Annotated in this window: 49 protein-coding genes and 1 other RNA gene (2 of these 50 only partly in view); 19 read left to right on the plus strand and 31 right to left on the minus strand. The window is 64.6% G+C overall.

Going from position 1 to position 57,526, the window contains the following annotated elements; genetic code table 11:
• A protein-coding gene (locus FHS02_RS20360; RefSeq protein ID WP_137316594.1) for a hypothetical protein crosses the window boundary here: on the plus strand, window positions 1–45 show its 3' portion. The gene continues 651 nt to the left of window position 1, outside the view; the window shows 45 of its 696 coding nt (coding positions 652–696); its start codon lies beyond the left edge, outside the window; the stop codon is at window positions 43–45.
• Between the two features lie 38 nt (window positions 46–83).
• On the opposite strand, the gene FHS02_RS20365 is transcribed toward FHS02_RS20360, so the two are convergent.
• Window positions 84–1,010, minus strand: coding sequence for a histone deacetylase family protein (locus FHS02_RS20365; RefSeq protein ID WP_137316593.1), 927 nt, complete (start codon window positions 1,008–1,010; stop codon window positions 84–86).
• 112 nt (window positions 1,011–1,122) lie between these two features.
• Here FHS02_RS20365 and FHS02_RS20370 point away from each other — a divergent pair, with 112 nt between their 5' ends.
• From FHS02_RS20370 to FHS02_RS20390, 5 genes are all read left to right on the plus strand, one after another.
• Complete coding sequence (locus FHS02_RS20370) at window positions 1,123–2,043, plus strand: AAA family ATPase (RefSeq protein ID WP_137316592.1); 921 nt, start codon at window positions 1,123–1,125, stop codon at window positions 2,041–2,043.
• 2 nt (window positions 2,044–2,045) lie between these two features.
• Entirely contained in the window at window positions 2,046–3,023 is a 978-nt protein-coding gene (locus FHS02_RS20375; protein WP_137316591.1) for a DUF58 domain-containing protein, read from the plus strand.
• Window positions 3,020–5,023: a transglutaminase TgpA family protein gene (locus tag FHS02_RS20380; RefSeq protein ID WP_229422390.1), complete on the plus strand. Its 2,004-nt coding sequence runs from the start codon at window positions 3,020–3,022 to the stop codon at window positions 5,021–5,023. Before FHS02_RS20375 ends, FHS02_RS20380 begins: the two co-directional genes overlap by 4 nt.
• Entirely contained in the window at window positions 5,020–6,198 is a 1,179-nt protein-coding gene (mltB, locus tag FHS02_RS20385) for a lytic murein transglycosylase B (protein WP_137316589.1), read from the plus strand. The genes FHS02_RS20380 and mltB overlap by 4 nt, the downstream gene beginning before the upstream one ends.
• Window positions 6,199–6,653: 455 nt before the next feature.
• Complete coding sequence (locus FHS02_RS20390) at window positions 6,654–7,010, plus strand: hypothetical protein (protein WP_137316588.1); 357 nt, start codon at window positions 6,654–6,656, stop codon at window positions 7,008–7,010.
• Window positions 7,011–7,043: 33 nt separating this feature from the next.
• On the opposite strand, the gene cysM is transcribed toward FHS02_RS20390, so the two are convergent.
• The 11 genes from cysM to FHS02_RS20445 form a co-directional block, all read right to left on the minus strand.
• A complete protein-coding gene (gene cysM, locus FHS02_RS20395; protein WP_137316587.1) occupies window positions 7,044–7,946 on the minus strand; it encodes a cysteine synthase CysM in 903 nt (300 codons plus the stop codon).
• 126 nt (window positions 7,947–8,072) lie between these two features.
• Window positions 8,073–9,140: an ABC transporter ATP-binding protein gene (locus FHS02_RS20400; RefSeq protein WP_137316586.1), complete on the minus strand. Its 1,068-nt coding sequence runs from the start codon at window positions 9,138–9,140 to the stop codon at window positions 8,073–8,075.
• A 90-nt stretch (window positions 9,141–9,230) separates the two neighbouring features.
• The gene (locus FHS02_RS20405; RefSeq protein WP_137316585.1) at window positions 9,231–13,148 is read right to left on the minus strand and encodes a GH36-type glycosyl hydrolase domain-containing protein; all 3,918 of its coding nucleotides are present in this window, start codon (window positions 13,146–13,148) and stop codon (window positions 9,231–9,233) included.
• Between the two features lie 7 nt (window positions 13,149–13,155).
• The gene (locus FHS02_RS20410) at window positions 13,156–13,335 is read right to left on the minus strand and encodes a hypothetical protein (RefSeq protein WP_137316584.1); all 180 of its coding nucleotides are present in this window, start codon (window positions 13,333–13,335) and stop codon (window positions 13,156–13,158) included.
• Window positions 13,336–13,415: 80 nt separating this feature from the next.
• Complete coding sequence (locus tag FHS02_RS20415; RefSeq protein ID WP_217496862.1) at window positions 13,416–16,559, minus strand: discoidin domain-containing protein; 3,144 nt, start codon at window positions 16,557–16,559, stop codon at window positions 13,416–13,418.
• A gap of 35 nt (window positions 16,560–16,594) precedes the next feature.
• Window positions 16,595–17,404 carry a carbohydrate ABC transporter permease gene (locus FHS02_RS20420; RefSeq protein WP_137316582.1) on the minus strand — a complete coding sequence of 270 codons (810 nt, stop codon included), beginning with the start codon at window positions 17,402–17,404 and terminating at the stop codon, window positions 16,595–16,597.
• On the minus strand, window positions 17,401–18,288 hold the full coding sequence (locus FHS02_RS20425; RefSeq protein ID WP_137316581.1) for a carbohydrate ABC transporter permease: 888 nt from the start codon (window positions 18,286–18,288) through the stop codon (window positions 17,401–17,403). Before FHS02_RS20425 ends, FHS02_RS20420 begins: the two co-directional genes overlap by 4 nt.
• Window positions 18,285–19,565: a sugar ABC transporter substrate-binding protein gene (locus tag FHS02_RS20430; protein ID WP_137316580.1), complete on the minus strand. Its 1,281-nt coding sequence runs from the start codon at window positions 19,563–19,565 to the stop codon at window positions 18,285–18,287. The genes FHS02_RS20425 and FHS02_RS20430 overlap by 4 nt, the downstream gene beginning before the upstream one ends.
• Window positions 19,566–19,585: 20 nt before the next feature.
• A complete protein-coding gene (locus FHS02_RS20435) occupies window positions 19,586–21,007 on the minus strand; it encodes a glucoamylase family protein (RefSeq protein ID WP_137316579.1) in 1,422 nt (473 codons plus the stop codon).
• Between the two features lie 9 nt (window positions 21,008–21,016).
• Complete coding sequence (locus tag FHS02_RS20440) at window positions 21,017–23,875, minus strand: TonB-dependent receptor (RefSeq protein ID WP_137316578.1); 2,859 nt, start codon at window positions 23,873–23,875, stop codon at window positions 21,017–21,019.
• Entirely contained in the window at window positions 23,872–24,951 is a 1,080-nt protein-coding gene (locus FHS02_RS20445; protein ID WP_137316577.1) for a LacI family DNA-binding transcriptional regulator, read from the minus strand. Before FHS02_RS20445 ends, FHS02_RS20440 begins: the two co-directional genes overlap by 4 nt.
• 281 nt (window positions 24,952–25,232) lie before the next feature.
• On the opposite strand from FHS02_RS20445, the gene FHS02_RS20450 reads away from it, so the two are divergent.
• Window positions 25,233–26,993 (plus strand): FAD-dependent oxidoreductase, encoded by a 1,761-nt coding sequence (locus FHS02_RS20450; protein WP_371861490.1) that lies wholly within the window; start codon window positions 25,233–25,235, stop codon window positions 26,991–26,993.
• Window positions 26,994–27,018: 25 nt separating this feature from the next.
• On the opposite strand, the gene FHS02_RS20455 is transcribed toward FHS02_RS20450, so the two are convergent.
• The 15 genes from FHS02_RS20455 to gyrA all read right to left on the minus strand — a co-directional run bounded on the left by FHS02_RS20455 (window position 27,019) and on the right by gyrA (window position 43,389).
• Entirely contained in the window at window positions 27,019–27,984 is a 966-nt protein-coding gene (locus tag FHS02_RS20455; RefSeq protein WP_137316575.1) for a questin oxidase family protein, read from the minus strand.
• Window positions 27,985–28,195: 211 nt separating this feature from the next.
• Window positions 28,196–28,501 (minus strand): ComEA family DNA-binding protein, encoded by a 306-nt coding sequence (locus tag FHS02_RS20460; protein ID WP_137316574.1) that lies wholly within the window; start codon window positions 28,499–28,501, stop codon window positions 28,196–28,198.
• Between the two features lie 160 nt (window positions 28,502–28,661).
• Window positions 28,662–29,648: a D-glycero-beta-D-manno-heptose-7-phosphate kinase gene (rfaE1, locus tag FHS02_RS20465; RefSeq protein WP_137316573.1), complete on the minus strand. Its 987-nt coding sequence runs from the start codon at window positions 29,646–29,648 to the stop codon at window positions 28,662–28,664.
• Between the two features lie 43 nt (window positions 29,649–29,691).
• A complete protein-coding gene (gene lapB, locus FHS02_RS20470) occupies window positions 29,692–30,867 on the minus strand; it encodes a lipopolysaccharide assembly protein LapB (protein WP_137316572.1) in 1,176 nt (391 codons plus the stop codon).
• Window positions 30,868–30,900: 33 nt separating this feature from the next.
• Window positions 30,901–31,200, minus strand: coding sequence for a lipopolysaccharide assembly protein LapA domain-containing protein (locus FHS02_RS20475; RefSeq protein ID WP_137316571.1), 300 nt, complete (start codon window positions 31,198–31,200; stop codon window positions 30,901–30,903).
• 111 nt (window positions 31,201–31,311) lie between these two features.
• On the minus strand, window positions 31,312–31,617 hold the full coding sequence (locus tag FHS02_RS20480; protein ID WP_130185742.1) for an integration host factor subunit beta: 306 nt from the start codon (window positions 31,615–31,617) through the stop codon (window positions 31,312–31,314).
• 48 nt (window positions 31,618–31,665) lie between these two features.
• Window positions 31,666–33,342, minus strand: coding sequence for a 30S ribosomal protein S1 (gene rpsA, locus FHS02_RS20485; protein ID WP_137316570.1), 1,677 nt, complete (start codon window positions 33,340–33,342; stop codon window positions 31,666–31,668).
• A gap of 112 nt (window positions 33,343–33,454) precedes the next feature.
• The gene (gene cmk / locus FHS02_RS20490) at window positions 33,455–34,123 is read right to left on the minus strand and encodes a (d)CMP kinase (RefSeq protein ID WP_137317720.1); all 669 of its coding nucleotides are present in this window, start codon (window positions 34,121–34,123) and stop codon (window positions 33,455–33,457) included.
• Window positions 34,124–34,230: 107 nt separating this feature from the next.
• Complete coding sequence (aroA, locus tag FHS02_RS20495) at window positions 34,231–35,583, minus strand: 3-phosphoshikimate 1-carboxyvinyltransferase (protein WP_137316569.1); 1,353 nt, start codon at window positions 35,581–35,583, stop codon at window positions 34,231–34,233.
• Window positions 35,584–35,610: 27 nt separating this feature from the next.
• Window positions 35,611–36,522: a prephenate dehydrogenase gene (locus FHS02_RS20500; protein WP_175424928.1), complete on the minus strand. Its 912-nt coding sequence runs from the start codon at window positions 36,520–36,522 to the stop codon at window positions 35,611–35,613.
• Window positions 36,512–37,633 carry a histidinol-phosphate transaminase gene (gene hisC, locus FHS02_RS20505; protein WP_137316568.1) on the minus strand — a complete coding sequence of 374 codons (1,122 nt, stop codon included), beginning with the start codon at window positions 37,631–37,633 and terminating at the stop codon, window positions 36,512–36,514. Before hisC ends, FHS02_RS20500 begins: the two co-directional genes overlap by 11 nt.
• Window positions 37,634–37,652: 19 nt before the next feature.
• Window positions 37,653–38,726: a prephenate dehydratase gene (gene pheA, locus FHS02_RS20510; RefSeq protein WP_137316567.1), complete on the minus strand. Its 1,074-nt coding sequence runs from the start codon at window positions 38,724–38,726 to the stop codon at window positions 37,653–37,655.
• A gap of 197 nt (window positions 38,727–38,923) precedes the next feature.
• Window positions 38,924–40,012, minus strand: a complete 1,089-nt coding sequence (gene serC, locus FHS02_RS20515) for a 3-phosphoserine/phosphohydroxythreonine transaminase (protein ID WP_137316566.1) — start codon at window positions 40,010–40,012, stop codon at window positions 38,924–38,926.
• 10 nt (window positions 40,013–40,022) lie between these two features.
• Window positions 40,023–40,604, minus strand: coding sequence for a DUF2059 domain-containing protein (locus tag FHS02_RS20520; protein ID WP_175424927.1), 582 nt, complete (start codon window positions 40,602–40,604; stop codon window positions 40,023–40,025).
• Between the two features lie 76 nt (window positions 40,605–40,680).
• Window positions 40,681–43,389, minus strand: a complete 2,709-nt coding sequence (gene gyrA, locus FHS02_RS20525; protein ID WP_137316564.1) for a DNA gyrase subunit A — start codon at window positions 43,387–43,389, stop codon at window positions 40,681–40,683.
• A gap of 496 nt (window positions 43,390–43,885) precedes the next feature.
• Here gyrA and ompA point away from each other — a divergent pair, with 496 nt between their 5' ends.
• The 6 genes from ompA (at window position 43,886) to FHS02_RS20555 (ending at window position 48,717) form a co-directional block, all read left to right on the plus strand.
• Window positions 43,886–44,599 (plus strand): outer membrane protein OmpA, encoded by a 714-nt coding sequence (gene ompA / locus FHS02_RS20530; RefSeq protein WP_137316563.1) that lies wholly within the window; start codon window positions 43,886–43,888, stop codon window positions 44,597–44,599.
• 286 nt (window positions 44,600–44,885) lie between these two features.
• Window positions 44,886–45,587 (plus strand): bifunctional 2-polyprenyl-6-hydroxyphenol methylase/3-demethylubiquinol 3-O-methyltransferase UbiG, encoded by a 702-nt coding sequence (gene ubiG, locus FHS02_RS20535; RefSeq protein ID WP_175424926.1) that lies wholly within the window; start codon window positions 44,886–44,888, stop codon window positions 45,585–45,587.
• A gap of 40 nt (window positions 45,588–45,627) precedes the next feature.
• Window positions 45,628–46,317 (plus strand): HAD family hydrolase, encoded by a 690-nt coding sequence (locus tag FHS02_RS20540; protein ID WP_137316562.1) that lies wholly within the window; start codon window positions 45,628–45,630, stop codon window positions 46,315–46,317.
• 102 nt (window positions 46,318–46,419) lie between these two features.
• Complete coding sequence (locus FHS02_RS20545) at window positions 46,420–47,391, plus strand: hypothetical protein (protein WP_137316561.1); 972 nt, start codon at window positions 46,420–46,422, stop codon at window positions 47,389–47,391.
• Window positions 47,392–47,481: 90 nt separating this feature from the next.
• Window positions 47,482–47,842, plus strand: a transfer-messenger RNA (tmRNA) gene (ssrA, locus tag FHS02_RS20550).
• A gap of 299 nt (window positions 47,843–48,141) precedes the next feature.
• Window positions 48,142–48,717, plus strand: a complete 576-nt coding sequence (locus tag FHS02_RS20555) for a type II toxin-antitoxin system antitoxin SocA domain-containing protein (RefSeq protein ID WP_137316560.1) — start codon at window positions 48,142–48,144, stop codon at window positions 48,715–48,717.
• Window positions 48,718–49,337: 620 nt separating this feature from the next.
• Here FHS02_RS20555 and FHS02_RS20560 read toward each other — a convergent pair.
• Complete coding sequence (locus tag FHS02_RS20560) at window positions 49,338–49,931, minus strand: hypothetical protein (protein ID WP_221403913.1); 594 nt, start codon at window positions 49,929–49,931, stop codon at window positions 49,338–49,340.
• Window positions 49,932–50,571: 640 nt separating this feature from the next.
• On the opposite strand from FHS02_RS20560, the gene FHS02_RS20565 reads away from it, so the two are divergent.
• The 4 genes from FHS02_RS20565 to FHS02_RS20580 all read left to right on the plus strand — a co-directional run bounded on the left by FHS02_RS20565 (window position 50,572) and on the right by FHS02_RS20580 (window position 54,459).
• Window positions 50,572–51,378, plus strand: coding sequence for a PEP-CTERM sorting domain-containing protein (locus tag FHS02_RS20565; RefSeq protein ID WP_175424925.1), 807 nt, complete (start codon window positions 50,572–50,574; stop codon window positions 51,376–51,378).
• Between the two features lie 845 nt (window positions 51,379–52,223).
• Window positions 52,224–52,769: a PEP-CTERM sorting domain-containing protein gene (locus tag FHS02_RS20570; RefSeq protein WP_137316557.1), complete on the plus strand. Its 546-nt coding sequence runs from the start codon at window positions 52,224–52,226 to the stop codon at window positions 52,767–52,769.
• 320 nt (window positions 52,770–53,089) lie between these two features.
• The gene (locus FHS02_RS20575; protein ID WP_137316556.1) at window positions 53,090–53,623 is read left to right on the plus strand and encodes an FxDxF family PEP-CTERM protein; all 534 of its coding nucleotides are present in this window, start codon (window positions 53,090–53,092) and stop codon (window positions 53,621–53,623) included.
• A gap of 428 nt (window positions 53,624–54,051) precedes the next feature.
• Window positions 54,052–54,459 carry a hypothetical protein gene (locus tag FHS02_RS20580; RefSeq protein WP_137316555.1) on the plus strand — a complete coding sequence of 136 codons (408 nt, stop codon included), beginning with the start codon at window positions 54,052–54,054 and terminating at the stop codon, window positions 54,457–54,459.
• 116 nt (window positions 54,460–54,575) lie between these two features.
• Here FHS02_RS20580 and FHS02_RS20585 read toward each other — a convergent pair whose 3' ends face one another.
• Window positions 54,576–55,121, minus strand: a complete 546-nt coding sequence (locus FHS02_RS20585; RefSeq protein WP_307722175.1) for a GNAT family N-acetyltransferase — start codon at window positions 55,119–55,121, stop codon at window positions 54,576–54,578.
• A 58-nt stretch (window positions 55,122–55,179) separates the two neighbouring features.
• Here FHS02_RS20585 and FHS02_RS20590 point away from each other — a divergent pair, with 58 nt between their 5' ends.
• Together FHS02_RS20590 and FHS02_RS20595 are read left to right on the plus strand one after the other, a co-directional pair.
• Window positions 55,180–55,479 carry an antibiotic biosynthesis monooxygenase family protein gene (locus FHS02_RS20590; RefSeq protein WP_137316553.1) on the plus strand — a complete coding sequence of 100 codons (300 nt, stop codon included), beginning with the start codon at window positions 55,180–55,182 and terminating at the stop codon, window positions 55,477–55,479.
• A gap of 80 nt (window positions 55,480–55,559) precedes the next feature.
• Window positions 55,560–55,862 carry a hypothetical protein gene (locus FHS02_RS20595; protein ID WP_137316552.1) on the plus strand — a complete coding sequence of 101 codons (303 nt, stop codon included), beginning with the start codon at window positions 55,560–55,562 and terminating at the stop codon, window positions 55,860–55,862.
• A 22-nt stretch (window positions 55,863–55,884) separates the two neighbouring features.
• Here the strand turns inward: FHS02_RS20595 and pncB are convergent, their stop codons facing one another.
• Both pncB and FHS02_RS20605 read right to left on the minus strand, forming a co-directional pair.
• A complete protein-coding gene (gene pncB / locus FHS02_RS20600; RefSeq protein ID WP_229422389.1) occupies window positions 55,885–57,114 on the minus strand; it encodes a nicotinate phosphoribosyltransferase in 1,230 nt (409 codons plus the stop codon).
• A 1-nt stretch (window position 57,115) separates the two neighbouring features.
• Window positions 57,116–57,526: the final stretch of a cysteine hydrolase family protein gene (locus tag FHS02_RS20605; RefSeq protein WP_137316551.1), read on the minus strand. 456 nt of this gene lie beyond the right edge of the window; the window shows 411 of its 867 coding nt (coding positions 457–867); the start codon falls outside the window, past its right edge — the gene reads right to left on this strand; the stop codon is at window positions 57,116–57,118.

The raw sequence follows: 57,526 nt of genomic DNA on the forward strand, positions 1-57,526 counted from the left end.
TCGTGGAGCGACGACACGCTGGTGCGCTTCGAGTACGCGCGCTGAGCGCATGAACCGCCGCTGCGGCGTGCTCCCCTGCCCGTTCAGATCTCGGCCAGCGCCTTCACGTGCGCGACAACGCTGCGCCCCAGCGCCGACAGGTTGTAGCCGCCCTCCAGGCAGCTGACGATGCGGCCCTGCGCGTAGCGCCTGGCGATGTCCATCACCTGCTGCGTCATCCACGCGTAATCCGCTTCGACCAGGCCCATGCCGGCCAGGTCGTCCTCGCGGTGCGCGTCGAAGCCGGCGGAGATGAAGATCATCTGCGGCCTGAACGCGTGCAACGCCGGCAGCCACTGGTCCTGCACCAGCTGGCGCACCACGTCGCCCTTGGTGCCGGCCGGCACCGGCACGTTGACCCGGTTCGGCGTGACCGGCAGCGGGTCGGTGTACGGATACAGCGGGTGCTGGAAGAAGCTGGCCATCAGCACGCGCGGGTCGTCGCGGAACGCTTCTTCGGTACCGTTGCCATGGTGGACATCGAAATCGACGATCGCCACGCGCTGCAACCCGCGCGCGTCGAGCGCGTGGCGCGCGGCGACCGCCACGTTGTTGAACACGCAAAAGCCCATCGGCACCGACGGCCGCGCATGGTGGCCGGGCGGGCGTACCGCACAGAACGCGTTGTCGATGGCGCCGTCGATGACGGCATCGGTGGCCGCCACCGCCGCGCCCGCGGCGCGCAGCGCGGCCGTGTAGCTGTGGCGGTTCAGCGACGTGTCGCCGTCGATCGGATAATAATCGTCCCCTTCGTGGGGCTGGCTCTGCGCGATGGCGATCGCGTTCGGCGTGTGGTTGCGCGCAATCGCGTCCAGGTCCGCCATCGGTGCTTCGCGGTGGTCGAGCAGGTCGTCGATGTGGGCGTTGATCAGCTGGTCCGCGATGGCTTGCAACCGTGCGGGGCACTCGGGATGCCATTCGCCCATTTCATGACGCAGGCAGTCGGGATGGCTGTAGATGGCTGTGGTCACAGGTTTTTATACTACATCATTCTTTAATGCATCATTCTTCAGCGCAATATGTGATTACGCCGTTTTCGATGCAGGGTAGAATGACCCGCATCAGGGCCAACTATACCAGACCATGTATACGAAATTGCACGCCGTAGCGCGCCAGGTAGGCAGCCTCATCGTCGGCAAAGACGTGCAGATCCGCCAGTCGCTGGCCTGCCTGCTGGCCGGCGGCCACCTGCTGCTGGAAGACGTGCCGGGTGTCGGCAAGACCACGCTGTCGCACGCGCTGGCGCTGTCGCTCGGCCTGCAGTTCAACCGCGTGCAGTTCACCAGCGACCTGCTGCCGGCCGACGTGGCCGGGATTTCCGTCTACGAGCGCGAAAAGAACGGCTTTGCGTTCCACCCGGGGCCGATCTTCACGCAGGTGCTGCTGGCGGACGAGATCAACCGCGCCACGCCGAAGACCCAGTCCGGCCTGCTCGAAGCGATGGAGGAGCGCCAGGTCACGGCCGACGGCGTGACCCGCGCACTGCCCGAGCCGTTCTTCGTGATCGCCACGCAAAACCCCACCCACCAGATCGGCACGTTCCCGCTGCCCGAATCGCAGCTGGACCGCTTCCTGATGTGCATCTCGCTGGGCTACCCCGATCCGGCCGCCGAGCGCGCGCTGCTGATGGGCGAAGACCGCCGCAGCATGCTGAAGTCGCTGGCGCCGGCGATGGCGCCGGCCGAACTGGCGGCCGCGCAGCGCGGCCTGCGTGCCATCCACGCGTCGGCCGCGCTGATCGATTATGTGCATGCCCTGGTGCTGGCCTCGCGCGGCAACGGCTCGTTTGCCGAAGGCCTGAGTCCGCGGGCTGCCCTGGCGCTGCTGCAGGCGGCGCGCGCGTGGGCCGCGCTGGAAGGGCGCGACCACGTGGTGCCGGAAGACGTGCAGGCCGTGCTGGTGCCCGTGTGCGCACACCGCCTGCGGCCCGTGAAATCGAGCCAGGGCGTGGCGCTGGCCAGCCGCGAACTGGTGCTGCAGCTGCAGAAGTCGGTGCCGGTCTAGCGATGCTCGAAGCGTTCTGGCGCCGCGTCTTCCGCTCCGATCGCCGCAAGGCGCGCGACGGCGAAGTGGTGCTGACGCTGCGCCGCGTGTACATCCTGCCGGCCCGCGCCGGGCTGGCATTCGTCGTGCTGCTGGTGCTGATGCTGATCGGCGCCACCAACTATGCGCTGGGCCTGGGCTTCGCGCTGACGTTCCTGGCCGCGTCGTGCGCCATGGCCGACATGGTGCTCACCGTGAAGAACCTGGCCGGCCTGCGCCTGGCCGGCGGCCGCGCCGCCCCCGTGTTCGCCGGCGATGCCGCGCGGTTCGACATCCACCTGCATAACGCCGGCAACGCCGAGCGCTACGCGATCCGCGTGCGCTTCGGCACGGCCGGCGCCGCCGAGCATGCGGCCGACGTGCCGGCGCGCGGCAGCGCCGCCGTGGCGCTGGCCATTCCCGCCCCCGAACGGGGCTGGCTGCGCGCGCCGCGCATCCACCTCGAAACCCGTTTTCCGCTTGGCCTGTTCCGCGCCTGGAGCTGGTGGCAGCCCGACCTGCGTGTGCTGGTCTACCCGCATCCCGAATCGCCGGCGCAGCCATTGCCGGTGCGCGGCGCCGCCAGCGAGGAGGGGCACGGCGAAGTGGGTCTGGATAATTTCGCCGGCATCCGCAGCTACCAGCCGGGCGACCCGATGCGGCAGCTGGCATGGCGGCAGATCGCCCGCCTGGTGCCGGAAGACGGCGGCCACCTCGTCACCAAGCATTTCGAAGGCGGCGCGGTGGCCGAACTGGCGCTCGACTTCGAGCGGCTGCCGGCGCACCTGGGCGTGGAACTGCGCCTGGCGCGCATGACGCGCTGGGTGCTGGACGCCGAACAGCGCGCGCTGCCCTACTCGTTCCGGCTCGGCAGCCTCCGGTACGCGGCGGGCCTGGGCGACGCGCACCGCGCCGCATGCCTGCAGGCGCTGGCGCTGTACGGCCGCGAGGCGGCACCGTGAAGCCGTTGGAGGCCCTCTCCGCCGGGCCGCTCACGCGCGACAAGCAGGATACGCTGCTGCTGGTGGCGGCGGCACTGCTGGTCGTCGCACCGCACTTCGCGCACCTGCCGCCGTGGATCGCCGGCACCGTCTGCGTCACGCTGCTGTGGCGGGTGCTGCTCACGCTGCGCGGCCGCCGGCAGCCGCCCGCCTGGCTGCTGCTGCCGATCGCCCTGATCGCGATGGGCGGCGTGTTCCAGTCCTATGGCGCGCTGCTGGGCCGCGATCCCGGCGTGGCCATGCTGGCGCTGCTGTTCGCCTTCAAATTGCTGGAAATGCACGCCAAGCGCGACCTGTACGTGGTGCTGTTCCTCGGCTTCTTCCTGATGCTGACGAACTTCTTCTACTCGCAGAGCATGCTGACGGGGCTGGCGATGGCCGCCACGCTGGTCGCGCTGCTGACGGTGCAGGTTACGTTCCAGTACACCGGCGCCGTGCCGTCGCTGGGCCGGCGGCTGCGCCTGGCCGGCAAGATGTTCGCGCTGGCGGTGCCGCTGGCGGCAGTGCTGTTCGTGCTGTTCCCCCGCTTCGAAGGCCCGCTGTGGGGCCGGCCGGGGGATGCCCAGGGTCCGCGCAGCGGCCTGTCCGACACGATGGCGCCCGGCACGATGACGAACCTGGCCCTGTCCGAAGACGTGGCGTTCCGCGCGCGCTTCGACGGCGCAGCGCCGGCGCAGAGCCGGCTGTACTGGCGCGGCGTCGTGCTCAGCCACTACGACGGGCGCACGTGGACCCGCATCGGCGGGCGCCTGTACCGCCGCGACGGCGATGCGATGACGCTGCGGGTGGACGGCAAGCCGGCGCCCTACGAAGTCACGCTGGAACCGAGCCAGCAGCGCTGGCTGTTCACGCTGGAACTGACGCCGCCGGCGCTGGAGGTGCCGGGCGAACGGGTCGGCGTTTCCGACGAACTGGAGAGTTTCACGGTGCGGCCGCTGGACCGGCGCGTGCGCTACCGCGCGGCGGCCTACGCCGACTATGCCGTGCAGCCGTCGCTCGATCCCGCGCTGACGGGCAAATGGCTGCAATTGCCCGCCGGCTTCAATCCGAAAGCGCGCGCACTGGCGCGTCGGTTGCGCGAGATGTCCGGCAAGGAAGATGCGCACGTCGTCGCGCATGTGCTGCTGTTGCTGCGCGAGCAGCAGTTCGTCTACACGCTGCAGCCACCGCTGCTCGGGCGCGATTCGATCGATGAATTCCTGTTCGTCACGCGCCAGGGCTTTTGCGAACACTACAGCGGTGCCTTTGTCTTCCTGATGCGGGCCGCCGGCATTCCGGCGCGCGTGGTCACCGGCTACCAGGGTGGCGAACTGAACCCGGTCGATGGCTACATGACGGTGCGCCAGTCCGACGCGCACGCGTGGGCCGAGGTGTGGATGGCCGGCCAGGGCTGGATCCGCGTCGACCCTACCGCCGCGGTCGCGCCGGACCGGGTGCGGCTCGGCATCGGCGGCGCACTGCCGCGCGAAGCCCCGTTCGGCATCGCGGCTTTCCGGAACGACAAGGATTCGTGGCTTGCGCGCCTCCGTTTCCAGGTCAATGCGGCAAATAATGCCTGGAATCAATGGGTGCTGGATTACAATCCGGAACGGCAGCGAAATTTCCTTACGGAACTATCCGAGCTGGCCGGCGACTGGCGCGCGCTGGCCGCGCTACCGGCGCTGCTGGCGCTGGGCTGGCTGTGGCGCCTGCTTCGTGCGCGGCGGCGGCGCGATCCCGTGCAGACTGCGTGGGAACGGTTCGGCATGCTGCTGGCGCGCCACGGCATCGCGCGCACCGCCGACGAGGGGCCGCACAGCCTGGCGCGGCGGGTAGCGGCGCTGGCTTTGCCGGACGAAAAAAAGGCCGCCATGGCCGAATTCCTGGAACTGTATGCAGCGCTGCGCTACCGCGCGCTGGATGACGATGAACGACACCGGTCGGTCCGCCGCCTGGCTAAACTGCTGAGCCTGTCACGATGAAATCCAAGACTCTGGTCACCCTGCTTCTCGCGGCAACCGTTGCCGCCACCTCCCTGCTGCCGGCCGAACTGCTGGCGGCCCCGGCGGAATCCGCCAGAACCAGCAAGGCAAAAAAGGCCAAGCCGGCGAAGAAAGCGAAAAAGAAACCCGCGAAGAAGGCGGCCGCCGCGGCCCCGGTCAGCGACTACTACACGGGCGAGTTCGTCAATTTCGGCCAGTGGAAGGAAGTGCAGGCCTTCCTGGACGACATGGTGGCAAGGCATGGCTTCACGCGCACCGAACTGGATGGCCTGATGGGCAATGTGCGCTACCTCGACTCGGTGGTCCAGCTGGTGAAGCCGGCGCCGCCGGGCAAGCCGAAGAACTGGGCCGTGTACAGCAGCCGTTTCATCGAGCCGATCCGCATCGCCGCCGGGGTGCGTTTCTGGAACGAACACGCCGATACGCTGGCGCGCGCCGAAGCGCTGTACGGCGTGCCGGCCGAGATCCTGGCCGGCGTGATCGGCGTGGAAACGATCTATGGCCGCGACACGGGGCGCTTCCGCGTCGTGGACACGCTGACCACGCTGGCCTTCGCCTACCCGGTGGCGCCGAACCGCGATGCACGGATGGCGTTCTTCCGCGGCGAACTGGAAGCCACGCTGCTGTATGCCCGCCAGACGGGCATCGATCCGCTGTCACTGCAGGGCTCGTTCGCAGGGGCCGTCGGCCTGCCGCAGTTCATGCCCAGCAATATCCTGAAATATGCGGTCGACTTCGACGGCGACGGCCACGTCGACCTGCGCAATTCCCCGGCGGATGCGATCGGCAGCGTGGCGTCGTTCCTCGTCGGCCATGGCTGGCAGCGCGACCAGCCCGGCCCCATCGTCTTCCCCGCGACCGTGTCGCCGGCGCGCGAATGGGAACGCTTTGCCGATGGCAGCCTGGAGGCAAAATTCCGGCCGGAAGACTTGACGGCGGCAGGCGTCGTCCCCACTTCGTCATTACCGCCGGGCATGCTCTATGGCTTGGTGGACTTGCAGAACGGCTCGGAGCCGACTGAATACTGGGTAGCCAGCAATAACTTCTACACGATCACGCAGTACAACCGCAGCTATTTCTATGCGATGTCGGTCGTGGAACTGGGCCGCGCTCTCCGCCTGGCCCGCCAGCCGGTCGCTACCAGCGCGCCGTAAGGCGTGGAAGCACGGTAAAAAGATGCCTTGTGTAAAGATTTTTGATGTAAATATACGTAAGGCAACTTGAGTCGGGCGTTGCTGGAATGTAACGTATCACATTGCTGCCAATACAGTTGCTTCCAATGCAGCACTGGTGATAAGTTTTATATTACACTTAAAATTGTACGATTGACAAAGCCGTGCTTGCTTGACGCTTTTATCTACCACACAAACTACGGTAGAATTCTCTCCAATTGTTGCGATACGACAACGGCGTCATCATTGAGTAATATTTTTTTATTGCTCATGAGTATGAGATTGCATGATGTTGTACAATTGTGTATATATTATGAAACTTGTTATCCCGGAATCGTGTGTCGATCGTTCCTCGGTGAAGAGAAACTTCCAACGCGCAGCATGAGCTCCGAGCGATTCACTTTGCAGAACAAACTTACAGAAGGAACAGACGCATCATGACAAACCAAGTCGGCATTGATATGAACAACGATTCGGACGGCGATGATCTGCTGCAGTACAACCCGAACCGTCTGCTGGATACGCTGATTGAAAACCTGCGTTTGAAAAACGACGCTGCGCTGTCCCGCGCACTCGAGGTGGCACCGCCGGTCATCAGCAAGATCCGTCACCACCGCCTGCCGGTTGGCGCATCGCTGCTGATCCGCATGCACGAGGTGAGCGACCTGTCGATCCGCGACCTGCGCTATCTGATGGGCGATCGCCGCAACAAGTTCCGCATCAGCGACAAGCAGTTCAAGCCGAAGGAAGGCGAAACGCCAGCAGCAAGCAACAACAACAACAGCAACAGCTGATTGTAAAAAAGCCGGGTTACCCCGGCTTTTTTGTTATGCGGGGAACACCCCGGTCGACAGATAGCGGTCGCCCCGGTCGCAGACGATGAACACGATCGTCGCGTTCTCGACCGTTTGCGAGACGCGCAGCGCGATTTCGCACGCGCCGGCCGCCGAGATGCCGCAGAAGATGCCCTCTTCCGCGGCCAGCCGGCGCGCCATCCGCTCGGCCGCGGCCTGCGACACGGATTCGATCTGGTCCACCCTGGCCTTGTCGAAGATCTTCGGCAGGTAGGCTTCCGGCCACTTGCGGATGCCGGGGATCGACGAACCGTCTTCCGGCTGCGCGCCGACGATGCGCACGTCCGGGTTTTGCTCCTTCAGGTATTGCGACACGCCCATGATGGTACCGGTCGTGCCCATCGCCGACACGAAGTGCGTGATCCTGCCTTCGGTGTCGCGCCAGATTTCCGGGCCGGTCGACTCATAGTGGGCGCGCGGATTGTCGCCATTGGCGAACTGGTCGAGGATGATGCCCTTGCCGTCGCGCTGCATCTGCTCGGCCAGGTCGCGGGCATATTCCATGCCGCCCGTTTTCGGCGTCAGCACGATCTGCGCGCCGTACGCGGCCATGCTCTGGCGGCGCTCTTCCGACAGGTTTTCCGGCATCAGCAGCAGCATCTTGTAGCCGCGGATCGCCGCCGCCATCGCCAGCGCGATGCCGGTGTTGCCGCTGGTCGCTTCGATCAGCGTATCGCCCGGCTTGATGTCGCCGCGCTCTTCGGCCCGGCGCAGCATCGACATCGCCGCGCGGTCCTTCACGGAGCCGGCCGGATTGTCGCCTTCCAGCTTGCCCAGGATGATATTGTTGCGCGCCGCCGCTTCGGCGCCCGGCAGGCGTACCAGCTGGACCAGCGGCGTGTTGCCGATCGTATCGGCAATAGTTTTGTATGCCATGCGTTAGCTTCTTTTCTTCACCAAAACAGCCATTCTAGCCCGGTTGCCGCCCGGCCGCTCGCCACTGCCCCGCCGCTGAGCCCGTGTCCTCGTGCCTGGCACCGGGACACGGGCTCAGCAGCAAAGTCAGCGGCGCGCCTTGCCGTCGCTGTCGAACAGGTGCCAGCAGTGCGGTGGGGCGCCGAGGGTGGCGCGCTGGCCCGGGTGCCAGGTGCTGTTGCTGTCGGCGCGGGCGACCAGTGCTTCGCCGGAGCTTTCCGTTTGCAGGTAGACGTAGCTGAAGTCGCCCAGCAGCTCGACGTTCTGCACCACGGCGGGAACACCGTCGCCGCCGGCGGCCAGCACCACGTGCTCGGAACGCAGGCCCAGCGTGACGGGTGCGCCCGCCGCCAGTCCGGCAGCGGCCGGCGGGGCGACGCTGCCGCCGGCCGCCAGTGCGATGGCGCCGTCGCCGTCGGCCGCGCCGCGCAGGAAATTCATTGCCGGAGAGCCCATGAAGCCGGCGACGAACACGTTGTCGGGCCGGTTGTACAGCTCCAGCGGCGCGCCCACCTGCTCGACCTTCCCCCCGCGCAGCACGACGATCCGGTCGGCCAGCGTCATCGCCTCGACCTGGTCGTGCGTCACATAGACCATGGTGCTCTTCAGCGTGCGGTGCAGGTGCTTCAGCTCGATGCGCATCTGCACACGCAGCGCCGCGTCCAGGTTCGACAGCGGTTCGTCGAACAGGAATACTTCCGGATGCCGGACGATCGCGCGGCCGATCGCCACGCGCTGGCGCTGCCCGCCGGACAATTCCTTCGGCTTGCGTTCCAGCAGCGCCTCGATGCGCAGGCTGGCGGCGGCAGCCAGCACCTTGTCGCGGATGGTGGCCGGCGGCGTGCCGGCCAGCTTCAGCGCGAACGCCATGTTCTCGTACACGGTCATGTGCGGATACAGCGCGTAGCTCTGGAACACCATGGCGATGCCGCGCTGCGCCGGCGGCACGTTCGTCATGTCGCGGCCGCCGATCGCGATCGTGCCCTCGTCCGGCCCCTCGAGCCCGCAGATGGTACGCAGCAGCGTCGACTTGCCGCAGCCGGATGGCCCGACGAACACGATGAATTCGCCGTCGGCGATGTCCAGGTCGATCCCGTGCAGGATGGTGGTGTCCGCAAACCGCTTGCGCACGCCGCGAATCTTCAGCTCCGCCATGTGTTTCGCTCCTTGTTTACACGCTTGCGATGTTTTTCCCGTGCATTCCCGTGTATGTATTCCCGTGTATGCAGCATGTATACCCGTGTTTCATGCACTGCCCAGCAAGATCTCGACATCGTGCGACCCGCCATCGCGCATCAGCGGAATCCGCGCGGTGCCATCGGCGACGTTCATTTCCACGCCGTCGAGCGTGACGCCGATCACCTTTGCCGCGCTGCCGTTCGGATTGCGCACGGCGACGCGGCAGGCGCCGCCACCGGGCAGATTGTAGTGCACGTGGAATTCCGGCCAGTCGTCCGGGATGCGCGGTGCGACCACCAGCGTATCGCCGTTCTCGAACGTGCAGCCCAGTACCGATTCCAGGCCCACCCGGAACAGCCAGCCGGACGATCCCGTGTACCACGTCCAGCCGCCGCGGCCCACGTGCGGCGCGGCGCCGTAGATGTCCGCCGCCACCACGTACGGCTCCACCTTGTAGATGTCGGCCGCCGCCGTATCGAGGGCATGGCTGACGGGCGACAGCATGCGCAGCAGCCGTGCCGCGCGGTCGCGGCGCCCCGCTTCGGCCAGCGCCCGCACCGCCCAGCAGGCGGCATGGGTGTACTGGCCGCCGTTTTCGCGCACGCCGGCGACATAGCCCTTGATGTAGCCGGGATCGTGCGGCGTGTCGACGAACGGCGGCGTGAGCAGCCGGATCAGTTTGTCGTCTTCGTCGACCAGCTGCGCCTCCATCGCGTCGAGCGCCTGCCGCGCGCGCTCCGGCGGTGCCGCGCCGGAAATCACCGCCCAGGCCTGCGCCAGCGCGTCGATCCGGCATTCGTCGCTGTCCTTCGAGCCCAGCACGGCGCCATCGTCGTAATAGGCGCGGCGGTACCACTCGCCATCCCAGCCGCCGTCGTTCAGCGCCTGCGCCAGGTGGTTCAGGTACTCGGTGTACATTTTCACGCGCGAGGTATCGCGCCGCCCTTCGCAGAACGGGATGAAGTCGCGCAGGATCCGCATCAGGAAAAAGCCCATCCACACGCTTTCGCCACGCCCTTCGCGGCCGACACGGTTCATGCCGTCGTTCCAGTCGCCCGTGCCCATCAGCGGCAGGCCGTGCGCGCCCTTCGTCAGCGAACGGTCCAGCGCGCGGCAGCAGTGCTCGTAGACGTCGGCGCTGGTGCCGGACTGCGCCGGCGTCAGGTACTCCTCGTCCTCCCCGTCGTCCAGCTGGCGCGCGGTGAGGAACGGCGCCACCTCGTCCAGCACGCCCAGGTCGCCGGTGGTCTTCACGTAGAACGCGGCGATGTACGGCAGCCAGCACAGGTCGTCGGAGAAGCGCGTGCGCAAGCCCTGCTCCATCGGCGCCGGGTGCCACCAGTGCAGCACGTCGCCTTCCTCGAACTGGTGCGCCGCATGCAGCACGATCTGGCTGCGCGCCAGGTCCGGCCGCGCGTAGACCAGCGCCGACGAATCCTGCAGCTGGTCGCGGAAGCCGAAGGCGCCGCCGGACTGGTAGAAGGCCGAGCGGCCCCAGATCCGGCACGACAGGTTCTGGTAAGTGAGCCAGCCGTTCATCACCAGGTCCAGCTCCTTCACCGGCGTCTCGATGCGTACCGCGCCCAGCGTGTCGCGCCAGAAGGCGGTCACCTGCTCGAGCGCGGCCTGCGCGGCGCCCTCCGCGCGGTAGCGCCGGAGCAGTTCCAGCGCGGCGTCACGACCGGCCGTTTCACCCAGCAGGAACACGCAGCTGACGGTCTGGCCCGGCGCCAGGTCGTACACGGCCTGGAACGCGGCGCACGGATCGAGCCCGGCACCGGTGGCGTGGTCCAGCGCCGGCACGGCCAGCGCGGCGGCACGGTGGGTGGCACCATGCCGGCCGAGGAAGGCGGCGCGGTCGGCGGTGAAATGCGTGACCTGCGCGCCGGGCGCCACCACCGCCGCGAACGTGACGCCGTCGGCAAACACGCCGGCCTGCGCGTTCGTGGCCAGGATCGCCTGCACGGTGGCATCGGCACTGGCATGGGTGGACGCGTCGGCAGCCGGTTCGGTGACGACGTAGCGGCTGCTGTCGGCCGGCGTGCCGCCCAGCACGAGGTGCTGGTACGAATACAGCGACACGCGGCGCGGCCGGGCGCCGTCGTTCGTCACCGTCAGCCGCACGATCTTCACCGGGTCGTGGCGCGGCACGAAGATCGTGGTCTGCTGCCGCAGGCCATGGCTGGCATGGTCGAAGCGGCTGTAGCCGAAACCATGCGCCGCCTCGTACGCCGCGGCCGCCGGCACAGGGCCTGGCAGCGGCGACCAGAATTCGCCGGAGTCCTCGTCCCGCAGGTACAGCGCCTCGCCGTGCGGATCGGCAATCGGGTCGTTGTGCCATGGCGTCAGCCGGTGCACGCGGCTGTTGCGGCTCCACGTGTAGCCCGCGCCGCTCTCGCTGACCAGGCAGCCGAAGTTCTCGTTCGAGATGGCGTTGGTCCATGCCAGCGGCGGCCGGTGCAGCCCGTGCGCATGGCGGTCCCAGTCCATGCGGATCACGTATTCGTCGCCGGCCGCGTTGAAGCCGCCATAGCCGTTGAAGCATTGCAGTTCTTCGCGCTGCCCCGGCGGCGCCCAATCCGCTCCCGGCGCAGGAATGCGGCGCGGCGGCGGCACGGCGGCGTGGCCGTCGGGCCGCGACAGCGCGGGCAGCTTGCCGCGCACCACGAGCTGGGCGGTGCGCTCGAACTGCGCCAGGTGGCCGGCCGCGAAATCGGCCGCCTGGCGCACCAGCAGGCCCTGCTCGACGGCGGTGCCGTTGCCATGCTCGTCCAGCACCAGCATGTTCAGGTTCAGGCCCTTGGCCTGCCAGAAGCGCCGCGCCGACAGCAGCGCCTGCAGCATCAGGTCGTCCGGCCCGGCGCTGTGCACGACGGCCAGCCGGCCGCCCGGCAGCCCGTACTGTCCGGCATCGGCCGGATCCGGCGCTGCCGGTCCGGCTGCCGTTCCGGCCGCACCGGCATGCACCGACGACTGCCCGTACAGCACGGCGGCCGCCATCTGGTGGTAGTACTCGGCCTGCGCGCCCGGCAGGCCGACCTGCCCGAGCAGTACCGTCTCGCGCAGTTGCGCGTCGCCTAGGATGGCGGGAACGCTCATGTCCGGCAGCGCGGCGGCAAGCGCCAGCGCGTCGGCACGGGTGGGCGCGGTGCCCAGCATGAACACCAGCCGGGCCTGTTCGCCGACGCCCAGCGCCAGCGTGCGGCGCAAGGCCATTGCCGGATCGAGCACGTTGCCGGCGGTGCCGGCCAGCGTGTCCCGGTCGATACCCTGCGGATGCCAGGCGCCCCGGCCACGGCCCAGGAAGCTGGCCCGGTCGGTGTCGAACTGCGGCTCGCTGCCGCCCAGCGCGGCATTGACCATCCACAGCCCGGATTCATTGGCGCCGCGCGGGCGGCGGTGCGCCAGCAATGCGCCGGTGGCCGCATCGTGCTCGGTCTGCACGAACAGCTTGGAGAACGCCGGATGCGCCGCTTCGTCGGCCTGACGGGCCAGCACCACCTCCAGGTAGCCGGTCAGCTCGATCAGCCGCGAGCGGCCCGACAGGTTCGTGACGACGATGCTGCGCAGTTCCACGTCCTTGTCTGGGTGGACCACCACTTCCATGTGGGCGAGGATGCCGTGGGCCGACACTTCCAGCCACATGCTGGCAAGGCCGGCGCCGGCGGCGCGCTGCAGGTCGGGATCGTGCCCGGCGGCGCACGGCTGCGCGCCGATCGAGAACAAATCGTGCGTCTCGGCGTCGCGCAGGTAGAAGAACCACCCTTCGGCATCGGCGACGCGGTCGCCGTTCCAGCGTGTCAGCGCAATGTCGCCCGCGCGCGTGAAACCGCTGCCGGACTCGGTGATCAGCGTGGTCAGCCTTCCATTCGACAGCAGCCGAGCGTTGGGCTGCAGATGCGTGGGCTGCAGAGCCGACGGCCGCATGGGGGCCCCGTTCACGTGGGTGCCGGCCGGCGCGGCGGACTGGGTAGCGGTTGCCATGGTGTTCTCACTCCTTGTCGTTCAGGCCGGCACGACGGGCGGCGGCCATGTTCGCATACGGCAGCGACCATACCATGTCGCCACGCGCGTTGACGCCCTGCTCGGCCGCGAGTCCATTCGCGCACCGGTGGGTGGCGACGGCGGCGCACGTATGGCGGCTGGCGGAAGGCCGGGCGGGTTTGCTCATTGTTGCGCGCTTTCTTGCGTTCATTGTTGCGTTCATCCTTGCACTCATGGTGCCGCTCATTGCATCCTTCATTGCATCGCTCATTGCGTCAGTGCCTCGGTTGGAAACTGGATGGTGACAGTGGCCGGCAGCTTGCGGATCGTGACGGCGCCGCCGGCAAGCGGCACCGGCCTGCCGTTCAGCCGCGCAGCACCCGGCTGGCCGGCAAACGGCCAGCGCAGCACGATGCCGCCCGGGGGAATCGCCAGCCCGGCCTCGACGTGCAAGGCCAGTTGCCCATCGGCGCGGCGCAGGCGGTAGCTGAGCGCTCCGTACGGCGTGCGCAGGCCGCGGATGGCGATGCCGTCGCCATTGAGCCACGCGGCCGGAATGCCTTCGGCCAGCAGCAGCGCATGTTCCGGTTCGCGTTCATAGGCGAACGCGTCCAGCGCGGCGCGCATGAAATCGGACGAGATCCAGCCATGCGGCATGTCGCCCAGGAAGCGCGGCTTGCGCGGCTCGCGGCCGACCACTTCGGCCCACTGGTTCCACGCGCGCGGGCGCTGGTCGGCATAGAAGTAATCCAGCAGTTCGTGCGCCCTGTCGCGCCAGCCCAGCCGCACGAACGCGCTGACGTTGCGCAGCTCGTACGGCGTGTAGTCTTCCCACGGCTTGCTGCCGCTGCGCCGAGCAGTGAAGAAATCCCAGTACCGGCGATAGGTGTTCTCGAGCAGCCTGCGCGGCATGCGCTGCTGTTCGCCGCCCGGGGTCAGGGCGATCGTCGTCGAGGTCGGATCGAAGTCACCCAGTTCGGCCGCGCCGGGCAGGTAATCGATGCCGTGCTGCCGCGTGGCGGCGGCCAGCGAGGCGTACAGGTCGCGGTGGAATTCGTCGCGCTGCCGCGCCAGCCGGCGCGCGTCGGCCCGCCGGCCCAGCGCCTCGGCGATCGTCACCGCATCCTTGTAGCCGCGCAGCGCCCAGAAATCGTCCCAGTACGAGTGCATCGGCTTTTCCGAGTAGCCCTCGTGGCTGATCGAGGCCGGCATCAGGCCGTACAGCGGCGTGCCCTGTTGGGCCGCGGTACGCTCGGACTGGCGCAGCGTTTCCATGTAGCGCGCGGCTGCCGCCACCCGCGGCCAGGCGGCCCGCAGCGCCGCCCTGTCGCGCGTGTAGCGGTACAGCTCTGCGGCCAGGAAGATCAGCTCGCCCTGGCTGTCGTTTTCCGGTACCGGGTCGGCGCCCCGGTGGTCGACGCAGCACGGCACCTTGCCGTTGTCGAACTGGTACGGCGCATACCAGCGCAGGTAATCGGCGGCGATCTCCGGCAGGCCCATGCGCAGCAGCGCCTCGGACATCATCGCGCCGTCGCGGATCCACGAGCGCAGGTAGGAGCGCGTGCCGGGCTGGATCGCGGCGCCGTCGCGCGTCATCAGGATATGCGCCAGCGACGAGCGCAGCGTGTCCGCCATGTGCTGCCCCGCCGGCGGCACCTGCAATTCCACCTGGTTCAGGCGGGCGCGCCACGTGTCGGCCACCTCCACCATCGCGCGGTCCAGCCAGGCAATATCCATGGCTGAGCCCGTGTCACCGTGCCTGGCACCGGGACACGGGCTCGACAGTGGTACCAGCATGCCGATCACGGCACTGCCGCGCGCCGGCAATTGCACTTTCCAGCGCAGCGCGCCCGAGGCCATGCCGGTGTCGTCGCGCACGGCGCGGGCGCCAAGGGCACCTTCGCCGCGCTCCTCATACGGCAGCAGGCCCGCATCGAACGACGACAGCGCCACCGCATCGGGCGCGCGCAGCGGGATGAAGCACCGGGTGCCGACGGCCAGCGCGCCGCCATCCCATGCGATGTCGCGGATCGGCGCGAAGCCGCCCGGCGTGTTGAGGAACTGGCGTGGCGCATTGACCTGGAACGGCCGCGCGGCCAGCACCAGCTCCATTGCCTGCGGCACGTCCTGCAGGTTGCGCAATTCGTAGCGGGCCAGCAGTTGCGACGACTCGGGCGTGCCGGCCGCCGCCGCGGTCGTCGTCAGCGTCCAGCCGGCCGTGCGCCAGTGCACCGACGGGATCGGCAGGTAACCGTCCCGCAGCGATTGCGTCACCTCGGCATCGGCCCAGCCGTGCATTTTTCCGCCGGCCAGCACGAACGGTTCCAGCGCCGGGCTGGCGCGCGCCGGTTCGATCGCGCCATCCTCGGACAGCAAGGCGCTGTGGCGCGCGCCGCCGTCGACGCCCACCAGCGTCCAATACGGCTGCTGGCCGGAGAAGCCGCGCGGATAGTGACCCTTCGGCGCGGCGGCGGCCAGTGCGTCGATGAAATCGTTCGGCGCGGCGCCGAAGGCGAGATCCTTCAGTTCCATTTCCGCCAGCGCGTAGCTTTCCGCCGGGCCGCCCTGCAGCAGCAGCCGGATATAGCGCGCTTCCGACTCCGCCAGCAGCAGCGCATCGCTGCCGCCGTTGCCGTCGCGGACGCTGCGCACGGCCTGCCACACCTGCCCGTCCGTGGACAGCGCCACATCGTAGCGGCTGGCATGGCGCCCCGGCCGCCAGTGCAGCACCAGGCCGCCGAACTCGCGCACCGCGCCCAGGTCCACCGTCAGTTGCTGCCGGCCGGCGCCGCCGATCCAGGCCGTATCGCGCCTGCCGTCCACCGCCAGCGCGGCCGGGGCGTCCGATGCGCTGGCCTCCGCGCGTGGAATTGGCCACGTGGAGGGCGGCGGCGGCAACGCCCGCAGCGCCAGCTCGTCGATGAAGATGGCGCCCTTGCCGCCGCTGCCGGCGCTGACGACGAATTCGATCCGGTCCGCGCGCCGCAGCGTGCGGTCCTTCGCCGGTCCCCACGCAAAGGCCACCTGCCGCTTCTTGAAGCGCACCTGCTTCCAGTCGCCGGGAAAGACGTAGTCGGGCAGCCGGTACCACCACACGTTGTCGCCGGAAGCGTCGGTCAGCTTGAACTCCAGATGGTTGCTGGGCGCCTCGGCCTTGACCATGAACGAGATCTCGTAGTTGTCGGGCAGGTCCAGCGGCAGCGCGCGGCGCGCAAACGCGTAGCCACCCTTGCCGGCAAAGTCGAAGTCGAGGCGCAGCGCCTGGCCGCTGAACCCGGGCACGGAAGCCGCCGTGGCGGACACGCCATCGGACGCTTGCGCCTGCCATGGTTGCAGCGTCTCGAAGCCGTCGAGAAGCTGCTGTGCCCCCGCCAGCGCCGGCATCAGCGCAGTTGCCAGCGCGGTTGCCAACGCAGTTACCAACCTCCTTGCCCCAATCGATGTCCTCATCCCTTCACGCTCCCCACCAGCAGACCCTGGATGTAGTAGCGCTGCAAGCCCAGGAACAGCAGCAGCACCGGCGCGATGGTCAGCACGGAACCGGCCATCATCAGTTCGTTGTCCTGCACGTGCTCGCGCGACAGCGAGGCCAGCGCCACCGGCAGCGTATACAGCTCCTTGTCGGTCAGCACGATCAGCGGCCACATGAAGTCGTTCCATGTGCCGAGGAAGGTGAAGATCGCCAGTGTCACGAGGATCGGCGCCAGCAGCGGCAGCACGATCGAGCGGAAGATGCGCCACTCGCCCGCCCCGTCCATGCGCGCCGCTTCGAGCAGCGCGTCGGGAATCGTCAGCGCGTACTGGCGCACCAGGAAGATGCCGAACACGGAGGCCAGCGCAGGGACCAGCACGGCGCCATACGTGTTGACGAGGCCCAGCTGCTTCAAAAGCAGGAAGAGCGGCAGCATCGCCACCTGGGCGGGGACGACCAGGGCGCCGAGCAGCGTGCGGAAGATGCGCTCGCGCCCCGCGAAGCGCAGCTTGGCGAACGCATAGCCGGCACTGACGTTGAACATCAGCGACAGCAGCGTGGCGCCGCTGGACAGCAGCAGGCTGTTGAACAGGTAGCGCCCGATGCCGGCATGGGCGAACAGTTCCCGGTAGTTCGCCAGCGTGGCCTCGGCCGGCAGCAGCGGCGGCGGGAAGGCGCTGGCTTCGCCGGGCCGCATCAGCGACACGGATACCATCCACACCAGCGGGAACACGGCCAGCAGGCCGGCCAGCACCATTACGCCATTGAGCAGGAGCTTCTTCATGCGTCGATCCCCCTGGCCACGCGCAGCTGCAGCAGCGTAATGGTGAACATGATCGCGAACAGCACGAAGGCCACCGCCGATGCCACGCCCAGGTTCCACCACTTGAAGCCCTGCTCGTACATGAAGTACAGCACGCTGACGGTACTTTGCACGGGACCGCCCTGCGTCATCACATACGGTTCGGCAAACAGCTGGAAGTAGCCGGACATCGACAGGATGCTGACCATCAGCAGCGTGGGGCCCAGCATCGGCCACGTGACCCAGCGGAACTTCGACCACGTGCCGGCGCCATCCAGGTCGGCCGCTTCGTACAGGTCCGACGGGATGCTCTGCAGGCCGGCCAGCAGGATGATCATGTTGTAGCCGAAGTTCTTCCAGACGGCGAACAGGATGATGGCCGGCATCGCCCAGTCCGGATCGCCCAGCCAGTCCACGGGCTCATTGATTGGCACAATGCCGAACCACGACAGCGCATAGTTCAGCATGCCGTAGCGGGTGTGCAGCACGTAGCGCCAGATGACGGCGACGGCGACCAGCGACGTCACCACCGGTGCGAAATAAGCGGTGCGGAACAGGCCCTTCAGCACCGTGACGCGCGAGTTCAGCAACAGTGCCGCGCCCAGCGACGCGGCGATCGACAGCGGCACGCCGACGATCACAAAGTAGAACGTATTGCCCAGCGCGCGCCAGAACAGCGGCGTTTGCAGCAGTTCGATGTAGTTGCGCAGGCCGACGAAGCGCAGGTTTCCGAGATCGGCCAGCGCATAGATGTCGAAATCGGTCAGGCTCATCGCCAGCGCGGCGGCCACCGGCAGGAAGAAGAACACGCCAATCGCCAGCAGCGCCGGCGCCACGAAGCACCATGCCGCCTTTTGCACGTTCATGGCCGCGCCTCCCGGGCCAGCATCCAGCGCCGCTTTTCCAGGATGCGGTCGGTCGTTGCATCGAGCGCGGCGGCGGCGGCGTCCACGCCGATGTCGCCGTGCGCCACCCGTTCGCCCATGACGCGCAGCTCGGCCAGGATGCTTTCCCATTCCGGCACACGCGGCTCCGGGCGCACGTTTTCCAGCTGCGCCCGGAATGCCCGTGCCGGCGGATCGCCGGCCAGGCGCGGATCGCTCCAGTTGGCGCGGCGCGGCGGCAGGTTGCCGGTCAGCGCGTTGAACTTCGCGGCGGTGTCCACCTGCGACAGGTATTCGACCAGCTGCCACGCCGCTTCCTTGTGGGGCGAGCTGCTGGCCACCGCCAGGCTGGCACCGCCGGCCAGCGATGCGGCGGGGCCATGCGGCCCGGGCATCAGCGCGGTCGCCCATGTATGCTGCCGGTCCGGCGCCACGCGGCGGCGGAATTCGCCGATATTCCACGGGCCGGAAATGTAGAACGACACGTACTCGGTGCTGAACTCGTGGTAGATGTTCGACACCCGCTCCATCGGCGCCAGCCCCTCGCGGTACATGTCCGCATACAGTTGCAGCGCGCGGCGGAACGACGCACTGCGGAAGTTGCCGTAGCGGCCGCCGTCGCGCAGCAGCTCTTCCGGCTGCTGCAGCGCGAGCACCAGCAGCGGCGCGAATTCCTCGTGCGGCAGCAGGATCACGTACTTGTCCGGACCCACGATCTTTTTCACGGCGCGCATCGCCGCCATCCAGCCCTCCCACGTGGCCGGCATGCGCGCATAACCTGCGCGCTTCAGCAGCTCGCGGTTATAGAACATCACGCGGGTGTCGACGTACCACGGCACGCCGTACAGCCGGCCATCGATCACGTTGGTCTGCCAGATGCCCGCGAAGTAGTCCCGCGGGTCCAGCGTGGGCGAAGCGGCCACCCGCGCATCGAGCGGCTCGATGGCCTTCAGTGCCGCCAGTTCGGCCACCCACGTATTACCAAGCTGGAACAGGTCCGGCATCGCATCGCCGGCAAACGCCGTCAGCAGCTTTTCATGCGCGGCGGTCCACGGCAACTGCTGCACGGCCACTTTCACCCCCGGGTGCTGGCGCTCGAATTCGGGAATCAGCGCGGCGACCACTTCGCCCTCGCGCCCCATCGCCCAGAATTTCAGTACCGTGGCGCCATCGCCGGCCGTGCGCGTGCACGCCGGCAGGCCGGCGGCCATGCCCGCGGCCATCAGGCCGCGCAACGCGGTACGGCGGCCTTCGTTCACTGGTCCATTCACTGGTCCTTTCACTTGCTCAGCCACCCGCCCGTGAAGCCGGCACGGATCAGGCCCGTGCGGATGGCGGGATTGGTGCGCATCACGCGCCAGACGAATTCGTTGCGGTGGTTTTCCGTCATCGCCAGGATCGGGCCCTGGTCGATGCCGAGATAGTCGCCGGCCACCCAGCCCTTGCCCGGCACCATCTTGCCGTGCTGGAGCTGCGTGTCGAACGTGAAGCTGGGATTGAACGCATCGAGGAAGCCGTAGCGGCCGTAGATGAAGTCGCCGTAGCGCTCCTTCATCGCCACCACGGCGGGGATCGTGATTTCCGGCGCGAACGGCAGCGCGCCCGCCACGGCGGTCGGCGCCAGCGTGCAGTCGTCGTAATGCTGCAAGCCGCCCATGCCGCGCGCCGCGTAGCTACGGAACGGAATTCGCTGTCCCTGCCATGCGAAGGTCTTGTCGACCGGACCGTCGCTGGCCGTCAGGCCCCACGCGTCGCCGCCGTAGCCCCTGCACTGCAGCGGGTTGGCGATCGCGTAGTCGCGCTGCGCGTAGGTAGCGCGGCGGCTGTTTTCAAAGTAGTCGAAACCCTTGTATTTTTCGTTCACCTTGCGCATGTAGTCGTCGCGGATGCCCCGGAAGTCGATCCACACGTGGCTGTACTGGTGCACGAACAGCGACGGGAACGTCAGGTGCGGCTGGGACTCGGCGCCATACGGCGGCGCGGCCCAGCTGCGTTCGTAGGTGCTGGTCCACGCCTTCCACGCTTCAGGCCCCAGCGCGTGTTCCGGCCTGGGCGACCCCAGCGCCAGCACGTACAGCAGCATCGCTTCGTTGTAGCCCTTCCAGTCGTACTGGATGAAGCCCTCTTCCGGGCGCCAGCCCAGCGACACGGCCGGCGCATTGGCCGCGGCCCACTTCCAGTCGACGCGTGCATAGATCTCGGCGGCCAGCCGGCGAATTTCGACTTCTTCCGCCTCCTCGCGGTCGAAGTAGGATTGCGCGAACAGCGCGCCGGCCAGGAACAGCGCCGTGTCGATCGTCGACAGTTCCACATTGCCGTAGCGCTGGCCGGTCTGCATGTCGAGGAAGTGGTAGAAGAAGCCCTTGTGGCCGGCCATCCCCGTCCTGGCGTCGCCCTGCGGCGCGTTGCGGAAGAAGCGCAGCGTGGCCAGCGTGCGCTCGCGCGCCTGGGCCCGCGTGATGTAGCCCCGCTCGACACCGATCGGGTACGCCGTCAGCCCGAAGCCGACGGCGGCCACGCTGGAAAACGAGGGCGTCGGATGGCGGTCGGGCACCAGTCCGTTGGCCGGGTTCGCGGTCTCCCAGAAGAAGCGGAAGGTGCGCTCCTGCAGGTCGTCGAACAGCGGCGGCAGGGTATTGACGGCGCCCGCGGGCGCGGCAAGCACGCTGGCCAGCGCCAGCGCGGCGAATGGGCGGCGCATCGTTCCTCCTCAGAACGCGTAGCGTGCCGACAGCTTCAGCGTGCGCATCGGCCCGCCCATCGAATTGGCCAGCGTGACGTTCGGGTTGTCGCCGCCATAGCGGTTGGCCGTGCCGGCCTGGCCCACCCAGCCGTCGTAGCCGCCGTAGTTGATGCTGTTGAACAGGTTGATCACGTCGGCCCGCAGGGTCAGCGCGCCGAAGCGGAACGCGATGTCCTTGGCGAGGCCGATGTCGATTTGCTTGAAGTTGTCGTGCGCGCCCTGGATCGACACGCAGTTGTTGGGGCCCAGGTGGCAGTCGGTCATGCGGTACGGCAGGCCCGAGCCGAACGTGGCCTTGCCCGACAACAGCAGGCCCCACGGCAGCAGGTCGCCGGACGTGCCGGCCACCACGAGGCGGTGCTTTTCCACGTCCGCCGATGGATTCCACTGGCCCGGGTAGCGGCCGTAGGTCCAGTTGAAGATGTCGTTCTTCCACTCCTTGTTGGTGGTCTGCGCGTCGCTGTACGTGTAGGTGGCCGACAGGCTCCAGCGCGAGGCGCGCGAGTACGGCTTGTCCAGCTTGAAGTACACGGTCTCGGTGCGCGCCTGGCTGATGAAGTCGCCCAGGATCAGCGTGCCGTAGCCGGGCACCGAGCCCCACAGCGGGTCGATCGGGCTCTGGGTGCCCCAGCCGCCCTGCGGATCGCGGTTGCCGCCGAACCAGTTGAACTGGTTGCGGCTGCGCGAGTTCGTATAGCCCGCTTCGCCGTTCCAGATGCCCAGCGCCTGGCGCACGCCGAAGCTGAACTGGTCGGTGTACGGCGCCTTGTGATCGTTGCGGATCATCCAGATCTCGCCGCCCGGCTGGGCGTTCTTCTGCAGTTCGTCGAGTGCATAATTCGCCACAGCGCGGTCATAGGCGCGGCCCCAGCCGCCGAAGATCACGGAACTGCGGTCGCCGTACAGGTCGTACGAAAAGCCCACGCGCGGCTGCCAGGCATCCTTGAACGCCTTGCGGCTGTTGCCGCTGCTGATGTAGTTGGCGATGTCGACGCCGCCCTTGGCCAGCGACTGCGCATAGGTCTGGCCGGCCGGCGCGCCCTCCCGCGGATCCTGCCGCCCGAAGATCGCCACGCGGTCGGCCGGCGTCGCATAGCCGTCGTTCAGCATGTTGTTCTCGTAGTCGTAGCGCAGGCCCAGGTTCAGTTCCAGCTGCGGCGTGGCCTGCCAGTCGTCCTGCAGGTAAAGGCCGTATTGGGTGTTCTTGAAGTTTACGCCGATCGGCGGGATCGCCGGGTCGGTCTTCGTCACGCGCGGCACGCCGGTGGTGTTGTCGATCAGCTGTTCGAACATGTCGACGGCGCGCGCCGTGCCGGACAGGTCGTATTCCATCCACTTGACCTTGAAGCCGCCCTTGATCGTATGCTTGTCCAGGCCGGTCCAGGTCAGGTCGTCCTGCAGCAGCATGCCCTTCTGCTCGCGGAACTGGGCATTCGGCGAGCCGCCGGCGATCGCCACCCTGACCACGTTGTCCGGCGTGTTGGTGGGCGAGACCAGGTACATGGTGTACGGCTCAGTGGCCGACGAATGGGGATTCCACGTGTATTTTTCGTAGCCGATGCGGGCTTCGTTGACGAAATTGTCGGTGGTCCACGTGTGCTTCACGTCGAATCGGTCTTCATTGTTGTCGCGCGCGACCTCGTTGCCGGGCAGGCTGAGCAGCTTGTCTTCCGGCACCAGGTCGGTTTCGCGCCGCACCCGCACGGTGGCTTCCAGCTCGTGCTCGTCCGAGATGCGCGCATTCAGCTTGCCGAGGAACAGGTCTTCGTCGAACTTCGACGTGGTCGCGCCCTGCAGCGCCAGCAGCGACGGCACCACGCCGGCGTTCGGCAGCAGGTTCTGGTTCTGCAGCAGGATCTGGCGCGGGTCGTCGATCTTCTTGCCTTCGTACGCGAGGAAGAAGTGGGCGACATCCTTTTTGATCGGGCCGCCCAGCGTCAGGCCGAACTGGTCCTGCTTGGAATCGGGCCGGCCGATGCCCTGCCGCTCCGCCTTCTTCTGGAACGGGTCCATCGCCGTCACGTTGGTGCCGGTGTGGTCCCAGAACACGTCGCCATGCAGCTCGTTGGTGCCGGACTTGGTGACGGCCGTGATCGCGGCGCTCGACACCTGGTCGAACTCGGCCTTGTAGTTCTGCGAGATCACCTTGTATTCGGCGATCGCCGACTGCGGGAACGGATTGCCGCGGCTCGAATCGAGGCCCGACACGCCGCCGCGCAGGATGTTGTTCTTCTGGCTGACGCCATCGATGAACACGTTGACGTTGTCCTGGTTCTGCGCGCCGCTGCGCAGCGTCACGTTGCCGGACTGGTCGACGTCGAAGCGCACGCCCGGCGCGAGATCGGCGAACGACAGGAAGTTGCGGGTCACCTGCGGCAGCCGCTCGATCTGCTCGCGCGAGACCGAGGTGCCGACTTCGGAGGTGACGACATCGCGCCGCGCGGCCGAACCGGTGATGACGATGCGCTGCGGCTGGGCGCCCGTGGCCGCCGCCGTGTTCAGGTCCAGCGTGCTGGTCTGGCCGACCGCCAGCGTGACCGTCTCGGTGGCCTGGCCGCCCACCTGGATCTGGTACGAGCCCGGCGGCAGGCCGGTCAGCACATAGCTGCCGTCGCCGCGCGTGGCCGTGCGGTAGGTGTAGCCGTTGGCCTGGTTGGTTGCCGTGATGGCCGTGCCGGCCGGGCTGGCCGTGCCGGCCGCGGTGACCTGGCCGCGCAAGGTGGCGGAGGACAGTTGCGCCGTGGCGGGCGCGGACGCCAGCAGGGCCGAGGCCAGCGCCGCGGCCATCGCCGACAGGCGCAGCGTGTGGAGGGAAGTGCTCTTCATGATCCGTCTCCTTTTTGTAGAATCCTGTGCGATGCATCCGGTGCATTCGGTACAAGCGGGCCGCTGGAGGCGCGCACGACGAGCTGCGCATCGAGCGTTTCGGCGGCGCCGCTGCTGTTGCCGTTATTGACGTCACTCCTGCAGCCGATCAGACCGGCCAGCCGGTCCAGTGCCCGCGCGCCCATGCCGGCGATCGGCACGCGCACGGTGGTCAGCGCGGGTGTCACGTAGCGCGCCACGGGGATATCGTCGAAGCCGGCGAGCGCGATATCGCCCGGCACGTCCACGCCGGCATCCTGCAGCGCCAGCCGGGCGCCGATCGCCATCATGTCGTTGGCGGCAAACAGCGCCCGGGGCGGCCGCTTCTTGCCTGCCATCCTGCGCGCCAGCGCGGCACCCACGCGGGCACCCGCCTCCTCGGTGAAGTCGCCCTCGTGGACCTCTTCGCGCGCCTCCGGCAGCAGCGCGGCCAGCGCGGCGCGATAGCCGCGCAGCCGTTCCTGCGCCTCGAAATTGGCGGCAGGGCCGGAAATGAAGCCGATGCTGCGGTGGCCGCAGGCGGTGAGGTGTTCGACCATCGCGTACGCTGCGCTGTAATTATCGATCGAGACGGACGCATACGAACCGCCGCCGGCGCCGCTGTTGAGCAGCACGATGGGCAGCCGCTCGGGCAGGTTATCGGACAGGAAGGCGGCATCGGCGTGCGGCGACATCACCAGCAGGCCATCGACGCGGCCGCGCATCGTGCGGAGCGCGGTGGCCGCTTCGTCGGCGCCGCCATGCAGGCTGGCTACCAGCAGGTGCAGGCCGCGGCTGCGTGCCGCGCCATCGATGCCGCGGATCATCTCGGAAAAGTATTCGCCGTACAGGTCCGGCAACAGCACGCCGACCGTGCTGGTGAGACTGGTGGACAGGCTGCGCGCGCCCACGTGCGGCACATAGCGCAGCTGCTTCATGATGGCCAGGATGTGGGCGCGGGTTTCCTCGGTGACCGTGGCGTGGCCGTTGAGGACGCGCGACACGGATGCCACCGACACGTTTGCCGCCTGCGCCACGTCCTTGATCGTCACCGCCATTGCCGCCTGATCTCCTTTCTTGCCTGATGTAACCGGTTACATCGCCTGCCGAAAAAAGCGGCCGTGCAGGGATTGCAGGGCCGGGGTCGCTTGCAAGAATGTAACCGTTTACATTTCGTCATGCAAAGAGTTTATTTTGTGCGCACCCATCGTGTCGGCGCGGCGCGACATCTGCCGAACGGGATACCGGGCGCCCCGGCAGCCCTGCGGCGGCCGATGATCGGCTACACTGGCGGCCAGCCACCCCACAGCAACCCACGCAGGAAACCGCCATGGCGAACATGCAGCTGACTCCGAACCAATTCGTGCTCGAGGCAAACCGCGACGAGGCCGTACCGCCGGTATCGCAGAACCTCGAATCGCGGCGCTACCAGATGTTCCCCACGCTGTCCGAAGCGGAAATGAAGAAGCTGCAGCGCTTCGGCACCGTGCGCACCTACCACAACGGCGTGCGCATCCTGGAAGCGGGCCACACCACGTTCGGCCTGATCGTCACGCTGGCCGGCCGCATTGCCATCAGCCGTTACGATGGCCTGGGCAATTCCTGGCCGATCACGGAACATGGCCGCGGCGAATTCACCGGCGAGGTGTCGCAGCTGGCCGGGCGCCCCACCCTCGTCAACGCCTATGCCGTGGGCGACGTGGAAGCGCTGGTGATTCCACCGGAAAGCCTGCGCGCGCTGGTGATCGCCGAGGCCGAACTGGGCGAACGCATCGTACGCGCGCTGATCCTGCGCCGCGTGGGCCTGCTGGAAGCGAATTCGGGCGGCCCGGTGCTGGTGGCGCCCGCCGGCCATGGGCGGCTGCACCAGCTGCGCAGCTTCCTGGCCAGTAATGCGTATCCGCACACGGTGCTCGACCCGAAGGAGGACGAGCAGGCGCGCAGCCTGTGCGAGTACTACCAGCCGGGCCCGGACGACTGGCCGCTGGTGGTGTGCCCGGACGGCAGCGTGAAGAAAAACCCGAGCAATGCGGACATGGGGCGCTGCCTCGGCCTGCTGCCCGACCTGGACGAGGACAAGGTGTGGGACGTGATCGTCGTCGGTGCCGGCCCGGCCGGGCTGGCGACGGCCGTGTATGCCGGTTCGGAAGGCTTGTCGGTGCTGGCGCTGGAGCAGCGCGCCTATGGCGGACAGGCGGCGGCCAGTGCCCGCATCGAAAATTACCTTGGCTTCCCCACCGGGATCTCGGGCGGCGCGCTGGCCGGCCGCGCATTCGTGCAGGCGCAGAAGTTCGGCGTGGAGCTGGCCATTCCGGCACCCACGACCCGGTTGATCTGCGATACCTACCCGCTCGAGGTACAGCTTGCCGAGGGCAAGCGGATGAAGGGCCGTACCGTGGTGCTGTCGTGCGGCGCCCGCTACCGCCGTCCGGCGCTGGACAATATCGCCCAGTTCGAGGGCCGCGGCATCTATTATTGGGCGTCGCGCATCGAGGCCAACCTGTGCCAGAGCGAGGAGGTGATCCTGGTCGGCGGCGGCAATTCCGCGGGCCAGGCGGCCGTGTTCCTGTCCGGCCATGCGAAGCGGGTACACATGGTGATCCGCGGCGAAGGCCTGAAGGCGACGATGTCCACCTACCTGATCGAGCGGATCCACGCCACGGCGAACATCGAACTGCACGCACACACGGAGATTGTCGGGCTGGAGGGCGACGAGGATGGCCTGAAAGGCGTCCGGCTGCGCAACAACCGCACCGGCGAAGAGCGCGATTCGAACGTCTGCCGCGTCTTCCTGTTCATCGGCGCCGACCCGAACACCGACTGGCTGGGCGATTGCGGCGTGGACGTCGACCCGCAAGGCTTCATCCGCACCGGGCACGACGTGACGAAAGCACAGTGCCGCGCCAACTTCGACCAGGGCATCTACCCGAAGGACCAGCCGCAGCGGGCGGCCCTGGAAACCAGCGTGCCCGGGGTGTTCGCGATCGGCGACGTGCGCGCCGGTTCCACGAAGCGCGTGGCGGCCGGCGTGGGCGAAGGCGCCCAAGTGGTGTCGCAGATCCACGCGTTCCTGGCCAACCTGCCGCTGGCCACGCATTGACCCAACGGCCTGCCTGCCCGGTCTTCTACCAGGGCTCCACGGCGCGGGCAGCGATCTCCAGGTAGCGGGCATCGCCGTATTCGGCATGTTCGGCGCGCGCCGTGTAGCACAGCTTGATCACATGGTCGTCCGGCGACTGGATGGCGGATGCTTCGATCTCGTTCCAGCCGGCCCGGGTCGGCACCGCCGCGCGGCCCGTGCGCTCCGCCGCCAGCCATGCCACCAGTACCGCCTGCCACAGCTGGCGCAGCGCCGCTTCCTCTTCTTCCACGTAGCCAGCCACTGAACGGAAGGCGTGGCACGCGGTGACCGTATGCAGCAGCATGAAATCGGCGCTGGCATGGAAGGCGCCCAGTGCGAACGCGGCCACGTCGCGCAAGGCCAGCGTTGCCGGCTGCGCGCCGGCCAGCGCCGGGTTCCGCTCGACGGCGGCCATGCGCGAGCCGATGGTCGGCCCCGCCCCGCTGCCGTCGCCGGTTGCCGCGGCGATGCGCGCCGCGATGGCATCGATCGCTTCATCGGTACGACCAGCCGGCACCGGCACCGGCTTGTACGCCAGCACCCAGAACGCCAGCGCCGCACACAGCTCGCCGCGATGGCGTGCTTCCAGCGCATAGGCCAGCCGGATCATCGCGTGGAAGCCGGCGGCGGCCAGGCCCGGCATCAGTACCGGCAGCCAGTGGCGCAGCACGGCCTCTTCGCCATCGGCATCGACGGCAGCGGCAAAGAACCGTTCCAGCCCGGCGTAGTTGCTGTGCCGCCCCAGCCATGCGAGCGGATCGGCAACCGGCTCGGCAGCGCCGGCGGGCTGCAGCCGCTTGCGGTGTTCGGCGGCGAACCGTTCGAGTACCGCGGGCGGTGCCTGCATCCGGTCCAGCGCGATCAGCGCCATCGGCAGGTGGTTGGAAAAGCCCGGGCCGTACAGCGGACCGTGGCAACGGGCGTCGGCCAGCAGGGCCGAGCAGGCGGAGGAAATGGCACTGGCGGGCATCGTGGTCTCCTGGAAGGAATGACATGACTATACGCCCGCCCGGCGGATAAATAAACTATTTTATTTACTTATTGTAGAGGGCGGAGGAAGCGCCGCCATGCCGCCAGCCTCAATCTGCATACAGCGCCTCCGTCGCTGCCCCGCGATGACGAAAAAAAGCCCGGACGCGGGTCCGGGCTGCGCGATGCTCACGAGATGATTTCCTTGTCGCTTACTTCTTTGCTTCCGCCACCTTGACCGCGGCGCCATCGCGCGATTTGCCGTTGATCTGCAATCCTGCCTCGGAAAGCTTCAGCGCATTTTTCTCGCCGACGCCCTTCACGCGCTGTTCGAAATCGGCCCAGTCCTTGAATTCGCCCTTTGCCCGCTCGTCCAGGATCGCCTTCGACTTGGCCGGGCCGATGCCCTTGACCGAATCGAGCGCGGCCTGGTCGGCCTTGTTGACGTCGACCTGGGCAAACGCGATGCCCATCGTGGCGACGACGGCGGCAATGGCGAGCAACAGTTTCTTCAGCATGGTGTGTCCTCCTTGAGAGTTGGTGGCGACGCGGCTGCGTCCCGACACAGGTTAGCGGGCTGAAGTAATAAGCAAAGGGCGATACCGCGCGCCGTTGCTGCCGGTCAGCGGGCTCGGCGATGCGCGGAACTTCGCGCCCATGGCCTTGCCCCCTGCCCCGTCAGGCGCCGAACAGTTCTTCGCGCGTGACGGTGGCGGTGCCCAGCTTGCCGACGACAATGCCGCCGGCGCGGTTCGCCGTCTGTACCGCTTCCTGCCAGCCGGCACCGGCGCCCAGCATGGCGGCCATCGTGGCGATCACCGTGTCGCCGGCGCCGGACACGTCGAACACTTCGCGCGCATCGGCCGGGATGTGGAAACGCTGGTCCTTCGTGTACAGCGTCATCCCCTCTTCCGAGCGGGTCAGCAGCAGCGCTTCCAGCAGCAGCGATTCGCGCAGGTTCTGCGCCTTCTCGGTCAGCTGTTCCTCGCTGTTCCAGCTGCCGACGATGCGTTTCAGCTCGCCCTTGTTCGGCGTCAGCACGGTGGCGCCCGTGTAGCGCGTGAAGTCGTCGCCTTTCGGGTCGACCATCACGATCTTGTCGGCGGCGCGGGCCGCCATGATCATGTCCGTCACGTTGACCAGGCTGCCCTTGGCGTAATCCGACAGCACGATCACGTCGTGATCCGGCAGCAGCGCGCGGTATTGCAGCAGCTTGTCGCGCAGGACCACGTCGCTGGGCGGCTCCTCGAAATCGATGCGCAGCATCTGCTGCTGGCGGCCGATCACGCGCAGCTTGATGATCGTGGAAATCGCTTCGTCGCGCTTCAGGTAGCTGTGGATGCCGCCGCCGGCCAGCAACCGTTCGACTTCGGTGCCTGCTTCGTCGTCGCCGACGACGCCCAGCAGCCCGGCGCGCGCGCCCAGCGCGGCGGCATTGCGTGCCACGTTGGCGGCGCCGCCCAGCCGTGCTTCGCGCTTTTCGACGCGCACGATCGGGACCGGCGCTTCGGGCGAGATGCGGGCGACTTCGCCGAACCAGTAGCGGTCGAGCATGACGTCGCCGACGACGAGCAGGCGGACCTTGTCGAGGGCGGGAGAGGTGTAGGGGGTAAGGGTCACGGTAGTTTCTTTCGGCGCCCGGGTGCAAAGCGGGGTCAGTCCCATGCGGGGACGGCCCCCTGCTGATCCACAGTCCCGGACTTCGGTGTTAGTTCATCACATTGAGTTCTTCGGTGCGGCGCGGCGGGTAGGTTTCCCACCGGCTGCAGCCAGGGCAATGCCAGTAGAACTGGCGCGCCTTGAAGCCGCAGTGGCTGCACTGGTAGCGCGCCAGCTTCTGCGTATAGCCGTGCACCAGGTTCTGCACCAGCGACAGCTCGGCCAGCACGGTTGGCGACGCGTCCAGCATGCGCGCTTCGAGGAATTTGTCGAGTCCCAGCAAGGTGGGCGTGCGGCGCAGTTCGTCGGCGACGAGGTTGCGCGCCGCCTCCACGCCTTCCAGGTCGAGCACGGCCTTGAAGACCACTTCGAGCAGGTCGATCGACGAAGCCTGCTGCAGGTACGATTTCAACAGCGACAGGCCTTCCTCCGGGCGGCCCACTTTCCGGTAGCCGTCCATGATGCGCTGCGCCACGAGAGCCACGTGCGGCACGCTTTGCTGCTCCACGCGGCGCCACATGGCCAGCGCGCCTTCCGCATCGCCCTTCGCCATGTGCACGTCGCCGCACAGGATCGTGGCGCGCACGCTGGTGCGGTCGGCATGCAGCGCACTCTCCAGCAGCGGCATCGCATCGTCGGGATGCATGTGCACCAGCGCATCCTGCGCCAGCTCGCAGTAGAACTGCGCGATTTCCTTCTGGCGCGAACCGGCGCCGGCTTCCTGCAGCGCGTGCGCCGCTTCGATCGCGCGATGCCATTCCTTCTCGCGCTGGTAGATTTCCAGCAGGGCGCGGCGGCCCTGCACGGCATACGACGTGTCCAGCAGGCGCGTGTAGGTTTCCTCGGCGCGGTCCAGCAGGCCAGCCTTCAGGTAATCCTGGCCCAGCTCATATTCCGCATGGGCGCGCTCGTCGGCCGGCAGGTCGGGACGCGACAGCAGGTTCTGGTGGATGCGGATCGCCCGCTCGGTCTCGCCGCGGCGGCGGAACAGGTTGCCGAGCGCGAAGTGCAGCTCGGTCGATTCGGGGTCCTGCTTGACGATGTCGATGAAGGAATCGACCGCCTTGTCCGGCTGGTCGTTCAGCAGGTAATTCAGGCCCTTGAAATAGCCGCGCGGCAGCGTGCGCGATTCCGATACCAGTTGCCGGATGTCGACGCGCGCGGCAATCCAGCCCAGGCCGAAGAATGCCGGGATGCCCAGTAACCACCAGAGTTCGAATTCCATGTGTGCGTGTTTTTTCTTGTTTGAGCCGGACGCTTATTGCTGCGCGTTGACGTTGTCCGGTGCGCGGTTGACCTGCAGCGCGGCGCTTTGCAGCGTGAGGATCATGGTCTTTTGCCGCGTCGCCTCGCGGCGCTGGCGAACGATCGACGGGGTCAGCGCCAGCACGCCGAGGGCGGCGCCGGCCGCGAAGAAGGCCAGCAGCAGCAGCACCAGGGGGCCGCGCAGTTCGTAATTGAGGAACAGGTGCAGGTCGACTTCCTGCGTGTTTTTCAGGGCAAAGCCGAAGAACAGGATGAACAGCACGATGCCGACAATAGTGGAAATGATTTTCATGCTTTTAGCGTTCCCGTTTTTCACTCATGCCGGACATTACAACTTTTCAGCGTAAAAAAAAAGGGCGGGCTTGCGCCCACCCTTTTTTTCGACCATCTGTAAGCAGAGACTTCAATCCTCGATGATCGGTTGCCCGACCATCGCGTCCACCCGCTCGCGCAACTGCTTGCCCGGCTTGAAATGAGGTACCCGCTTTTCGGGCACCATCACCTTGTCGCCGGACTTCGGATTGCGGCCGATGCGTGGTGGCCGGCTGTTCAGGGCAAAGCTGCCGAAGCCCCGGATCTCGATGCGCTGGCCGGCCGACAGGGCACCGGTCATCGCGTCGAGAATGGTCTTCACGGCATACTCCGCATCCTTGGCCACCAGCTGAGAATAACGCTCAGCCAGGCGGTTGATCAGTTCGGACTTGGTCATCTGCGTTCCAGAAAAAGTCAGTGAAAATTACTTCTTGCTTAGTTCTGCTTAGTTCTTGTTATCGAACTTGGCCTTCAGCAGTGCGCCCAGGCTGGTGGTGCCCGATGCGGCGTTGCTGTCGGAAGCGATCTTCTGCATCTGCTCGGCGGTGTCAGCATTGTCCTTGGCCTTGATGGACAGCTGGATGCTGCGTGCCTTGCGGTCGATGTTGATGACCAGTGCTTCGACCTTGTCGCCCACCTTCATGTGCGTGCCGGCATCTTCCACGCGATCGCGGGAGATTTCGGAAGCGCGCAGGTAGCCTTCGACTTCTTCGTTCAGCTGGATCACGGCGCCTTTCGGCTCCACCGATTTCACGGTGCCGGTAACCAGCGAACCCTTGTCGTTCAGGGCTGCGAAGTTGTTGAACGGGTCGCCTTCCAGCTGCTTCACGCCCAGGGAGACGCGCTCGCGCTCGACGTCGATTGCCAGGACCACGGCTTCCAGCTCGTCGCCCTTCTTGAACTTGCGCACGGCTTCTTCGCCGGACTCGGTCCACGACAGGTCGGACAGGTGCACCAGGCCGTCGATGTTGCCAGCCAGGCCGATGAACACGCCGAAGTCGGTGATCGACTTGATCGCGCCGCGCACTTTGTCGCCCTTCTTGTGGGTGACGCCGAAGTCGTCCCAAGGATTGGCCTTGCACTGCTTCATGCCCAGCGAGATACGGCGACGCTCTTCGTCGATCTCCAGAACCATGACTTCGACTTCGTCGCCCAGCTGCACGACCTTGTTCGGGGCCACGTTCTTGTTGGTCCAGTCCATTTCGGAAACGTGAACCAGGCCTTCGATGCCCTGTTCCACTTCCACGAACGCGCCGTAGTCGGTCAGGTTCGTCACTTTACCGAACAGGCGGGTGCCTTGCGGGTAACGACGCGACAGGCCGGTCCAAGGATCGTCGCCCAGCTGCTTCACGCCCAGCGAAACACGATTCTTTTCCTGATCGTACTTCAGCACTTTGGCGGTGATTTCCTGGCCAACCGTCAGCACTTCCGACGGGTGACGCACGCGGCGCCATGCCAGGTCGGTGATGTGCAGCAGGCCGTCGATGCCGCCCAGGTCCACGAACGCGCCGTAGTCGGTGATGTTCTTCACGACGCCGGTCACGACCGTGCCTTCTTTCAGCGTTTCCATCAGCTTCTGGCGCTCTTCGCCCATCGATGCTTCGATGACGGCGCGGCGCGACAGCACGACGTTGTTACGCTTGCGGTCCAGCTTGATGACCTTGAATTCGAGGGTCTTGCCTTCGAACGGGGTGGTGTCCTTGACCGGACGGGTGTCGACCAGCGAACCCGGCAGGAAGGCGCGGATGCCGTTGGTCAGAACGGTCAGGCCGCCCTTGACTTTGCCATTCACGGTACCGGTGACGATCTCGCCCGATTCCATGGCTTTTTCCAGCGCCAGCCACGATGCCAGGCGCTTGGCCTTGTCGCGCGACAGGATGGTATCGCCGAAACCATTTTCCAGCGATTCGATGGCCACGGAAACGAAGTCGCCTACTTTGACTTCCAGTTCGCCCTGGTCATTCTTGAATTCTTCAACGGGGATGAAAGCTTCCGATTTCAGGCCGGCGTTAACGATCACGAAGTTGTGATCCAGACGCACGACTTCAGCGGAGATCACTTCGCCAGAGCGCATGTCTTGACGCGACAGGGACTCTTCGAAGAGGGCTGCGAAACTTTCCATTTAATTAATTCCAGGTTATCCAGTAAGGCTCGCCGGACGCGACTTCAACTGGGTTGAGGGTTAGAACACGTTGCAGATTCGACAGAGCATCGACACAGCAGCTCTGCAACACCTATTTCCCGACGGCCGCATACCATCCCAGCACCTGTTCTACGGCGGCTTCCACCGTCATGTTCGAGGTATCGAGCACATGCGCCCCCTCTGCAGGGACGAGAGGTGCGATGGCCCGGTGCGTATCCCGGTCGTCGCGCGCTTTCAAATCCATCAGGAGGTCGTCCATATTAGCAGAAATTCCTTTGCCGATCAATTGCTTATGGCGGCGATCCGCGCGAGCTTCCACACTTGCAGTGAGGAATACTTTTAATTGCGCATGTGGAAAGATTACCGTGCCCATGTCGCGGCCATCGGCCACCAGGCCCGGCGCCTTGCGAAAGCCCAGCTGCAGGCCATACAGCGCCTGGCGCACGGCGGGCAAGGCGGCGATCTTCGATGCCGTATTGCCGACTTCTTCGGCACGGATCGCATCGCTCACGTTCTCGTTCGACAGGAAGATCGCGTCGCCCGAAAAATGGATGTGGAGATGCTCGGCCAGCTTGGCCAGCGCATGCTCGTCGGTCAGCGGCGTGCCGCGGCGCAGCGCCTGCAGCGCCGTCAGCCGGTACAGCGCCCCGGAATCGAGCAGGTGGAAACCGAGTTTATCGGCGACTTTATGGGCAACGGTCCCCTTGCCGGAAGCGGTGGGGCCGTCGATCGTGATGACGGGAATGTGGGAGATAGGCATGAGGCGGATTTTAACCCGCTCGGGAGCCGTGGTGCGCATGGAAAAACCGGTGTCCGAACGACCGGTGTCGGACACCGGGGGTATCGGTGTCGGACACCGGTGTGGCTTCAATACTTGGCGTCGTGCGCGATGCCGGCGAACGCGGTGAAGTAGTCGGGGAAGGTCTTGGCCACGCATTTCGGGTCGTTGATGCGCACGTCGGCTCCGCGCCGGGCTGCGCCGTCCAGCGAGGCCAGCGAGAAGCACATCGCCATCCGGTGGTCGTCGTAGGTATCGATCGTGGCGGCGGACAGCACCTTCGGCGGCGTCACCTTCAGGTAATCGGCGCCCTCCTCCACCTCGGCGCCCAGCTTGCGCAGCTCGGTGGCCATGGCGGCGATGCGGTCGGTTTCCTTCACGCGCCAGCTGGCGATGTTGCGCAGCGTGCTGGTGCCCTCGGCGTACAGGGCGGCGATCGCGATCGTCATCGCGGCGTCCGGAATGTGGTTGAAGTCGGCGTCGATCGGCTGCAGCGGGCCGCTGGACTTCGCTTCGATCCAGTTGTCGCCCATCGTGATCTGCGCGCCCATCTGCTGCAGCGCGTGCACGAAGCGCACGTCGCCCTGGATAGAATCGCGGCCCACGCCTTCGACGCGCACCGGCCCGCCGGCAATGGCGCCGGCGGCCATGAAGTACGAAGCCGACGATGCATCGCCTTCCACGTGGATGTTGCCAGGGCTCTGGTAGCGCTGGCCGGAGGGGATCGTGAACGACTGCCATTCGTCCTGGTCGACCGTCACCCCGAAGCGGCGCATCAGGTTCAGCGTGATCTCGATGTACGGCTTCGAGATCAGTTCGCCCTCGACCTCGATCGTCACCGCATGGGAATGCGCCATCAGCGGCGCGACCATCAGCAGCGCGGTCAGGAACTGGCTCGATACGTTGCCGCGTACCGACAGCCTGTTCGTGTTGAACTGGCCATCGCGAATGTGCAGCGGCGGGAAGCCCGCGTTGCCGGTGTATTCGATATTGGCGCCGACGGCGTTCAGCGCGTCGACCAGGTCGCCGATCGGGCGCTCGTGCATGCGCGGCACGCCGCTGACCTTGTAGTCGCCGCCGATCACGGCCAGCGCCGCCGTCAGCGGGCGGATCGCGGTGCCGGCATTGCCCATGAACAGGTCGGCCTGGCGGTTCGGGAAGCTGCCGTTGGCGCCCTGCACGCGGTGGATCGTGCGCGCAGTGCCGTTGACGGCCTCCTGGGGCTCCTCTTTCCACTCCACGCCCAGCGCGCGCAGCGCGGCCAGCATCACCTGCGTGTCGTCGGAATCGAGCAGGTCGACGATCTTGGTTTCGCCTTCGGCCAGCGCGGCCAGCAGGAGAATGCGATTGGAAATGCTTTTGGAGCCCGGCAGGCGGACGACGCCTTCCACGTGCATCACCGGCTTCAGGTCGATGAACGGCGGGTGGTTCAGTTCTGCCATGATGTATATCCTTTTAGTTCGTGTAAATCATTCAGCAGTGTCTTTCGGGGCTGGCGCTTCGGCCGCCTCGATCGTCTCGATCCATTGCCGGCGCGCGCGCTGCGCATTGCCGTACACGGCTTCGAGGGTGGCGCCGTCGCCTGCCGCCAGGCGTTCGCGCAGGTGCACCAGTTGCGCCATGTACGCATCCAGTTCCGCCAGCAGCGCGGCCTGGTTGGCCAGGCTGATGTCGCGCCACATCTCGGGCGACGAGCCGGCGATGCGCGTGAAATCGCGGAAGCCGCTGGCGGCATACTGGAACAGCAGGCCGGCGTGCGGCTTGCCGGCGATGTCATCGACCAGCGCGTAGGCCAGCAGGTGCGGCAGGTGGCTGACGGAGGCGAACACCTTGTCGTGCTCTTCCGGGGCGAGGCGATGGATGATCGCCCCGCAGGCCCGCCAGGCGCCGGTCACGCGCTCGACCGCTTCCGGCGCATTCTCGGCCAGCGCGGTGACGACGAATTTCTTGCCGATGTAGAGATCCGCGATCGCCGCATCGGGCCCGTTGGTTTCGCGCCCGGCGATCGGGTGGCCCGGCACGAACTGGCCGATGCGCCCGCCCAGCACGGCGCGCGCCGCGGCGACGACATCGGCCTTGGTGCTGCCGCAGTCGGTGACGATGGTGTGCGCATCCAGGTGCGGCAGCAGCCCTTGCAGGATGCGGCCGGTCTGCGCGACGGGCGTGGCCAGCACGACCAGATCGGCACCGCGAATCGCCGCGGCTTCCGATTCCGGCTCAGTGGCAGCTTCGTCGATGATGCCCAGCTCCAGCGCGCGCCGCACCGATGCCTCGGAGCGGTCGATGCCGACCACGTGCCGCACGGCGCCGGCCGCCTTCAGGGCGCGCGCGAACGAGCCGCCGATCAGGCCGACGCCATAGATGACGAGTTTATTCAGCAAGGCCTTCACCCAGCGCTTTTTGCAGTGCCGCGATCAGCACCGCGTTTTCCTGCGGCAGGCCGATGGAAATACGCAGCCACTGCGGCAGGCCGTAGTTGCCCACCGGGCGCACGATGACGCCCTGCTTCAGCAGTGCCAGGTTGACGCGGGCGCCGGCGCCCAGGTCGTCGCCGACCTTGACCAGCACGAAGTTGCCGTAGGACGGCACGTACTGCAAGCCCATCTCCTCGAACGCCTCGACGAACTGGCGGTAGCCGGCGGCATTGTTGCGCGCGCTCTTGGCCAGGAATTCGGCATCGTTCAGCGCTGCGATCGCGGCGGCCTGCGCCAGCGAATTGACGTTGAACGGCTGGCGGATGCGGTTCATCAGGTCCGTCAGTTGCGGCTGCGCCAGCGCGAAGCCCACGCGCAGGCCGGCCAGGCCATAGGCCTTCGAGAACGTACGCGACACCAGCAGGTTCGGATACTGGCGCACCCAGGCGGCCGATTCGTACTGGTTTTCCTCGGCCAGGAACTCGTTGTACGCCTCGTCCAGCACCACGACCACGTTCTGCGGCACCTTCTGCAGGAACGCTTCGATCTCGGCGCCCGGCACGAACGTGCCGGTCGGGTTGTTCGGGTTGGCGATGAACACCAGGCGCGTGTCTTCCTCGATCGCGTCGAGCATGGCGTCGAGATCGTGGCCATGATCCTTCGCGGGAACGACGATGTGCCGCGCGCCGACGCCCTGGGTGGCCAGCGCGTACACGGCGAACGAATACTGGGCGTAGACGATCGACTGGCCCTTTTCCACGAACGCGTGGGCGGCGATTTCCAGGATGTCGTTGGAGCCGTTGCCGAGCGTGATCCACTCCATCGGCACGTCGTAGCGCTGCGACAGCGCCTGTTTCAGTTCGAAGCCGTTGGCGTCGGGATAGCGGCCCAGGTCGGCGGCGGCCCGGGCCATCGCCTGCTTGGCGGACTCGGGCACGCCGAACGGATTTTCGTTGGAGGCCAGCTTGACGATGCCGGCTTCGTCGAGGCCGAACTCGCGCGCCACTTCGGAGATGGGCTTGCCTGCCTGGTAGGGAGCGATCGCGCGGACGTATTCAGGACCGAATTGCTTGGACATGGGTATTCTTTCGATGGATTCAGTTCAGGCTGGTCGGGTAGGAGCCCAGCACCTTGAAGAAGGCGGCGTTGCTCTTCAGTTCGGCAAGCGCCAGCGTCACGGCCGGGTTCTGCACGTGCCCTTCGATGTCGACATAAAAATAGTACTCCCACGTGCCCACGCGCGCGGGCCGGGATTCGAAGCGCGTCATCGACACGCCATGCTTGGCCAGCGGGGCCAGCAGCTGGTATACGGCGCCGGCCTTGTTCGGCACGGCCAGCACCAGCGACGTGCGGTCGCTGCCGGATGGACCCGGCTGCAGCTGGCCAACGACGACGAAGCGGGTACGGTTGTGCGGATCGTCCTGGATGTGGCTGTTGACGATGCCCAGGTTGTACTGCGTGCCGGCGATCTCGCTGGCGATCGCGGCCACCGAAGGATCGAGGCTGGCCAGCCGCGCCGCCTCGGCGTTCGATGCGACGGCGCGCCGTTCCACGTGCGGATAGTGCTCGTTGAGCCAGACCTGGCACTGGGCCAGCGCCTGCGAATGCGCGCAGATCGCCGTCACGCCGCCCATCGTGCCCGTCTTGCTCATCAGGCTATGGTGCACGGCGATCGCCACTTCGCCGCTGATGATCAGCGGCGTCTGCAGCAGCAGGTCGAGGGTGCGGTTGATGGCGCCCTCGGACGAGTTCTCCACCGGCACCACGCCGAACTCGGCGGTGCCGGCCTCGGTGGCGCGGAACACTTCATCGATGGAAGCGCACGGCATGCCCTCGACGGCGTGGCCGAATTGCTGGTAGACGGCCTGCTCGCTGAACGTGCCGGACGGGCCGAGGTAGGCGACGGTCACGCGCTTTTCCAGCGCGCGGCAGGCCGACATGATCTCGCGGAAGATCGTTTGCGCCTCGCTATCGCCGATCGGGCCGGGATTGCGCTCGGCCACGCCGCGCAGCACCTGGGCTTCGCGCTCGGGGCGGAACACCGGCGCGTTGGTTTCGGCTTTTACGTGCCCCACTTCCTGCGCGACCTTGGCGCGCTGGTTCAGCAGGGACAGGATCTGCGCGTCGATCGCATCGATCTGGTCGCGCAGCGGTTTCAGTTTGTCTGTCATGGTTTGCTTGTGATCATGGTTTGCTGGACGTGCAGCCCGATCGTTTGCGCTGGACTGGTGTCTGACACTATTTCCATGGGAAATGGTGTCAGACACCGGTTTTCTCGAGCACAGCCGACTTCGGTCAGGAAAACCGGTGTCCGACACCATTTCCCGGCAAATTCGTCCGGAAAACAGTGTCTGACACCTGGCATACTCTACCGCCCGGCAAACTCGTTCAGGTAATCGACCAGCGCCTGGACGCCTTCGATCGGCATCGCATTGTAGATCGATGCGCGCAATCCACCGACGGACTTGTGGCCCTTCAGCTGCAGCAGCCCGCGCGCCTTCGCGCCGGCCAGGAAAGCTTCGTACTGCGATTCGTCGCGCAGGTAGAACGGTACGTTCATCCGCGAACGGTATTGGGGAGCGACACGGTTCTGGTAGAAGTCGTCCGCATCCAGTGCCGCATACAGCAGCCTGGCTTTTTCGATATTGCGTTGTTCCATCGCGGCCACGCCGCCATTCTTCTTCAGCCACTGGAACACCAGGCCGGCGATGTAGATGCCGTACGTGGGTGGCGTGTTGTACATCGATTCGTTGCCGGCAACGTTCTTGAAATCGAACGCGGACGGGCACACGGGCAGCGCATGCCCGATCAGGTCGTCGCGCACGATGACGACCGTGACGCCGGCCGGGCCGATGTTCTTTTGCGCGCCGCCGAAGATCAGGCCGTATCTGGACACGTCGACCTGGCGCGACAGGATGTGCGACGACATGTCGGCCACGATCGGCACGCCGGCCGGCACATCGGGTGCAAAGTCGATCTCGACGCCGTCGATCGTCTCGTTGGTGCACAGGTGCAGGTAGGCCGCGTCCGGGCTCAAGCGCCATTCCGACTGCGGCGGCACGGCCGTGTAGCCGCTTGCCTCGGCGGACGCCGCCACGTTGACTTTGGCGTAGCGCGCCGCTTCCTTGATCGACTTGCCGGACCACGAACCGGTATGGACGAAGTCGATGGTGGCGTCCGGGCCCTTCCTGCCGACCAGGTTCATCGGAATCACGGCATTCTGCGACAGCCCGCCCCCCTGCATGAACAGGATGCGGTAATTGTCGGGCACGGCCAGCAGCTCGCGCAGGTCGCTCTCGGCGGCGCGGTAGATCGAGATGAACTCGGGGCCGCGGTGGCTCATTTCCATCACGGACATGCCGCTGCCTTGCCAGTCCAGCATTTCGGCGGCGGCCTGCTGCAGCACCTCTTTCGGCAGTACGGCCGGGCCGGCGGAGAAGTTGTAGATGGTCGTCACGCGCGGCTCCTTATTTCTTCGACTGCTGTTGATTAAGCTGTTGCTGGTTGAGTTCCTGCATCAGCTTGTTGATGCGGGGCGCGATGACGCGCTGGCCCACCTGCATGCCCTCGCCCATCAGCTGCGGCATCACCTGCAGCGACTTCTTGCCGATCGGCGTGCGGTAGAACGTGGCCAGCTGCTTCATCTCGTCCGCCGTGAAATAGCGGGAATACAGCGGCACCACTTCGGCCATCATCTCGTCGGCCAGCTTCGGATCTTCCAGCACCTTCTTGATGGCGGCCACAGCCTGCGGCACCATTCTGTCGACCTCGGCCAGCTTGTCGGCCTTTTCCTTTTCCGACAGCTTGGCGTTGCTGCGGATCGAGTTTTCCGCGCCCGAGCGCATCATGGTGGGCATGTTGGCCGTCATCTGCTTCACGGCGGCGGCCGTGGTGGCGCGGTAGTTCATCGCGTCCAGCAGGTCGCGTGCGGCGGCGGCGGTCTTCGGGTCCGGCACCGGCGCCTGCGTGGTGAGCGGTGCAGGCGTGGACTGGGCGAAGGCACTGGCGCAGGCCAGCGAGACGAGCAGGGTTGCAGCGATTTTCATCATGGTCAGGGCATCCGTTCGGTGGGACAAAAAACCGCGGGCCCGGTCCGAGGATTCGGACGGGGCCCGCGGGCTGTACTTACTCTGCTGGCGTGTCGTCGGCTGGCGTGTCGTCGGCTGGCGTGTCGTCAACCGGTTCTGCGCCGGCCGCAGCCTCGGGCGCCGTGCCCGTCGCAGGATCGACAGCATCGGCCAGGGCATCCACCTCGTCGGCATCCGCCTCGACGATGCGCTGCAGGCCCGACAGGTGCGTGCCATCCTCGACGGCGATCAGCGTGACGCCCTGGGTGGCGCGGCCCATCTCGCGGATCTCGGAAACACGCGTGCGGATCAGCACGCCGCCGGTGGTGATCAGCATGATCTCGTCGCTCGGATCGACCAGCGTGGCCGCCACCACCTTGCCGTTACGCTCGGTGGTCTGGATCGCGATCATGCCCTTGGTGCCACGGCCATGGCGCGTGTACTCGGTGATCGGCGTGCGCTTGCCGTAGCCGTTCTCGGTGGCGGTCAGCACGGTCTGCTGCTCGTTCTCGGCCACCAGCAGCGCGATCACGTTCTGGCCTTCGTCCAGGTTCATGCCGCGCACGCCACGCGCCGTGCGGCCCATCGGGCGCACGTCGTTCTCGTCGAAGCGCACCGCCTTGCCGGCATCGGAGAACAGCATCACGTCGTGCTTGCCGTCGGTCAGCGCGGCGCCGATCAGGAAGTCGCCCTCGTCCAGGTCCACGGCGATGATGCCGGCCTTGCGCGGGTTGCTGAAGTCCTTCAGCGGCGTCTTCTTCACGGTGCCCAGGCTGGTGGACATGAACACGTAGTGATCTTCCGGGAAGGTGCGGTTTTCGCCGGACAGCGGCAGCACCACGGTGATCTTTTCGTTGTCCTGCAGCGGGAACATGTTGACGATCGGCTTGCCGCGCGAATTGCGCGAGCCTTGCGGCACTTCCCACACCTTCAGCCAGTACATCCGGCCGCGGTTGCTGAAGCACAGGATGTAGTCGTGCGTGTTGGCGATGAACAGCTGGTCGATCCAGTCCTCGTCCTTGGTGGCCATGGCCTGCTTGCCGCGGCCGCCGCGCTTCTGCGCGCGGTATTCGGAGATCGGCTGGGCCTTCATGTAGCCCATGTGCGACAGCGTGACCACCATGTCCTGCGGCGTGATCAGGTCTTCCGTTTCCAGGTCGGTGGCGTTGTGCTCGATCGTGGAACGGCGCACGTCCTTCGCGCCGTATTCGGTGACGGCGGCGGTCAGCTCGTCGCTGATGATCGCCGTCACGCGCGCCGGCTTGGCCAGGATGTCGAGCAGATCGGCGATCTGCGCCATCACATCCTTGTATTCGTTGACGATCTTGTCCTGTTCCAGGCCGGTCAGGCGCTGCAGGCGCATCTGCAGGATTTCCTGCGCCTGGTCGTCGGACAGTTTATACAGGCCGTCGGCCTGCATGCCGTAGTGCTTCGGCAGGTGCTCGGGGCGGAACGCATTGATGTCCACGATGCCGCCATCGCCGGTGCGGGCCAGCATCTCGCGCACCAGGGACGAATCCCAGGCGCGCGCCATCAGCTCCGACTTCGCCAGCGGCGGCGTCGGCGCCGCCTTGATGATGGCGATGAAGTCGTCGATATTGGCCAGCGCCACGGCCAGGCCTTCCAGCACGTGGCCGCGCTCGCGCGCCTTGCGCAGCTCGAACACGGTGCGGCGCGTGACCACTTCGCGGCGGTGCGACAGGAAGACCGACAGCAGGTCCTTCAGGTTCATCAGCTTGGGCTGGTTGTCCACCAGCGCCACCATGTTCATGCCGAACGTGTCCTGCAACTGGGTCTGCTTGTACAGGTTGTTCAGCACCACTTCCGGTACTTCGCCCCGTTTCAGCTCGATCACCACGCGCATGCCCGATTTGTCGGACTCGTCGCGGATGTCGGAAATACCTTCCAGCTTCTTGTCGCGCACGTTCTCGGCGATACGCTCGAGCAGCGACTTCTTGTTCACCTGGTATGGCAGTTCGTCGACGATGATGGCCATGCGGCCGCCATCCTTGCCGTATTCCTCGAAGTGGGTCTTGGCGCGCATGACGACGCGGCCGCGGCCCGTGCGGTAACCGTCGCGCACGCCGGACACGCCGTAGATCGTGCCGCCGGTCGGGAAGTCCGGCGCCGGGATCAGTTCGATCAGCTCGTCCACCGTGCAGTCCGGATTGGCCAGCACGTGCAGCGCGCCGCTGATCACTTCGGCCAGGTTATGCGGCGGAATGTTCGTCGCCATGCCGACCGCGATACCGGACGAGCCGTTGATCAGCAGGTTCGGCACGCGCGTCGGCAGCACCGTCGGCTCTTTTTCCTTGCCGTCGTAGTTCGGCTGGAAGTCGACGGTTTCCTTGTCGATGTCGGCCAGCAGCTCGCCGGCGATCTTGTCGAGGCGGCACTCGGTGTAACGCATGGCGGCCGCGGCATCGCCGTCGATCGAGCCGAAGTTGCCCTGGCCATCCACCAGCGTGTAGCGCAGCGAGAAGTCCTGCGCCATGCGCACCAGCGTGTCGTAGATCGACGCATCGCCGTGCGGGTGGTACTTACCCATCGTGTCACCCACCACGCGGGCGCACTTCACGTAGGGCCGGTTGTAGTGGTAATTACTTTCGTGCATGGAGAACAGCACACGACGGTGTACCGGCTTCAGGCCATCGCGTGCATCCGGCAAGGCGCGGCCCACGATCACGCTCATGGCGTAATCGAGGTAGCTCTTGCGCATCTCTTCTTCGAGTGAAATGGGGATTGTTTCTTTTGCGAATTGATCCATTGGCGGGTCGATCTTCTCTGACGTTGGTTCAGGCTGCTTGGGACCGCAGACAATCGTACGATTTTACCATGCGGCCAACTACCCCGGCCGATCCGGCTCTTTCCCCTCAGCCACTGCGCGCCACGTCCCGCCGGGACCGTGCAGAATCGGCATGTAATCGCGCCGACACATTCACCCCTTATCATCGCGCTCGACGATCGCAGCTCGACGGCATGGACGTTGCAATAACACAACAATTTGGTCGAATGCGGCGGGCGCCCGGGTCGGAGCGCGGTTCGTGCGATGCTGACGTGTATGGCAAAATGACGGAAATACAAACTTGGCTGAATCGCAAATCGGCAGCGACCTTCCCGTGTTGACGGGAATACCCGACTTACGTACCGAGCCCCTCGTACCGAGCCACATGTTAGTATTCGCGCCGCTCGCACTTAGCAACATTGGCAATACATGTCGCGCGGCGCAGGCTGCCGATATCAAACCGAAAGGAAACAAAAACATGAAAAAACTGATCTCCAGCATCTTCGCAGCGTCGGCCGTTCTTGCTGGCACCGCAGTCGCGCAAGACAAGCCGACCGCGCCGCCTTTCGCGCCCGTGACCCAGGATATCCCGGCAGCGAAACCGAAAAGCGCTTATGTACAGGACCAGCGCGGCGTGATCGCCCGCAATGCGACCGGTCTGTGCTGGCGCACCGGCTACTGGACCCCGGCCGACGCGGTGCCAGGCTGCGACCTGCCGATCTGCGTGGAACCGGAGCGCCTGGAAAACGGCAAGTGCGTGGCCCCGCCGCCAGTCGCACCGGCACCGGCCCCTGCGCCAGCACCGGCACCAGTCCCTGCGGCACCGGTGCCGACGTCTGAAAAAGTCAGCTACAACGCCGACGCGTTCTTCGACTTCGACAAGGCCGTGCTGAAGTCGGAAGGCAAGCAGGCGCTGGACGAGCTGTCGGGCAAGCTGGGCGGCATCAACGTGGAAGTCGTGATCGCCGTCGGCCACACCGACTCCGTGGGCACCGATGCCTACAACGAAAAACTGGCCGTGCGCCGTGCCGAGTCCGTGAAAGCGTACCTGCTGTCGAAGGGCGTCGACGCGAACCGCGTGTACACCGAAGGCAAGGGCGAGAAGCAGCCGGTCGCCGACAACAAGACCGCCGAAGGCCGCGCGAAGAACCGCCGCGTGGAAATCGAAGTCGTCGGTACCCGCAACAAGTAATCCCGGCCCAGGCCAGTAAAAATCCCGCTTCGGCGGGATTTTTTTTGCCCCGACTCCAGCCCTGCTCGCTGGTTGTGCTACAACGCCAGCGACAGTCCCCATTTTTTTACAACACCGCTCCACCCTCACACGCCGCTCGGGCACCATTATTTCGTGACTTGAAGCCGCCGAGCTCGCTGGTCGTAAAACAACACGAGGGACAGCCCCCGATTTTTGGCAACATTTCCGAGAACGCATTTTTCAGCTGTGCTTTGGCTGCTGGCAAATACCCGTTATGATTCGCGTCATGAACGCAAACGCCGACCCACTTGAATTGCAAAAATTCAGCGAGCTGGCCCACCGCTGGTGGGACCCCACGTCTGAATTCCGCCCCCTGCACGACATCAATCCGCTGCGCCTGGAATGGATCAACGCGCGCGCCCCGCTGGCGGGCAAGAACGTGATCGACATTGGCTGCGGCGGGGGCATCCTGTCCGAATCGATGGCCAAAAAAGGCGCCACGGTGACCGGCATCGACCTGTCGCAACGGGCTCTGAAGGTGGCCGACCTGCACAGCCTGGAATCGGGCGTGCCGGTACGCTACAAGCTGATCGCCGCCGAGGACATGGCGGCCGCCGAGCCGGAACAGTATGACGTGGTGACGTGCATGGAGATGCTCGAGCACGTGCCGGATCCGGCCGCCATCGTGCGCGCCGCCGCGGCGCTGGTAAAGCCGGGCGGCCACGTGTTTTTCTCCACGCTGAACCGCAATCCGAAGTCCTACCTGTTCGCCGTGATCGGCGCCGAATACGTGCTGCGCATGCTGCCGAAGGGTACGCATACCTACGAAAAGTTCATCACGCCAGCCGAGTTGTCGCAATACGTGCGCAGCGCCGGACTGCAGGTGGAGAGCCTGAAGGGCCTGGGCTACAACCCGCTGACCAAGTTTTATTCCCTGAACAACGACACCAGTGTGAACTACATGATGTCGTGCATCCGCCCGGAATGACCCTGGGCGGCTGCGCCGCCCTTCTTTGACGATTTCGACCATGAGCTTCACGACTGCCCCGCGCGCCATTCTCTTCGACCTCGACGGCACGCTTGCCGATACCGCCCCCGACCTGGCGGCCGCCGTCAACCGGCTGCGCACCGACCGCGGCCTGGCGCCGACCCCGTACGAGATCCTGCGCCCGACGGCATCGCACGGCGCGCGCGGCATGATCGGCGCGGCTTTCGGGATGACACCCGAAGATGACGGCTTCGTGGCGCTGCGCGATGCATTCTTCAGCTATTACGAGAACGCCATGATGGTGCACAGCTCGCTGTTCCCCGGCATCGGCGCCCTGCTCGCCGGCATTGCCGACGCGGGCCTGGCATGGGGCATCGTCACCAACAAATCGGCCCGCTTCACCGATCCGCTGGTGCCGATGATCGGCCTCGATCACGCCGGCTGTGTGGTTTCTGGCGATACGACGCCGCATGCGAAGCCGCATCCCGCCCCGCTGCTGGAAGCTGCGCGCCGCCTTGGCGTGGCGCCCGAGCAGTGCTGGTATGTGGGCGACGACCTGCGCGACATCCAGGGTGGCCGCGCCGCAGGCATGAAAACCATTGCCTGCCAGTGGGGCTATTGCGGTGCTACCGAGCCGGCAAGCTGGGATGCTGATCACATGGTCGATACGCCGGAAACGCTGCTGACCCTGGTACTGGCGTCCACCGGTGGCGTGACGCTGGCGGCTTAATCCCCCGCTCACCTCATTAATAATTGCCACACGTCAATAAATCAGCGTACCATAGAGGTAAGACACGATAATTTATTTGCAACTTTCACCGGGGAGGCAGCAATGCCTGGCGAAGACGCGACCGAGCAGCCTCTCATGCCGCGCAGCAGTGCGCCGCAAGTCTGGACAGCGACGGTAGCAGAAACAAAATTCTATTGGTACGACCTGCTGGTGGAAGGTGGCCCGCTGCCGGACTTTCGCGACCCCATCGGCCGTTACCTGCGCCGCATGCAGTTCGCCATCGACGGCACGATGGAAAAGCGTCTGCTGTATTTCCTCGTCGCGCGCCCGCGCGTGCGATTCGACCTGCAGCGCAGCGTCAGCTGGAGCTTTTTCTCGCTGAAGCTGACCATTCCCGTGCTGATCGGCGCGGATGAACGCAAAAGCACGATCACGATCGACCTCGACGTTCCGTTCGAAGCCACCTACAAGAAGCCCCTCGTGCAGGTGCAGGACAAGTTCCTGCTGCTGAACTGGGGCGCACTGGTGGAAACGCTCAGCATCCACGACCTGATCCAGCGCTACGATACCGGCCTGGCGTTCCCCGGCACCGTGCTGTATGTGGGACAGACGCACGATCCGGCCGGCAAACTGGCCAAGGGCCAGCATGCACCGGTGAACCGGGCGCGCAATGCGGCAATGCTGGACAGCGACGTGTTCCTGCTGATCCAGCGCTTCGACGTGAAGGTGGACACGACCGCGACCGATCTTTCCGAGGAAGCTTCGACGCGCACGCACACCGACATGATCGAAGGCGCGCTGATCGGCTATTTCGAGAGCGACGATTCCCGGCTGCGCACGGAGATCGAACGGGGCAACCGCCGCGATCACCTGGCGGACTTGCAGTTCACGTATTTCCTCCAGAAGCTGACGGTCGACCTCGGCTTCGAAGGCGCCAACGGCTTCTACGACCTGGAGTCGCCACAAGCCGGCCTGTCGCGCCGGCATCTGTTCGAGTGCACGTTCGAGGCCGGCCGCCCGGTCATCCGGCGGCTGCCCGACAACGCCCGGCCCCTTCCCTCCCTGAGCGGGTGATCCCGCTTAAACCCCGCTTAATACCGCACAGCCACGCTGCATTCGCATGCACGGCGCGCCGGATTGGAGTACAATCCTCTTTCCTTCTGTGGGGACGACCTGGCTTCGACGTGGGTTGCAAAGCAGAGCAGGGCATACCGAGGGCTGGTCACCTCGTAAATACATCCAGAAACAAACTAACTGCAAACGATAACTCGTACGCACTGGCAGCTTAATCGCTGTTAGCTCCACAACACCTCGCCTCTGGGGTGGGCCGTTAAAAGCTGTGGAGTCATTTACAGAGGCTAGGAATCAACCGGGTTACTTGGTTGCTTCCGAAATTTAAGGTAACTCGCTTGGCCAAAGGGTGCACGTCCCCGTTGGTCCGGTTAAATTAATTGATAGTGCTAAGTATGTAGAACTGTCTGTGGAGTGCTTGCGGACGCGGGTTCGATTCCCGCCGTCTCCACCACCGAACACTTTAGAATCAAGTAGTTAGCAGAACAAGGCTGTCATTATGTTGGGTAGTTTGGGGCTGTTAAAGCACCGGAATGCCAACAGAATGACAGCCTCTTTTCGTACGCTCGAAGCTTGGTAGAAGTTACCGGCTCGTCTGCCTGATCATGCGCACTGCGATGGGTGAGCGCACTTGATTTCTGCGCATGCATCATCACGTATCGACAGCGAGTCTACGGCATACATCAGTCAAATGCGGCAAACTGGTTGTCCTTGCTTACATTGTCGACGTGTGGTTACTGCTATACTGAACTTATGAAACCTGCAATTTCTCGATCCCGCTTACGCAATGCGATTGTGTTCTTCGCAAAGAACACTGAATCGTGTGGCAAGATCAAATTATTCAAGTTGCTTTATTTGCTTGATTTTGAGCATTTTCGCCAGACTGGCAAGAGTGTGACTGGCTTCGACTATGAAGCTTGGAAATTTGGCCCAGTGCCTGTAAAGCTTATGCAAGAGTGGGAAGACCTTGAGGAAGACTTGAGTGCAGCTGTCGAGATCGTTCCGGTGCAAGTGATCGATTATTTTAGGCAGGAAGTTAGGGTCCGTGATGAGGTTGAGTTTGATGATGGTGACTTTACGCCCCGGCAACTGACAATCATGCAGAACTTGAGTGAAAGATATGCCACTACACAGTCGCCTACGATGATTGATGTAACTCATGAACAGAATGGCGCATGGGACAAGATATGGGATAAAGGTCGTGGTGCTCAACGCGTCATTCCTTATGAGTTAGCCCTTGAGGCTGATGCAGCGTCTCGTGCGCAAATTCTGGAATCCGCTGCGGAAGCAAAAGGCTTCTCTCGTTCAATTCCTGCTGGTGGATATTAAATGCCAGTCGTCGGAGAGGTATGGCGGCATTCTCAATACTATACGGATCCAGGAACGGGCGAGTTGCTACCGAAGTTCCTAGTTATCCTGGCAGTTCGCCCTGACGGTGATCTGGTCTATAAACTGCTTACAAGCCAAGAACATCAGAGGCCCAAAAAATTCTCCATGCGATAAAGACGGGGTGCATCCTGGCTTCTATGTGGGTATTCCAACACCAGCCGGCGACCTCTTCAAACCTACGTGGTTGGATCTCAGGGAATCCGAAGATTTCGACTCTCGAGATTTTGCTGAGCTGATCAAGAACGGTATATTGACACTCAGCTATAAGTTTCAAAGTGATGTGCTTTGCCCGGCCCTTCGTTGCGCAGCTTACGCACCTGATACGACTAAACGGCAGACTAGCTACATTATGGATGCACAAGCGAAATCAGGCTGCCCATAGCGTACGCATAATCCTTTTCACCATTTAACGGCTGCCTAGTGTGGCCGTTCTACTTTGCGCTGGCACGCACCTTGCGGTTCTGCTGCGTATTGCGCTAATGATGCAGCAGTGTATTCTCCTCTGGCGTTCAGGAAGCACCTCGAAACCTACGCTACAAGATAAGCCCTAGATCGGTAAGCTAGGGGCGGCAAGCAAGCTCAGTATGCAGCCAGTGCCAACTTGTCTCAACCATCGCTGATTGATCACTCGTGCCTGCGTGACAAGCGTTTCTCATCCACTTCTGTATCATGTCGTTATTCTCCTGCAACTGATCTATGTCATCTTGGGACAGGATGAACTCAAGCACTGGTGCGTCTAGCAAGACCGGCTCCTTTGCGGTGACCTTGATATGGACGCTGTATTTTCCACTCTTCCATATCATCTGAGAACGAAGGTACGAAATAAGTCCTTGCGTTATTGATGATGCATAAAATGCATCGGCGTTGTACTGCCCCAATTTTTCGAGGCGGATCTTCGCCAAAACCCACTCCCGCACTAATTTGCGATAATTAATCATGTGCGTACTAAAGCGATTTCTCAGTTCGACGTCTTTGAAATCGGTTGCTAAGACCTTCATTGCGATCGCTTCTGACTCTTGGAATACCGGCTGGCTTTGCGCCCCAGGAAAAACCATCTGACCTCGCACCTCGACCACTTCATGCCAATGAAGCTCATGACCAGCCCCTGACTCATGTTCGATACGCAACTGGACCTTTGTGATCAGAACGTCCATGTTGGACGTAATGGCCATCTTGACGTTAAACACGGGTCCAAACTCAGTGAATCCAACCACGCACGCTCGCGATGGGATCATCGTGACTTTCGGCCGCCGGAGTAGTGCTTTCAGGCCAGACACGATCGGGGGGAGCCAAGCGGCCGCACCGATAATCCCGGTTGTTAGTGTCCAATCAATATTTTGAAGCATGGTATATGCACGTATTTTGTTGCGTACATTCTACCTAAGATTCTCTTGTTCACATCGCGATTTATTGCCGCCGGAATGTTGGGTACTCAGCTATAGAAGCCAGGATTGTGATTCCTGTTGTCGTGGGTTCGAGCCCTATCAGCCACCCCAAGAATTTTAGGTGAAACAAGCACTTATCCAAGTCAGCTTATTTCACGATGTGGAAGTTGCAACGTTTTCGGAAATCTTCCAACGAACGGTCGCCGCAGCGGCCGTTTTTTTCGTCCCTAGCTTACGGCGCCGCCGCGTCGCCCTAGCGAACTCAACGTGAGATTGTCTCCAGTGCTCGACTTAGCCGTCCAGGGCTCCTTCACAGCCACGCAACACTTGCAATTCGATAGTAGTTAAACATAAGACAAGCCTTTGCTCTACGACTACCATGGACATCTCCTAGATCATGGAGAAATCAATGAAGAGTCTTCTCAAACCGCTGCAGCGCGGCTGCGCATTGTCGGCGTTCGCGATGGTACTCACCGTCGCCCCACATGCCCATGCTGCAGTCGGGCAGGGTGCAGCAACGATATCAGATTTGCGTTATACCCTCACGGATTTGGACCCCAACGATGGCATTTCGCCGAGCCTACAGCCCTACTACGTGCTTGGGAAAATTTGGGGTCAGTTGAATTTCTCAGCACTGGACGTTTACGAAGAAAGTCAGTACTTGCCTCCGTCGATCCCGGGAAGATCGATCTCGGGAAGCTGGGAGAATGGCAACGACGCAATTTCTTCGAGCGTGGGCGGAGGCGGCCGGGTCGAGGACGTGGTGCTTTCGGTGTCTCATCGTAGTGAAGCGATCGCTACCGAAGCGCACGCATCTATTGACTTTACGTTCTATTTAACGCCAGCAACACGCATCACTTTTTATAGCGACTACGCGCTTAGTTCCTCAGGCTATGAGCCAGTCAGCCAGCCCCGATCCATTACCACTTTTGAGGGCCGTCTTTACGAATCCGGGTCCGGGGAAGTCCAGCGCTTTTACCGATCCGCAGGTGATGAAAGTCTGGAACTGAACGGTACTGCGAGCCTTACCTGGGACAACGTAAGCTCTGAAGGGCGGGATGGTCGCCTTTACCTTCATGCATTCGGCCACAGCATTGGGAGCGCCGTACCAGTGCCAGAACCATCCAGTTATGCAATGCTTGCGACCGGACTCGGCCTGATGGGATTACTTGCCCGCCAGCGGACACGCCGCGCACGACAGTCTGGCAGCGACTAATGCTGGCTGCGCACGGCCATCTCTGTAACTAAAAATTCGACGTTAGAAACATGTAGCGGAGGGGTCGACGAAGAACCCTCTCTTGCACAGGCAGCATTCCGCTGCCGAGCTGCGACTGGAACCGATGCCATGCGCTCGCAGTGCTCTTATATACAACAGCCTTTCACTTGCACTTTTCTACTAACAGTCTACAATCCCCTCTGTTGCAACGCACCATTGGAGGGGCCGCTCATGCAGCTGGATCGCCGAAAGAACGTCGTACTGGCTCACGCCATCGATGATGCAATCGCACTCGATGGCGTAAAGGGCGGTGTCCATGCCTGGGCTGCATTGGCAGCGCTGGGACTCCACGAAAACACCATCCGAAGACTTCTCGATGTCGACGGACGCAGTGCCAGGCGCACCCTGCCCATCTCCGCCAGCCAGACCCCACTGCACCATTCCACAGCCAGCTCCCCCTGATTCGACATCCCGTTGAAGCAGCTGTAGAACTTCCCCCAGCCGAAGGCATCCACCTGCCGTGAACGGCAGGCGGCGGCGTCGGCAGGCGACAACTTCAACAACAAAATAAGCGGGATCATGCCTTTAATAGCGCATGGGCTACTTCCTTTGATCAGTTATTCGCCGCCCTGCTCTGCACATCACTGCGCATTGAAAAGAAGCGCATCAACGCCCGCTGCAGCGAATTTCCAGTCAACAACCGCCATTCCACAACAAATAACGCCCCGATAAACAAGGCTGGCTATCAATTAAATATCCACCCGATCGCTCACGATAACCATGCAATACTGGTTTTCCCTGCCGGGCTTCCAACAAAGCCACCTCTTCCGAGCGAAGGAAATGCCATGAACATCCCCAGGTTCTACCGTGCAGCAATTGCCATCAGCGCCCTGTTCATCGGCCTTGCACAATCCGCGCAAGCCGATATCGTTACCTTGGCCGGTGACACGACCGGCGGCCCCACGTTCGACCGGCCACTCGTCAACTTCAGCAATTACTCGCCGAACGGAACCGGCGCTGTGTACGAAAGCATTGCATTCACGGTGGAGGATGAAGGGGAGTATTCGATTACGATGCACGGCCTGGGCTTCGATACCTTTTTGCTCTTGTATGAAACGGCGTTCGATCCAGTTGCCCCGCTGATCAATGGGGTAGTTGCCAACGATGACCTGGTCAGTCTCCGAACGTCCGGCTTCGCTGCGGATTTGGTTGCAGGAGAGCAATATTTCGTCGTTGTTACCGGTTTCTCAAGCGACCAGTTCGGAGCCTATAGCCTCACGATCAGCGGGGACGGCGTCATTTCCGCAGTGCCGGAACCGTCGACCTGGCTGATGCTTGCATTCGGCGTTACGGCGTTTGCCTGCGCGCAGCGCAGGAAGTCAGGGGACTGAGCGCATGCAGGCGAGCACTGGACGCGGAGCCCAGCTCCGCGGTTTTGCCAAGTGCGCCACCGTAATAAATTTCAATACCGTGCAAGCACGGTGTCGCGAGTATCCAACACCTTATGTGTGCACTATTTTCACGTGATTTACGCTTACTCCCCTCATACGATATCTACCAAGAAAAAAATACTGCATATAGAAAACTTCATAAAGTAATACTTAAAAAAAGCTTAATTCAAGCGCCGTGCGTGCAAAAAACTCATGCAATACTGGTCTCGCCGTCGAGATAACTCTTCGGCATAACCTCACCACTTGGAGCAAGAGTCCTTATGAATATCTCGAAGTTCTTGCGTGCAACCGTCGCCACAAGCGCACTGTTTATCGGCCTTGCACAAACCGCCAGCGCTGAAATCGCCACTTATACAGGCACCACCGCAGATGGCCCAACCCTGGATCTGACGCCTTGGGAATTCGAAAACGCTGATGCAGTTTCTTTTGCTCAATACGTTTTCACGGTCGATACGTCAGGTGACTATACCTTCCAGGTGACGGCCGAGTATGACAGCGTGGTCCTGCTGTTCGAGAACAGCTTCGATCCGGCAGATACTTCGGTGAATTTCCTCAACGGTAATGACGATGACGTGTCTCCTACCACATCGTCGCTCTGGGGTGAACTGGAAGCCGGCACCACCTATATCTTTGTCGTCACCGGCTATGACAATACGGAAGCCGGTGAATACAGCCTGACGATTGGCGGTCCCAGCCTGATTTCCGCCGTGCCTGAACCGTCGACCTGGCTGATGCTGGGTATTGGCCTGGCCGCAGTCGGCTACACGGCACGCCGCAAAGCGCAACAGCATTGATTCCCGTGGGCGGAGCCACGCGCTCCGCCATGCATTCATCTCCCCACTGACTCCCCACTGACTCTCATAGGCATTCCAGGGCCGGCAGTGCTGGCAGCGGTACCGGAACCGTCGACGTGGATGATGCTCGGGGATGATGCTCGGTCTTGGACTCGCCGCGGTGGGCTTCGCGGCACGCCGCGAGCCGGTGTAATACCTGGCGAACCGGCGGGGCTCCGCTCCGCCGGTTTTTACCGCCTTGTCTTGAAAGCTCCGTGTCGATGCCCCGGCTCAACTGCCCAGTTATCACACTGGCCAGTTATCACAGCCGAATTCCGACCACGGCATTACACTGCCTTTCCTCCTACACCCTCCCCTCCCGCACGCCTATTCTCCGCCGTCCTGCCGCGTTCTAAGATCGCCGTTACACGATCAATCAGGAGACCATCATGCAAAATCAAGGCAACGGAGGCCGTACCCTGGACCAGAAGACCCATGACGGCACCAGCAGCGCGGGAACAATGGGTACCGGCGGCACGGGCCGCACAGGAACCGATGAAGGTTACGATGAGGCGGTCAACACGCCGTGGAACGGCAGCATGCAATCGGGGCGTACCGACGACCTGCTGTCGGACGGTGCGGATGCGGACCAGGACGGCTTCGCCGCTGGCGGCACCGATGAATTGCGCGATCCTGCCGCTGGCAGCCAGGGCGGCTCCGGTGCGGGCAACCGGCAGCAGCAGCGCGACGAGGATCACGAACAGAGCCTGTCCGGCGGCGGCCGTCCCTCCGATCCGACGGGCCTGCAAGGGTCTGCGGGAAACCAGCAATCGAGCGGGGACGATCGGCAGGGCTGATTGCTTCGCGACGGCGCCGCTGAAACGCTCAGTGGCACCGTCTCATCGCAGCCTCAAGGCACGGCCTCTTGATACCGTTCTTGATACCGCCGTTGTTACCGCCCTTGATACATTCGTCACGTGCCGAATGCTGCCCTCGGCAAGCGGTACAGCACGTGCCGCGACAACGGATGTCCAGCCGGTAGCGCCGGGTGCGCGAAATCCCCTTGCGGATCGCGCACCATTCCCAACCTTTGCATCAATCGCCGCGAGCGGGCATTGTCCGTCACGGTGAACGACACGATCTCGTCGAGAGCCAGCCGCTCGAAGCCGAAGCGCAGCGCGGCGCGCGCGCCTTCGCTGGCCAGTCCGCAACCCCAATAGCGCGACGCCAGCCGCCAGCCCACTTCGTGACAGGGCGCGAACGGCACGCTGAAATCCTGGTATTTCAGGCCGACGAAGCCTGCCAGCTCGCCCGTTTCCTTCAGCTCGGCGGCGAAATAGCAGCAGCCATGCCGCGCATACATCGCATTCTGCGCGTCGAAAAGTGCCGCAGCCTGCTCCGGCGTCACCGGCCCGGGCAGGAACTCCGTCACGGCCGGGTCGGCATTGAGCGCAACGAACGGTTCCACATCCCCGGCGCGCCACAGGCGCAGCAACAGCCTATCGGTAGTCAATACCACCCTGCGCTCCGTCCCAGCTTGCGGCACAATGCCTGGATTACTCATCAGGAGACCTTCCATGATCTACGAAATCGCCGAAATTACCATCAAACCCGGTACCGATGCAGCGTTCGAAGCCGCCGTGCGCGAAGCGGTGCCGCTGTTCCGGCGCGCCAAGGGCTGCGTGTCGATGCGCATCGACCGCACGATCGAACGTCCGGATACGTACCGCCTGCTGGTCGGCTGGGAAACGCTGGAGCATCACACGGTGGACTTCCGCGGCAGTGAAGATTTCCAGGCCTGGCGGGCGCTGGTCGGCGGCTACTTTGCCGAGCCGCCGAAGGTCGAGCACGTGGCAACGGTGGTCGACGGTTTCTGATCGCCACGGCGGGCACCGGCGCGCCGCCATTGTTGTTTTTCCAGCACAATGCGGGCAGGTCAACCCTTACAGGAACTGCCATGCCAGACACCATTCACCGCAACTTCAAAACGGTCGAGGATGCCGAGGCCGCCCGCGCCGCGCTGCTGGACGCCGGCTTTCAAGGCTCGGCCGTGCAACTGAACCTGCACGACACGCGCTCGGCCGACACATCCACGCTGGCCGTCGAAAACATCATGGAATCGCTGACGCCGGACGATGCGGACGATACCGATCATCCGCTGCAGCGCCCGGCCGCGCTGCTGTCCGTCGATGTCGACGGCAGCGAACAGCGCGAACAGGCCACCGCGCTGATGCTGCGCTACGGCGGCGCGGAAGCCTGACCGCCGCGCCCCTTACCCCACCTCAGGCGGCAGGGTGTTCGAACACCTGCCGCAGGTAAGCCAGGAAGGTTTCATCCTTGCTCATCGTCTTGCCTGGCGAGTCGGAGAGCTTGGCCACCGACTGGCCGTTGCAGCGCACCAGCTTCATCACGATGTTCAGCGGCTTCACGCCCAGGTCGTTCGTCAGCCAGGTGCCGATACCGAAGCCCGTCATGATGCGGTCGGCGAAATGGCGGTACAGGTGGATCGCCTTGTCCAGGTCCAGGCCATCGGAAAATACCAGCCGCTTGGTATTGGCATCGATGCGCAGCTTGGCATAGTGGGCGATCGCCTTTTCGCCCCACTCGACCGGGTCGCCGGAATCATGGCGCAGGCCGTCGAACAGCTTGGCGAAATACAAGTCGAAGTCGCGCAGGAACGCATCCATGCCCACGACGTCCGTCAGCGCCGTGCCCAGGTCGCCGCGGAATTCCTGTACCCAGTCCTCCAGCGCCGCTTTCTGGAAGTCGCGCAGCCGCACGCCGAAGGCCTGGAACGACTGCATGTACTCGTGCGCCATCGTGCCGATCGGGTGGATCTTGTAGCGCATCGCCAGGTACACGTTCGACGTGCCCTTGAAGAATTCCGGCACTTCCGCTGCCAGCCTGCCCACCACCTCGTCATGCCATTCGCCGGAGAAGCGGCGGCGCACGCCGAAGTCGGAAAACTCGAACGGGTTGCGCTGCATCGGTTCCCGGCCGAATGCTTTCAGCGCGGCGATCTTCGCGTCCAGGCGCCGGCGGCCTTCGGCCAGCGCGGCTTCCTGGTCGAAGCGGCGGAAGTACAGCTCGTTGACGATGTACAGCACGAAGATCTCGAAGCCCATCACGTGAACTTGCGGCCCGCGCGCGTGGATCAGCAGTTCGTCGCCATTGGTTTCCACGGAAATGAACTTGCGCTGGAAGCGGAACACGGTGAGGAAGTCGACGAAGTCGCTCTTGATGTAGCGTAGCGAGCGAAGATACTCCAGCTCCTCTTCGCGGAACGTCATCGTGCACAGGTGGTCGAGCTGGCGCTCGATCTCGTCCTTCAATTCCGTCAGCGGATAGGCCGGCCTGTTGCGGCACTTGAATTCATACTCGGCCTGCGCGCCAGGGTGCCAGTGCAGCAGCGCCTGCCACATGGAGAATTTGTACAGGTCGGTTTCCAGCAGGCTGCGGACGACGGGTCGGAAGTTTTCGGTCATGTCGGTCGTATCGGTCATCTCGGTCATGTCAGCGCCCAGCATTGACGAGCAGTTCCTGGGCCACGTCGGAGGCCTGCGCGAAGCCCACGCCCGCAGCGCGCATGCGTGCGAAAAACTCCTCCTGCTCCGCGGCGAAGCCCTGTACCGGGCTCATGCAATCGGTGATCAATACCAGCTTCGACGCATCGCTACCGAGGCGCTCGGCGATGTGCTCGACAGTGGACTTCACGCAGTGGCTGCCGGCCTCGCCGGCGATATAGACGCGGTCGGAGGCGCGCAGGCTGGCCAGCAGTTCGCGGTTTTCCTGCGTGCCGGGATCGGCGGCATCGGGCACCTCGGCCATCACCGCCGAATAGTGCTCGGTCCATGGATTGGAGCCCTTGGCGATCTTCGCCACCACGCCCAGCGCCGCGTCTTCCCAGCGGTTGTATGCGGTGCG

The organism is Pseudoduganella umbonata (assembly GCF_014192225.1).
Classification (GTDB): Bacteria; Pseudomonadota; Gammaproteobacteria; order Burkholderiales; family Burkholderiaceae_D; genus Rugamonas; species Rugamonas umbonata.

What these genes read in the sequence shown, in the direction of transcription:
- gyrA (WP_137316564.1), bottom strand. Translation starts at nt 43,389, where the DNA reads ATGGATCAATTCGCAAAAGAAACAATCCCCATTTCACTCGAAGAAGAG.
- FHS02_RS20455 (WP_137316575.1), bottom strand. Translation starts at nt 27,984, where the DNA reads ATGCCCGCCAGTGCCATTTCCTCCGCCTGCTCGGCCCTGCTGGCCGAC.
- FHS02_RS20410 (WP_137316584.1), bottom strand. Translation starts at nt 13,335, where the DNA reads ATGAGCAAACCCGCCCGGCCTTCCGCCAGCCGCCATACGTGCGCCGCC.
- aroA (WP_137316569.1), bottom strand. Translation starts at nt 35,583, where the DNA reads ATGGCAGAACTGAACCACCCGCCGTTCATCGACCTGAAGCCGGTGATG.
- pncB (WP_229422389.1), bottom strand. Translation starts at nt 57,114, where the DNA reads ATGACCGAGATGACCGATACGACCGACATGACCGAAAACTTCCGACCC.
- FHS02_RS20540 (WP_137316562.1), top strand. Translation starts at nt 45,628, where the DNA reads ATGAGCTTCACGACTGCCCCGCGCGCCATTCTCTTCGACCTCGACGGC.
- FHS02_RS20440 (WP_137316578.1), bottom strand. Translation starts at nt 23,875, where the DNA reads ATGAAGAGCACTTCCCTCCACACGCTGCGCCTGTCGGCGATGGCCGCG.
- FHS02_RS20545 (WP_137316561.1), top strand. Translation starts at nt 46,420, where the DNA reads ATGCCTGGCGAAGACGCGACCGAGCAGCCTCTCATGCCGCGCAGCAGT.
- FHS02_RS20375 (WP_137316591.1), top strand. Translation starts at nt 2,046, where the DNA reads ATGCTCGAAGCGTTCTGGCGCCGCGTCTTCCGCTCCGATCGCCGCAAG.
- lapB (WP_137316572.1), bottom strand. Translation starts at nt 30,867, where the DNA reads ATGGAATTCGAACTCTGGTGGTTACTGGGCATCCCGGCATTCTTCGGC.
- FHS02_RS20460 (WP_137316574.1), bottom strand. Translation starts at nt 28,501, where the DNA reads ATGCTGAAGAAACTGTTGCTCGCCATTGCCGCCGTCGTCGCCACGATG.
- FHS02_RS20575 (WP_137316556.1), top strand. Translation starts at nt 53,090, where the DNA reads ATGAATATCTCGAAGTTCTTGCGTGCAACCGTCGCCACAAGCGCACTG.
- FHS02_RS20450 (WP_371861490.1), top strand. Translation starts at nt 25,233, where the DNA reads ATGCAGCTGACTCCGAACCAATTCGTGCTCGAGGCAAACCGCGACGAG.
- cysM (WP_137316587.1), bottom strand. Translation starts at nt 7,946, where the DNA reads ATGGCATACAAAACTATTGCCGATACGATCGGCAACACGCCGCTGGTC.
- mltB (WP_137316589.1), top strand. Translation starts at nt 5,020, where the DNA reads ATGAAATCCAAGACTCTGGTCACCCTGCTTCTCGCGGCAACCGTTGCC.
- FHS02_RS20390 (WP_137316588.1), top strand. Translation starts at nt 6,654, where the DNA reads ATGACAAACCAAGTCGGCATTGATATGAACAACGATTCGGACGGCGAT.
- rpsA (WP_137316570.1), bottom strand. Translation starts at nt 33,342, where the DNA reads ATGGAAAGTTTCGCAGCCCTCTTCGAAGAGTCCCTGTCGCGTCAAGAC.
- FHS02_RS20370 (WP_137316592.1), top strand. Translation starts at nt 1,123, where the DNA reads ATGTATACGAAATTGCACGCCGTAGCGCGCCAGGTAGGCAGCCTCATC.
- FHS02_RS20565 (WP_175424925.1), top strand. Translation starts at nt 50,572, where the DNA reads ATGAAGAGTCTTCTCAAACCGCTGCAGCGCGGCTGCGCATTGTCGGCG.
- pheA (WP_137316567.1), bottom strand. Translation starts at nt 38,726, where the DNA reads ATGACAGACAAACTGAAACCGCTGCGCGACCAGATCGATGCGATCGAC.
- FHS02_RS20425 (WP_137316581.1), bottom strand. Translation starts at nt 18,288, where the DNA reads ATGAACGTGCAAAAGGCGGCATGGTGCTTCGTGGCGCCGGCGCTGCTG.
- ompA (WP_137316563.1), top strand. Translation starts at nt 43,886, where the DNA reads ATGAAAAAACTGATCTCCAGCATCTTCGCAGCGTCGGCCGTTCTTGCT.
- cmk (WP_137317720.1), bottom strand. Translation starts at nt 34,123, where the DNA reads ATGCCTATCTCCCACATTCCCGTCATCACGATCGACGGCCCCACCGCT.
- FHS02_RS20480 (WP_130185742.1), bottom strand. Translation starts at nt 31,617, where the DNA reads ATGACCAAGTCCGAACTGATCAACCGCCTGGCTGAGCGTTATTCTCAG.
- FHS02_RS20520 (WP_175424927.1), bottom strand. Translation starts at nt 40,604, where the DNA reads ATGATGAAAATCGCTGCAACCCTGCTCGTCTCGCTGGCCTGCGCCAGT.
- FHS02_RS20420 (WP_137316582.1), bottom strand. Translation starts at nt 17,404, where the DNA reads ATGAAGAAGCTCCTGCTCAATGGCGTAATGGTGCTGGCCGGCCTGCTG.
- FHS02_RS20590 (WP_137316553.1), top strand. Translation starts at nt 55,180, where the DNA reads ATGATCTACGAAATCGCCGAAATTACCATCAAACCCGGTACCGATGCA.
- FHS02_RS20405 (WP_137316585.1), bottom strand. Translation starts at nt 13,148, where the DNA reads ATGGCAACCGCTACCCAGTCCGCCGCGCCGGCCGGCACCCACGTGAAC.
- FHS02_RS20580 (WP_137316555.1), top strand. Translation starts at nt 54,052, where the DNA reads ATGCAAAATCAAGGCAACGGAGGCCGTACCCTGGACCAGAAGACCCAT.
- FHS02_RS20595 (WP_137316552.1), top strand. Translation starts at nt 55,560, where the DNA reads ATGCCAGACACCATTCACCGCAACTTCAAAACGGTCGAGGATGCCGAG.
- FHS02_RS20570 (WP_137316557.1), top strand. Translation starts at nt 52,224, where the DNA reads ATGAACATCCCCAGGTTCTACCGTGCAGCAATTGCCATCAGCGCCCTG.
- ubiG (WP_175424926.1), top strand. Translation starts at nt 44,886, where the DNA reads ATGAACGCAAACGCCGACCCACTTGAATTGCAAAAATTCAGCGAGCTG.
- FHS02_RS20555 (WP_137316560.1), top strand. Translation starts at nt 48,142, where the DNA reads ATGAAACCTGCAATTTCTCGATCCCGCTTACGCAATGCGATTGTGTTC.
- FHS02_RS20475 (WP_137316571.1), bottom strand. Translation starts at nt 31,200, where the DNA reads ATGAAAATCATTTCCACTATTGTCGGCATCGTGCTGTTCATCCTGTTC.
- FHS02_RS20560 (WP_221403913.1), bottom strand. Translation starts at nt 49,931, where the DNA reads ATGGACGTTCTGATCACAAAGGTCCAGTTGCGTATCGAACATGAGTCA.
- FHS02_RS20445 (WP_137316577.1), bottom strand. Translation starts at nt 24,951, where the DNA reads ATGGCGGTGACGATCAAGGACGTGGCGCAGGCGGCAAACGTGTCGGTG.
- FHS02_RS20400 (WP_137316586.1), bottom strand. Translation starts at nt 9,140, where the DNA reads ATGGCGGAGCTGAAGATTCGCGGCGTGCGCAAGCGGTTTGCGGACACC.
- FHS02_RS20435 (WP_137316579.1), bottom strand. Translation starts at nt 21,007, where the DNA reads ATGCGCCGCCCATTCGCCGCGCTGGCGCTGGCCAGCGTGCTTGCCGCG.
- hisC (WP_137316568.1), bottom strand. Translation starts at nt 37,633, where the DNA reads ATGTCCAAGCAATTCGGTCCTGAATACGTCCGCGCGATCGCTCCCTAC.
- rfaE1 (WP_137316573.1), bottom strand. Translation starts at nt 29,648, where the DNA reads ATGGGACTGACCCCGCTTTGCACCCGGGCGCCGAAAGAAACTACCGTG.